Source organism: Bacillus sp. RAR_M1_44 (genome assembly GCF_020165935.1).
Lineage (GTDB): Bacteria > Bacillota > Bacilli > Bacillales > Bacillaceae > Bacillus > Bacillus altitudinis.
The window spans coordinates 171,200-228,688 of the sequence record NZ_JAIUKX010000001.1; the positions used below are offsets into that span (position 1 = coordinate 171,200).

Annotated in this window: 65 protein-coding genes and 1 pseudogene (1 of these 66 running past the window's edge); 3 read left to right on the forward strand and 63 right to left on the reverse strand. The window is 41.1% G+C overall.

Features of this window, described 5'->3' with window-relative positions; translation table 11 throughout:
• The 9 genes from panC to LCD34_RS00895 form a co-directional block, all read right to left on the reverse strand.
• On the reverse strand, window positions 1-465 hold the 5' portion of the coding sequence (gene panC / locus LCD34_RS00855; protein WP_017359739.1) for a pantoate--beta-alanine ligase. Its footprint begins 402 nt before the window's first position; 465 of the gene's 867 nt are visible here — the first part of the coding sequence; its start codon is at window positions 463-465; its stop codon lies off the left edge, out of view.
• A complete protein-coding gene (gene panB / locus LCD34_RS00860; RefSeq protein WP_017367493.1) occupies window positions 462-1,301 on the reverse strand; it encodes a 3-methyl-2-oxobutanoate hydroxymethyltransferase in 840 nt (279 codons plus the stop codon). The genes panC and panB overlap by 4 nt, the downstream gene beginning before the upstream one ends.
• 199 nt (window positions 1,302-1,500) lie before the next feature.
• The gene (locus tag LCD34_RS00865) at window positions 1,501-2,484 is read right to left on the reverse strand and encodes a biotin--[acetyl-CoA-carboxylase] ligase (protein WP_224558420.1); all 984 of its coding nucleotides are present in this window, start codon (window positions 2,482-2,484) and stop codon (window positions 1,501-1,503) included.
• Window positions 2,457-3,659: a CCA tRNA nucleotidyltransferase gene (locus LCD34_RS00870; RefSeq protein WP_017367495.1), complete on the reverse strand. Its 1,203-nt coding sequence runs from the start codon at window positions 3,657-3,659 to the stop codon at window positions 2,457-2,459. The genes LCD34_RS00865 and LCD34_RS00870 overlap by 28 nt, the downstream gene beginning before the upstream one ends.
• Window positions 3,652-4,797 (reverse strand): N-acetyl-alpha-D-glucosaminyl L-malate synthase BshA, encoded by a 1,146-nt coding sequence (gene bshA / locus LCD34_RS00875; protein WP_008344584.1) that lies wholly within the window; start codon window positions 4,795-4,797, stop codon window positions 3,652-3,654. Before bshA ends, LCD34_RS00870 begins: the two co-directional genes overlap by 8 nt.
• Window positions 4,798-4,799: 2 nt before the next feature.
• On the reverse strand, window positions 4,800-5,504 hold the full coding sequence (gene bshB1, locus LCD34_RS00880; RefSeq protein WP_108611134.1) for a bacillithiol biosynthesis deacetylase BshB1: 705 nt from the start codon (window positions 5,502-5,504) through the stop codon (window positions 4,800-4,802).
• A complete protein-coding gene (mgsA, locus tag LCD34_RS00885) occupies window positions 5,491-5,910 on the reverse strand; it encodes a methylglyoxal synthase (protein ID WP_048001888.1) in 420 nt (139 codons plus the stop codon). The genes bshB1 and mgsA overlap by 14 nt, the downstream gene beginning before the upstream one ends.
• A 17-nt stretch (window positions 5,911-5,927) precedes the next feature.
• Window positions 5,928-6,731 carry a 4-hydroxy-tetrahydrodipicolinate reductase gene (gene dapB / locus LCD34_RS00890; RefSeq protein ID WP_008344578.1) on the reverse strand — a complete coding sequence of 268 codons (804 nt, stop codon included), beginning with the start codon at window positions 6,729-6,731 and terminating at the stop codon, window positions 5,928-5,930.
• Between the two features lie 5 nt (window positions 6,732-6,736).
• On the reverse strand, window positions 6,737-7,072 hold the full coding sequence (locus tag LCD34_RS00895; protein ID WP_008344575.1) for a nucleotide pyrophosphohydrolase: 336 nt from the start codon (window positions 7,070-7,072) through the stop codon (window positions 6,737-6,739).
• A 137-nt stretch (window positions 7,073-7,209) separates the two neighbouring features.
• Between LCD34_RS00895 and LCD34_RS00900 the strand changes: the two genes are divergently transcribed.
• A complete protein-coding gene (locus tag LCD34_RS00900) occupies window positions 7,210-8,082 on the forward strand; it encodes a YitT family protein (RefSeq protein ID WP_003215598.1) in 873 nt (290 codons plus the stop codon).
• A gap of 30 nt (window positions 8,083-8,112) precedes the next feature.
• Here LCD34_RS00900 and ypjB read toward each other — a convergent pair whose 3' ends face one another.
• The 36 genes and pseudogenes from ypjB to LCD34_RS01080 all read right to left on the reverse strand — a co-directional run bounded on the left by ypjB (window position 8,113) and on the right by LCD34_RS01080 (window position 39,810).
• Window positions 8,113-8,919, reverse strand: a complete 807-nt coding sequence (gene ypjB / locus LCD34_RS00905; protein ID WP_224558421.1) for a sporulation protein YpjB — start codon at window positions 8,917-8,919, stop codon at window positions 8,113-8,115.
• 65 nt (window positions 8,920-8,984) lie between these two features.
• Entirely contained in the window at window positions 8,985-9,578 is a 594-nt protein-coding gene (locus LCD34_RS00910; RefSeq protein ID WP_224558422.1) for a DUF1405 domain-containing protein, read from the reverse strand.
• A 102-nt stretch (window positions 9,579-9,680) separates the two neighbouring features.
• The gene (locus LCD34_RS00915) at window positions 9,681-10,448 is read right to left on the reverse strand and encodes a menaquinol-cytochrome c reductase cytochrome b/c subunit (protein ID WP_008344567.1); all 768 of its coding nucleotides are present in this window, start codon (window positions 10,446-10,448) and stop codon (window positions 9,681-9,683) included.
• 41 nt (window positions 10,449-10,489) lie between these two features.
• A complete protein-coding gene (qcrB, locus tag LCD34_RS00920) occupies window positions 10,490-11,164 on the reverse strand; it encodes a menaquinol-cytochrome c reductase cytochrome b subunit (protein WP_003215804.1) in 675 nt (224 codons plus the stop codon).
• Between the two features lie 2 nt (window positions 11,165-11,166).
• Window positions 11,167-11,673 (reverse strand): ubiquinol-cytochrome c reductase iron-sulfur subunit, encoded by a 507-nt coding sequence (locus tag LCD34_RS00925; protein WP_007500911.1) that lies wholly within the window; start codon window positions 11,671-11,673, stop codon window positions 11,167-11,169.
• A 144-nt stretch (window positions 11,674-11,817) separates the two neighbouring features.
• A complete protein-coding gene (locus LCD34_RS00930; protein ID WP_148779984.1) occupies window positions 11,818-12,264 on the reverse strand; it encodes a YpiF family protein in 447 nt (148 codons plus the stop codon).
• A 61-nt stretch (window positions 12,265-12,325) separates the two neighbouring features.
• A complete protein-coding gene (locus tag LCD34_RS00935) occupies window positions 12,326-12,865 on the reverse strand; it encodes a ReoY family proteolytic degradation factor (RefSeq protein WP_008344562.1) in 540 nt (179 codons plus the stop codon).
• A 75-nt stretch (window positions 12,866-12,940) separates the two neighbouring features.
• A complete protein-coding gene (locus LCD34_RS00940) occupies window positions 12,941-14,212 on the reverse strand; it encodes a tetratricopeptide repeat protein (protein ID WP_061419484.1) in 1,272 nt (423 codons plus the stop codon).
• Between the two features lie 289 nt (window positions 14,213-14,501).
• Window positions 14,502-15,788, reverse strand: coding sequence for a 3-phosphoshikimate 1-carboxyvinyltransferase (gene aroA / locus LCD34_RS00945; RefSeq protein WP_024718513.1), 1,287 nt, complete (start codon window positions 15,786-15,788; stop codon window positions 14,502-14,504).
• Between the two features lie 10 nt (window positions 15,789-15,798).
• Window positions 15,799-16,914 (reverse strand): prephenate dehydrogenase, encoded by a 1,116-nt coding sequence (locus LCD34_RS00950; protein ID WP_025207544.1) that lies wholly within the window; start codon window positions 16,912-16,914, stop codon window positions 15,799-15,801.
• A gap of 117 nt (window positions 16,915-17,031) precedes the next feature.
• Complete coding sequence (hisC, locus tag LCD34_RS00955) at window positions 17,032-18,129, reverse strand: histidinol-phosphate transaminase (protein ID WP_129548359.1); 1,098 nt, start codon at window positions 18,127-18,129, stop codon at window positions 17,032-17,034.
• A gap of 11 nt (window positions 18,130-18,140) precedes the next feature.
• Entirely contained in the window at window positions 18,141-18,944 is an 804-nt protein-coding gene (gene trpA, locus LCD34_RS00960) for a tryptophan synthase subunit alpha (RefSeq protein ID WP_050827340.1), read from the reverse strand.
• Window positions 18,941-20,140 carry a tryptophan synthase subunit beta gene (trpB, locus tag LCD34_RS00965; protein ID WP_144683911.1) on the reverse strand — a complete coding sequence of 400 codons (1,200 nt, stop codon included), beginning with the start codon at window positions 20,138-20,140 and terminating at the stop codon, window positions 18,941-18,943. The genes trpA and trpB overlap by 4 nt, the downstream gene beginning before the upstream one ends.
• Window positions 20,121-20,789: a phosphoribosylanthranilate isomerase gene (locus LCD34_RS00970; RefSeq protein ID WP_224558423.1), complete on the reverse strand. Its 669-nt coding sequence runs from the start codon at window positions 20,787-20,789 to the stop codon at window positions 20,121-20,123. The genes trpB and LCD34_RS00970 overlap by 20 nt, the downstream gene beginning before the upstream one ends.
• Window positions 20,786-21,538 carry an indole-3-glycerol phosphate synthase TrpC gene (gene trpC, locus LCD34_RS00975; protein WP_148779988.1) on the reverse strand — a complete coding sequence of 251 codons (753 nt, stop codon included), beginning with the start codon at window positions 21,536-21,538 and terminating at the stop codon, window positions 20,786-20,788. The genes LCD34_RS00970 and trpC overlap by 4 nt, the downstream gene beginning before the upstream one ends.
• The gene (trpD, locus tag LCD34_RS00980) at window positions 21,531-22,553 is read right to left on the reverse strand and encodes an anthranilate phosphoribosyltransferase (protein ID WP_017359755.1); all 1,023 of its coding nucleotides are present in this window, start codon (window positions 22,551-22,553) and stop codon (window positions 21,531-21,533) included. The genes trpC and trpD overlap by 8 nt, the downstream gene beginning before the upstream one ends.
• Window positions 22,525-24,072 (reverse strand): anthranilate synthase component I, encoded by a 1,548-nt coding sequence (gene trpE, locus LCD34_RS00985; RefSeq protein WP_181891505.1) that lies wholly within the window; start codon window positions 24,070-24,072, stop codon window positions 22,525-22,527. Before trpE ends, trpD begins: the two co-directional genes overlap by 29 nt.
• 232 nt (window positions 24,073-24,304) lie before the next feature.
• The gene (aroH, locus tag LCD34_RS00990) at window positions 24,305-24,688 is read right to left on the reverse strand and encodes a chorismate mutase (RefSeq protein WP_181891506.1); all 384 of its coding nucleotides are present in this window, start codon (window positions 24,686-24,688) and stop codon (window positions 24,305-24,307) included.
• A complete protein-coding gene (gene aroB, locus LCD34_RS00995; RefSeq protein ID WP_007500945.1) occupies window positions 24,685-25,776 on the reverse strand; it encodes a 3-dehydroquinate synthase in 1,092 nt (363 codons plus the stop codon). Before aroB ends, aroH begins: the two co-directional genes overlap by 4 nt.
• A complete protein-coding gene (gene aroC / locus LCD34_RS01000) occupies window positions 25,776-26,948 on the reverse strand; it encodes a chorismate synthase (RefSeq protein ID WP_007500947.1) in 1,173 nt (390 codons plus the stop codon). Before aroC ends, aroB begins: the two co-directional genes overlap by 1 nt.
• 76 nt (window positions 26,949-27,024) lie before the next feature.
• Window positions 27,025-27,800 (reverse strand): annotated as a pseudogene (locus LCD34_RS01005) (CheR family methyltransferase).
• Between the two features lie 144 nt (window positions 27,801-27,944).
• On the reverse strand, window positions 27,945-28,391 hold the full coding sequence (gene ndk, locus LCD34_RS01010; protein ID WP_003216015.1) for a nucleoside-diphosphate kinase: 447 nt from the start codon (window positions 28,389-28,391) through the stop codon (window positions 27,945-27,947).
• A 129-nt stretch (window positions 28,392-28,520) separates the two neighbouring features.
• Entirely contained in the window at window positions 28,521-29,483 is a 963-nt protein-coding gene (hepT, locus tag LCD34_RS01015; protein ID WP_007500951.1) for a heptaprenyl diphosphate synthase component II, read from the reverse strand.
• Between the two features lie 24 nt (window positions 29,484-29,507).
• Complete coding sequence (locus tag LCD34_RS01020) at window positions 29,508-30,212, reverse strand: demethylmenaquinone methyltransferase (protein WP_007500957.1); 705 nt, start codon at window positions 30,210-30,212, stop codon at window positions 29,508-29,510.
• Between the two features lie 3 nt (window positions 30,213-30,215).
• Window positions 30,216-30,983, reverse strand: a complete 768-nt coding sequence (locus tag LCD34_RS01025; RefSeq protein ID WP_008344543.1) for a heptaprenyl diphosphate synthase component 1 — start codon at window positions 30,981-30,983, stop codon at window positions 30,216-30,218.
• A 115-nt stretch (window positions 30,984-31,098) separates the two neighbouring features.
• Window positions 31,099-31,329, reverse strand: a complete 231-nt coding sequence (mtrB, locus tag LCD34_RS01030; RefSeq protein ID WP_008344541.1) for a trp RNA-binding attenuation protein MtrB — start codon at window positions 31,327-31,329, stop codon at window positions 31,099-31,101.
• Between the two features lie 23 nt (window positions 31,330-31,352).
• On the reverse strand, window positions 31,353-31,922 hold the full coding sequence (gene folE, locus LCD34_RS01035) for a GTP cyclohydrolase I FolE (protein WP_003215789.1): 570 nt from the start codon (window positions 31,920-31,922) through the stop codon (window positions 31,353-31,355).
• A gap of 190 nt (window positions 31,923-32,112) precedes the next feature.
• Window positions 32,113-32,391: a non-specific DNA-binding protein Hbs gene (gene hbs, locus LCD34_RS01040; protein ID WP_003215863.1), complete on the reverse strand. Its 279-nt coding sequence runs from the start codon at window positions 32,389-32,391 to the stop codon at window positions 32,113-32,115.
• Window positions 32,392-32,765: 374 nt separating this feature from the next.
• A complete protein-coding gene (spoIVA, locus tag LCD34_RS01045) occupies window positions 32,766-34,244 on the reverse strand; it encodes a stage IV sporulation protein A (protein ID WP_008344534.1) in 1,479 nt (492 codons plus the stop codon).
• Window positions 34,245-34,449: 205 nt separating this feature from the next.
• Window positions 34,450-35,175 (reverse strand): hypothetical protein, encoded by a 726-nt coding sequence (locus LCD34_RS01050; RefSeq protein ID WP_007500961.1) that lies wholly within the window; start codon window positions 35,173-35,175, stop codon window positions 34,450-34,452.
• 18 nt (window positions 35,176-35,193) lie between these two features.
• The gene (locus tag LCD34_RS01055; RefSeq protein WP_017367508.1) at window positions 35,194-35,397 is read right to left on the reverse strand and encodes a DUF2768 domain-containing protein; all 204 of its coding nucleotides are present in this window, start codon (window positions 35,395-35,397) and stop codon (window positions 35,194-35,196) included.
• Between the two features lie 266 nt (window positions 35,398-35,663).
• On the reverse strand, window positions 35,664-36,701 hold the full coding sequence (locus LCD34_RS01060; RefSeq protein ID WP_008344529.1) for an NAD(P)H-dependent glycerol-3-phosphate dehydrogenase: 1,038 nt from the start codon (window positions 36,699-36,701) through the stop codon (window positions 35,664-35,666).
• 14 nt (window positions 36,702-36,715) lie between these two features.
• Window positions 36,716-38,026: a ribosome biogenesis GTPase Der gene (gene der / locus LCD34_RS01065; RefSeq protein WP_008344528.1), complete on the reverse strand. Its 1,311-nt coding sequence runs from the start codon at window positions 38,024-38,026 to the stop codon at window positions 36,716-36,718.
• Between the two features lie 159 nt (window positions 38,027-38,185).
• Window positions 38,186-38,380, reverse strand: a complete 195-nt coding sequence (locus tag LCD34_RS01070) for a capping complex subunit for YIEGIA (protein ID WP_008344527.1) — start codon at window positions 38,378-38,380, stop codon at window positions 38,186-38,188.
• A 6-nt stretch (window positions 38,381-38,386) separates the two neighbouring features.
• The gene (locus tag LCD34_RS01075) at window positions 38,387-39,271 is read right to left on the reverse strand and encodes a YIEGIA family protein (protein WP_007500964.1); all 885 of its coding nucleotides are present in this window, start codon (window positions 39,269-39,271) and stop codon (window positions 38,387-38,389) included.
• Entirely contained in the window at window positions 39,268-39,810 is a 543-nt protein-coding gene (locus LCD34_RS01080; RefSeq protein ID WP_136944838.1) for a hypothetical protein, read from the reverse strand. Before LCD34_RS01080 ends, LCD34_RS01075 begins: the two co-directional genes overlap by 4 nt.
• Window positions 39,811-39,988: 178 nt before the next feature.
• Here LCD34_RS01080 and LCD34_RS01085 point away from each other — a divergent pair, with 178 nt between their 5' ends.
• Window positions 39,989-40,120: a YpzI family protein gene (locus LCD34_RS01085; RefSeq protein WP_008344525.1), complete on the forward strand. Its 132-nt coding sequence runs from the start codon at window positions 39,989-39,991 to the stop codon at window positions 40,118-40,120.
• 142 nt (window positions 40,121-40,262) lie between these two features.
• Here LCD34_RS01085 and fni read toward each other — a convergent pair whose 3' ends face one another.
• The 17 genes from fni to LCD34_RS01170 all read right to left on the reverse strand — a co-directional run bounded on the left by fni (window position 40,263) and on the right by LCD34_RS01170 (window position 56,290).
• Complete coding sequence (gene fni, locus LCD34_RS01090; RefSeq protein WP_025207552.1) at window positions 40,263-41,330, reverse strand: type 2 isopentenyl-diphosphate Delta-isomerase; 1,068 nt, start codon at window positions 41,328-41,330, stop codon at window positions 40,263-40,265.
• A 14-nt stretch (window positions 41,331-41,344) separates the two neighbouring features.
• Complete coding sequence (gene rpsA, locus LCD34_RS01095) at window positions 41,345-42,496, reverse strand: 30S ribosomal protein S1 (RefSeq protein WP_008344519.1); 1,152 nt, start codon at window positions 42,494-42,496, stop codon at window positions 41,345-41,347.
• A gap of 223 nt (window positions 42,497-42,719) precedes the next feature.
• On the reverse strand, window positions 42,720-43,397 hold the full coding sequence (cmk, locus tag LCD34_RS01100) for a (d)CMP kinase (RefSeq protein ID WP_017359766.1): 678 nt from the start codon (window positions 43,395-43,397) through the stop codon (window positions 42,720-42,722).
• Window positions 43,398-43,468: 71 nt separating this feature from the next.
• Window positions 43,469-43,651: a YpfB family protein gene (locus tag LCD34_RS01105; RefSeq protein WP_008344514.1), complete on the reverse strand. Its 183-nt coding sequence runs from the start codon at window positions 43,649-43,651 to the stop codon at window positions 43,469-43,471.
• Window positions 43,652-43,714: 63 nt separating this feature from the next.
• Window positions 43,715-44,362 (reverse strand): flagellar brake protein, encoded by a 648-nt coding sequence (locus tag LCD34_RS01110; protein ID WP_035391642.1) that lies wholly within the window; start codon window positions 44,360-44,362, stop codon window positions 43,715-43,717.
• A 102-nt stretch (window positions 44,363-44,464) separates the two neighbouring features.
• Window positions 44,465-45,814, reverse strand: a complete 1,350-nt coding sequence (ypeB, locus tag LCD34_RS01115) for a germination protein YpeB (RefSeq protein ID WP_035391640.1) — start codon at window positions 45,812-45,814, stop codon at window positions 44,465-44,467.
• 16 nt (window positions 45,815-45,830) lie between these two features.
• On the reverse strand, window positions 45,831-46,742 hold the full coding sequence (gene sleB / locus LCD34_RS01120) for a spore cortex-lytic enzyme (RefSeq protein WP_008344509.1): 912 nt from the start codon (window positions 46,740-46,742) through the stop codon (window positions 45,831-45,833).
• Window positions 46,743-46,874: 132 nt separating this feature from the next.
• Window positions 46,875-47,531 carry a glutamic-type intramembrane protease PrsW gene (gene prsW / locus LCD34_RS01125; protein WP_008344507.1) on the reverse strand — a complete coding sequence of 219 codons (657 nt, stop codon included), beginning with the start codon at window positions 47,529-47,531 and terminating at the stop codon, window positions 46,875-46,877.
• Window positions 47,532-47,686: 155 nt separating this feature from the next.
• Window positions 47,687-48,658 carry a YpdA family putative bacillithiol disulfide reductase gene (locus LCD34_RS01130; protein ID WP_024718498.1) on the reverse strand — a complete coding sequence of 324 codons (972 nt, stop codon included), beginning with the start codon at window positions 48,656-48,658 and terminating at the stop codon, window positions 47,687-47,689.
• A gap of 124 nt (window positions 48,659-48,782) precedes the next feature.
• On the reverse strand, window positions 48,783-50,057 hold the full coding sequence (locus LCD34_RS01135; RefSeq protein WP_007500982.1) for a Glu/Leu/Phe/Val family dehydrogenase: 1,275 nt from the start codon (window positions 50,055-50,057) through the stop codon (window positions 48,783-48,785).
• 196 nt (window positions 50,058-50,253) lie between these two features.
• Window positions 50,254-50,832 carry a genetic competence negative regulator gene (locus tag LCD34_RS01140; protein WP_168948716.1) on the reverse strand — a complete coding sequence of 193 codons (579 nt, stop codon included), beginning with the start codon at window positions 50,830-50,832 and terminating at the stop codon, window positions 50,254-50,256.
• A 164-nt stretch (window positions 50,833-50,996) separates the two neighbouring features.
• Window positions 50,997-51,785: a metallophosphoesterase gene (locus LCD34_RS01145; RefSeq protein WP_210552092.1), complete on the reverse strand. Its 789-nt coding sequence runs from the start codon at window positions 51,783-51,785 to the stop codon at window positions 50,997-50,999.
• An 87-nt stretch (window positions 51,786-51,872) separates the two neighbouring features.
• On the reverse strand, window positions 51,873-52,325 hold the full coding sequence (locus LCD34_RS01150) for a DUF2663 family protein (RefSeq protein ID WP_007500988.1): 453 nt from the start codon (window positions 52,323-52,325) through the stop codon (window positions 51,873-51,875).
• Window positions 52,326-52,389: 64 nt separating this feature from the next.
• On the reverse strand, window positions 52,390-53,154 hold the full coding sequence (locus LCD34_RS01155) for a LysM peptidoglycan-binding domain-containing protein (protein ID WP_224558424.1): 765 nt from the start codon (window positions 53,152-53,154) through the stop codon (window positions 52,390-52,392).
• Window positions 53,099-53,740 (reverse strand): CPBP family intramembrane glutamic endopeptidase, encoded by a 642-nt coding sequence (locus LCD34_RS01160; protein WP_224558425.1) that lies wholly within the window; start codon window positions 53,738-53,740, stop codon window positions 53,099-53,101. Before LCD34_RS01160 ends, LCD34_RS01155 begins: the two co-directional genes overlap by 56 nt.
• Window positions 53,737-55,245: a RecQ family ATP-dependent DNA helicase gene (locus tag LCD34_RS01165; RefSeq protein ID WP_224558426.1), complete on the reverse strand. Its 1,509-nt coding sequence runs from the start codon at window positions 55,243-55,245 to the stop codon at window positions 53,737-53,739. Before LCD34_RS01165 ends, LCD34_RS01160 begins: the two co-directional genes overlap by 4 nt.
• The gene (locus tag LCD34_RS01170; protein WP_224558427.1) at window positions 55,238-56,290 is read right to left on the reverse strand and encodes a helix-turn-helix domain-containing protein; all 1,053 of its coding nucleotides are present in this window, start codon (window positions 56,288-56,290) and stop codon (window positions 55,238-55,240) included. The genes LCD34_RS01165 and LCD34_RS01170 overlap by 8 nt, the downstream gene beginning before the upstream one ends.
• Window positions 56,291-56,558: 268 nt before the next feature.
• On the opposite strand from LCD34_RS01170, the gene LCD34_RS01175 reads away from it, so the two are divergent.
• Window positions 56,559-56,807: a ferredoxin gene (locus LCD34_RS01175; protein ID WP_008361239.1), complete on the forward strand. Its 249-nt coding sequence runs from the start codon at window positions 56,559-56,561 to the stop codon at window positions 56,805-56,807.
• A 34-nt stretch (window positions 56,808-56,841) separates the two neighbouring features.
• On the opposite strand, the gene LCD34_RS01180 is transcribed toward LCD34_RS01175, so the two are convergent.
• Window positions 56,842-57,423 (reverse strand): ECF transporter S component, encoded by a 582-nt coding sequence (locus tag LCD34_RS01180; RefSeq protein WP_019744031.1) that lies wholly within the window; start codon window positions 57,421-57,423, stop codon window positions 56,842-56,844.
• Window positions 57,424-57,489: the final 66 nt, after the last annotated feature.

Genomic DNA, 57,489 nt, shown 5'->3' on the forward strand with positions numbered 1-57,489 from the left:
AGCGACTTGCTGTGCATCCTTTAGACCAAAGTATACATTGGTTGGTGCGACAAGGTGAAACAGCTTTGTCAGCACCGTGACAACGCCGTCGAAGTGTCCTGGGCGTTTCTTCCCGCATAAGACGTCTGTACGCTTTTGAACAGTCATCGTAATCGATGGCTCATCTTTGTACATTTCCTTCACATCAGGTGTAAATAATATATCTACTCCAGCTTCTTCAGCAAGACGCTGGTCTCTTTTCATATCTCTTGGATAGGATTCAAAGTCTTCATTCGGTCCAAATTGCAATGGATTGACAAAGATGCTCATCACCACAATGTCATTTTGATCTCTTGCTTCTTTTGCAAGCGTAAGATGTCCTTCATGAAGGAAACCCATTGTAGGGACAAATCCAATGGAATGCTGCTTCTTTTGATGCTGCTTGATCATTTCTTTTAATTCATGAATATGGGAGACAACCTTCATTCCTTAGTCCCCCCATATAAACCATCAAGGACTTCTTCTTTCATATGAAAGGTATGAGCATCCTCTGGGAATGTGCGTGCTTTTACTTCTTTTGTATATTGTATGAGCGCTTCTTCTAATACAGCATCGATTTGCGCGTATTGTTTCACAAATTTAGGTGTTCTAGACACGCCGTACCCTACCACATCATGGTAAACGAGAACTTGTCCATCTGCTTCAGCCCCTGCCCCAATTCCGATCACAGGAATCTTTAGCATGTCAGTAATCCGTTTTGTCAGTTCACCAGGTACACACTCTAACACAAGGGCGATGGCACCTGCTTCCTCACATTTCAGACTATCTTCAATCAATTTCTGTGCACTCTCTTTGTCTTTTCCTTGCACTTTATAGCCGCCAAGGACACCGACTGATTGAGGGGTGAGCCCTAAATGGCTTACAACAGGAATGCCGCCTCTTGTAAGTGCTTGAATGGATTCAAATACTCCGTCTCCACCTTCAAGCTTTAAGGCATCAGCACCGCTTTCTTGCATAATGCGTGCTGCATTTTTCATCGTTTCTTCTAATGAATAATGATAAGACATAAATGGCATATCCGTCACAACAAATGTGTCTTTTGCGCCTCTTTTGACTGCTTTTGTGTGATGAATCATATCATCCATCGTCACTTGCACTGTGGAATCAAGTCCAAGGACAACCATCCCAAGTGAGTCACCAACTAAGATCATGTCGACTTCCGCTTTTTCCGCTTGCTTTGCAGCTGGATAGTCGTATGCTGTCAGCATCACGATAGGTTCGTTTTGTTCTTTCATTTTGAAAAAATCTAACTTTGTCTTCATTTGTTCCTCCTCATTCTGGAGAGGAGATGGCTTGTCTGATCTCACACGCTTTTATCTCTCATGTGCAGACGAATCATCCCTCTGTCCAAGTCCCTTAGGATCAAGGCAGAAATTTATCGAATTTTTCTTCTTAACAGGTACAGTTCTTTTACAGATACTGCCCACACGAAGTATATCAAAAATGTGCCGGGTGTTCCACTTAAGTTGACTTGATCTCAATGTCAGCGGAGTAGATGTTTTGGATTCCGCCCTCCGTTTCGAGTAAGAGGACCCCTTCATCATTAATCCCAAGCGCCGTTCCAGCATATTGTCCATTGACGGTGCGTGCGATGATACGCTTTCCAATGGTCATCGCATACGATTCCCATAATTGTTTGATCGGAGCAAAACCATAAGTCATATATTCATCATACCTTTTTTCAAAGGTGGACATGATGGTTTGAATCATTGCCGCTCTGTCTACCTTTTCACCCAGCTCCATTTGCAAACTCGTCGCAACATCCTTTAATTCTTCAGGAAAATCATTTGCCGTCTGATTCACGTTAATGCCTGGGCCAATAATGACTGCGTGAACTTGGTCAGCCTCTGCTTTTAATTCAGTCAAAATACCAACGACCTTTTTTCCGTTTAGCAAAATATCGTTTGGCCATTTGATCGATGGACTGAGACCCGTTTGCTGCGCTATGGCTTCAGCGATCGCGACAGATGCTAAAAGCGTCATTTGCGGCGCTTTGTACAGCGGTATTTCTGGCCGGAGAATCAAACTCATCCATATGCCTGTCCCATTTGGTGAATGCCACGTTCTTTGAAGGCGTCCTTTTCCGTTTGTCTGATGATCACTGACAACAAGCGAGCCGTGCGGGGCTCCTTTATTGACGAGGTCATGGGCAATGAGCTGAGTTGAGGCGACTTCTTCTTGAAAATAAATATGCCTGCCAAACAGCTCTGTTTCCAAACCAAACAGAATTTCGTCTTCACTAATTTTGTCCGGTTTACGAAGCAGCCGGTATCCTTTTCTTCTGACCGCTTCGACCTCATATCCCTCTTTTCGCAAATCCTCTATATGCTTCCATACTGCCGTTCGGGAGCAGCCAAGCTCATCACATATTTGCTGGCTTGAGACAAAATCTTGCTCAGATGCTGTAAATAGTTCAATTAATCGTTTTCTAATCGCTGATCGCACGCTATGAGCCACTCCTCTATGGCTTCTTTTCGGTTTTCAAGCTGGTTTTGCAAAACGGCTTTTTTCACAGAAGCAAGCTCTTCTGCAATCCATTTACCAGCTGGCTTTTGCCGAAAGGCCATCAAATCTTTTCCTGACACTGCAAGGTCTTGAAGCTGTTTAATCGGCAGCGCATCATATGAACGTTTCGCCGCCTCCAGCTCATCAAAGAAAATGCGACGCTCATGTTTGAGCTGCGTGATTTTCATACTAGAAAGCAGGACATGTTCACCAGCTTCAAACATTTTTTCCGCATCCCAGTCACAATCAACATATTTGCTAATGGCAACGGCTTCTTTTAAAAGTTTCGTTGATAACTTCCATTCTTTTAAAAAGGACACCGCCTCCGCCTCATCTAGACCAAGTAAATGGATAAAGGCTCCCCACACCTCATCTAACCCATCCAATAAATAATACGGGAAAGCTTGGAACGTTTCATTCAGCTGATCCTTTTTGAGGCCAGGCAATTCTTCATACAATTTGGTGGAGATGAGCACCTTGATGGCTTGCTCACAGTAGCGTCCTTTTAAAAGTTTTTCCATTTCAATCTTTTTGCGCTCAACAGATATGTTGGCAAGCAGGTGTTTATCTTTTTTCATGGCTTCTTCCGTCTCTTTAGAAAGCTCAAACCCGAGCTGGCTTAAAAACCGCACCGCTCTCATCATCCGAAGCGCGTCTTCTTGAAAGCGGCACGCAGGATCTCCAACCGTTTGAATTCGTCTCCGCTTAATATCCCGCTTACCGCCTACATGGTCAATGATGTCACCATGAATATCCATGGCTACTGCATTGATCGTTAAATCTCTTCTTAAAAGATCTTCTTTTAGTGATGAAATAAACGCCACTTCTTTAGGCCGGCGAAAGTCTTCATATTCTGATTCAGTCCGAAACGTAGTGACCTCATAGCTGACCCCGTCAAGTAAAACAATAACAGTGCCATGCTCTTTGCCGACATCTACTGTTTTATCAAATAAAGACTCCACCACATCAGGTGTGGCATCTGTCGCAATATCGATATCCCCAACTTCCCTGCCTAAAAGGACATCTCTCACCGCACCGCCGACAAAATAAGCTTGATACCCATGTTCGTGCAGCGTATGTAAAATAGGGATCGCATGTGTGAATGGTTCATTCATCTTCAACATCACCTTCGATCAATTCTAAGTAAAGCTCTTCATACTCTCTCACAATTTTGTCAGAAGAGAAATTGGCTTCCACACTAGACTTGGCTGCCATCGATATTTGCTGATGGAGCGCATTGTCTTTCAGAATAGTGATGGCATGTTTTGCTGCTCCATCTACATCACCAAGCGGAACAAGGAATCCTGTCTCTCCATGTGCAATCACCTCTGGAATTCCTCCAACGTCTGTTCCTATACAAGGTACTCCGCATGCCATTGCTTCAAGTAGTACAAGACCAAAACTCTCTTTCTCAGAAAGCAGCAGCTTCAAATCACTAATCGAATAGAGCTCCTCCACCTTCTCTTGCTTGCCTAAAAATAACACGCGGTCCGTTAATCCAAGCTTTTTCACAAGCTCGCAAACAACCGATTTTTCAGGGCCGTCCCCAATCAGTAGCAGTTTTGCATTCACCTGTTCAGAAATCTGTTTAAACACATGGATCACGTCATGCACCCGCTTCACTTTACGGAAATTTGATACATGAATGACGACCTTCTCATCCTGCAGAAGACCATAATGCGTCTTCAGCACTTCGTGATCTTCACGCAAATATACGCGCTCATCGACGAAATTATGGATCGTATCAATTTTTTTATTCGGTTTAATCAGATCGTATGTCTGCGCAGCTAATGAATGTGATACAGCCGTTACGCGGTCAGATGATTCGATCGCAAACCGGATGACTTCCTTTAAAGATGGGTCATAGCCTAAAACCGTAATATCCGTGCCGTGAAGCGTGGTGACGACTTTGACAGACTGTCCAGTCATTTGCTTAGCTAAGAACGCACAGACGGCGTGAGGGACCGCATAATGCGCATGAATAATATCAAGCTTCTCTCGTTTTGCCACTTCTGCGAGTTTACTTGCCAGTGCAAGGTCATAAGGCGGATATTGAAACACAGCATATTGATTGACATCCACCTCATGAAAATAAATATTCGGATACACTTTATTGAGTCTAAACGGAATACTCGAGGTAATGAAATGAACATCGTGCCCTTTTTCAGCTAAACGTTTTCCAAGCTCTGTGGCAATAATGCCCGATCCGCCAACACTTGGATAACAAGTGATTCCGATCTTCAATTTTTTCATAATTACCCCCCAAGTAAGTCATCGTCCATCAAAAGTGGCTTCTTTGTCAGAAACCCTTCTGCAAAAGGTTTATTGACTTCCCTTCCATACATCGACTCTCTCATTTTGACAAAATCAATATAACCATTTACAAGCGGTGTCTCCACTGAACTCTCTGTTTTGACAAATTGGCTTTTATACGCATGTAAGCTATCAATTTTTTGGTTCATCTCGTCTGAGATATCGATCACAAAATCTGGACGATGGTGGCCGTTAATCATGTAATAATACATCTGGCTTATTTTATGCGCTGGCTGCTTGTATGAATCTTCAAATTTATGTATACCTGCAGAAAAAGCGGCCTCTTCTACAAGTGAACCCGCATGACCATGATCAGGATGTCGATCTTGGTGGTGCGGGGCAAAAATAAGTTTTGGTTTATATGTTCGGATGACACCTGCAATTTCTTTCATCGCTTCGTCATTCAGATAAAGTCCTCTATCTGGCAGCGTGAGCTGGATTCGAGTTGTGACGCCTAAAATGGCAGCGGCTGCTCTGGCTTCTTCTTTTCGGCTTTCAACCGTTCCGTTTGAAGATAATTCAGCCTGAGTCAAGTCACAAATCCCAACACGTGCCCCTTTTTTTACGTATTTTGCAATCGTTCCACCCATACCGATCTCTACATCATCGCTATGGGCACCGAATGCAAGGATATCAAGTGGTTTCATGCGTTCCTCCGTTTTTTGCTACATCTCGAAAATCAAACGTACCTTTATTTAAATTCCTGACTAAAATTTCGGCAGTCCCCATATTGGTCGCTAATGGAATGGCATACACATCGCAAAGCCGGATGAGTGCAGATACATCCGGTTCATGCGGTTGTGCAGTGAGAGGGTCTCTAAAAAAGAGCACAAGATCCATTGCATTATCAGCAATCATAGCACCAATCTGCTGATCCCCTCCAAGTGGTCCTGATTGGAAACGATGAACGGGAAGCCCAGTCGCTTCTTTCACTCTTAAACCTGTGGTTCCTGTTGCATAAAGTGTATGATCGGCCAAAATATCTCGATACGCAATGGCGAATTGAATCATGTCACTTTTTTTCTTATCGTGAGCGATTAAAGCAATGTTCATCAGGGGTCCACTCCTTATTAGTCGATAATATTTTCTAAGCCATAAACGAGTTGATCAATATGCATCACCTGTTCAACAGAAAGCTTCACACCTGACATAAAGGATGCACGGTTATAAGAATCATGACGAATCGTGAGCGTCTGCCCGTCCATTCCAAACAGAACTTCTTGATGAGCAATCATGCCTGGAAGCCTTACGCTGTGAAGGCGGATGCCATCATAATCTGCTCCTCGTGCACCTTCGATTAGTTCTTTTTCTTCAGGGTGCCCCTGCTTTTTGCTTTCTCTTACTTCAGCAATCATTTCAGCTGTTTTTAGTCCTGTACCGCTCGGAGCGTCCAATTTTTTATCATGATGAAGCTCAATGATTTCAACATCAGGAAAATAATTTGCTGCCATTTTGGCAAACTTCATCATTAAAACAGCACCAACAGCAAAGTTAGGCGCAATAATACAGCCTATCCCTTTTTCTTCTGTTAATTGCTGAAGTTCTTTTAGGTCGTCTTCTGAAAAACCTGTTGTGCCTACAACTGGACGTACGCCATGTTCAAGGGCTTTTCTTGTATGTACTTTCCCGATTTCTGGGGTCGTCAAATCAATTAATACATCCGGTGCTGTTTCTGAAAGACACACGTCAATATCCGTATAAATGGGCGCATCAGATGTTGTATGAAGCACATCTGATAGCTTTTTCCCCTCATGTGTGTGATCAAGTGCTGCTACTAGTTCGAAGTGGCTTGTTTCTTCTGCCAGCTTGACAGCCTCTATCCCCATTCTTCCTCTTGCTCCAGCGATTACAACTTTGATGGTTTGATTCGTCATCTTCTCTACTTCCCTTCTTTTTTCGTCCAGCGGTCTTTGTCTCTTGTATTGAATTTATGCATCACACGATCATGGGCTTCTTCAAGTGATATATTGAGTGAATTGGCAAGGCATGTTAACACAAACAGCACATCGCCAATTTCTTCTTCCATGCTTTTCTCTGTTTCCGTTGTTTTTTTCGGCTTTTCTCCATAGTAATGGTTAACCTCTCTTGCCAGCTCACCTAATTCTTCTGTCAGACGGGCCATCATGGCAAGCGGGCTGAAATAGCCTTCTTTAAATTGTCCTATGTAATCATCGACTTCTTGCTGCACGTGACGCAGCGTTTTTTCATTCGTCATGAAGCTCATCCTCCTATCCATCTCTTACATGTTAGCGAAATCATAAATATTTGACAAATGTTTAAAACTCAGTTTGCTTGTTTCTCTTCCATACCATATAATATTATCGCTGTCTAAGCAAAAAAAGGAGTGATCTTTTGCTAAAAGAAATTCGTCTTAAAAATATCGTATTTATTTTAATAGGATCTGCGATTTTTTCTTTCGGCCTTGTTCATTTTAATATGCAGAACAACTTGGCGGAAGGCGGATTTACAGGTATCACACTGCTTTTATATTTTCTATTTCACATTGACCCATCTATTTCAAACCTTGTGTTAAACATTCCGATCTTTTTTATCGGCTGGAAAATGCTTGGCAGAACCATGTTTACATATACAATTGTCGGAACCGTCAGTCTTTCTGTCTTTCTAGCCATCTTCCAGCGCTTTCAAATACATATGCCTCTTCAGCATGATTTAGCCTTAGCCGCACTCTTTGCAGGCGTGTTTATCGGAACAGGCCTCGGGATCATCTTTAAATTCGGCGGGACAACAGGCGGCGTGGACATTATTGCAAGACTGATCAACAAACATTACCAAGTCGCAATGGGAAGAACGATGTTTATCTTCGACGCATGCGTCATTACCATCTCTCTCACCTATTTAAATTACAAAGAAGCCATGTATACACTTGTTGCCGTATTTGTTGCTGCAAAAGTCATCGACTTCATGCAAGAAGGCGCTTACGCTGCCAAAGGAGCGATGATTATTTCTGAAAAGGATGACATCATTCAAAAGAAAATCACAGAGGAAATGGAGCGCGGAGTGACCATTTTAAAGGGTGTCGGCTCCTATACGAAACAGGAACGCAACGTCCTTTACTGCGTCGTTCCAAAAAATGAGCTTGTCCACCTCAAGAGCGTCGTAACTTCCGTCGATCCTCATGCCTTTGTATCAGTGAGTGACGTGCATGACGTACTTGGTGAAGGCTTCACATTAGATGAACATAAAAAGCCGCTCAATCCCCACTAAAAAAGAAGCCCGATAACGGTGCTTCTTTTTTTATGACTTTGGATAATCGGCTTGTCGCTTTTGCTTTTTTTCTTTTTCAGCACGGTATTTCCTAAACCCAACATACGTTAAAGTGAGTAAAATCATACTTCCTGTTGTTAAAATGACCCATAAAAGCGATGGATCCGCTTCATCTTGATCAACGTTCGCAAACACACTTGATAAATCTTCTTCGAGTTTCGTGAGACGCTCAAGCTTTGTCCCACTCGATGCTTTTAAAAATTCACCTTGTTCAATTACTTCCATGTGCTGCTTAATCGTTTGCAGCTTTTCAGGCGAGACATCAATGGTTAAACTCGGATAAATCATATCATACAATGAAACCAGCTCATTCCAAGTTTCATAGAACATAGTCGATTCTGGATCTTTTACTTCTTTCTTTAATGTCGGAAAAGACCCCATAATCGGCTTCTCGAGAGATCCCCAAAGAGGTTCTGAATTTGATTGTATCGCATCGAGAAGCATTCTAAACTGAGAGGCATACCGAAGTTTTTCGCGCTCATTTAAGTCTTCCTGCGGGAGTCCTTTAATGATATCTTGATAGCCAAGTGTAATTTGCCGAACCTGCGTATTCGTCAGAGTTCCACGCCAATTCTCAGCTTTAAATGTCTTTTCAGCATACAATGCAACTTGTAATGCCTCATCATATTTAGCTTGTCTCGTTAATTGAAAGATTGAATCTGATAGTTCCGTTAATTCTTGCAGAGCTTTAGCAGCTGTTGTTTCCTCACCTTTTGCAGCAGCTGGATGCAAGACGAGAAATAATAATAGAATCATCGCGATTGACTTTCGTTTCATGCAAGTCCCTCCTAGCCTTTCTCCATACAGCGTATGAAGAAAAGGACAAGGTTAGACCAACATTGTTAAGGGAGTTCAAGCTTGACCGATTTTTTCGAGAGGACAAGATAATACGAAATAAGAAGAACGGCAATACTTAACCAAAACGTCACGTAGCCGATCTCATTTGAATAGGCAGAAAGCATAGAATAACGCGGCATCATTCCAAATACATAATCAATCACATCATTATGTAAAATCCATATCCCTGCTACAACCAAATGACGCATGTGAAAACGATAATACGGCGCAAATAACACAGCCTGTACCGCCATCGCAAAGTGCGAACCAATTAGCATATATCCTTCCCACGGAAAATCATCAACAGAAACGAGCACGAAAAGATTCATCCCTACAGCCCATAATCCATATTTGATCAAGGTGACAAGGGCCAACGCTTCAAAATAAGGAGCATGGCGTTTCATTAGAAAGGCTAGTAATACAAATAAAAAGAAAAAGCTTGCCGTCGGACTGTCTGGAACAAAAGGTAAAAAGATAGCCGGCGTCTCAACGAGCTGCGGGATATACCAGTAGTAGCCGTACACAGTACCAAGAAAGTTGACAATGAGCACCAGCACAAGCATGTAGCGTGTGGCTAGCAGATATTGAATCCATCTCATATTTCTCTTCACTCACGATCTGTTAAAATCAGAAAAAAGCTGACAGCGCCAGCTTTTTTCTCCTTTTGAGTATATCCTTGTACTTGCATTTAAACAACTGAATTATTTAGATTTGACCTCAGATAAATATTTCGAGAGCTTTTCAAGTTCTTCATCGCTGCCTTTAAAAATGCCCTTAGGCATGTTGCCTTTTCCTTCTACAGCGATTTTCGCAATTTCCTCTGGTGCTAAACCATTGTCAACAAGTGACGGTCCAGCTGCCCCGCCTTGCATATTATCTCCGTGACAGGAGATACATGTCTGCTCTTGATAGATTTTATACTCTTCAGCTGAGGTATCAATCTCTGCTTCTTTCTTGATTTCACCTTGCTTCGCAGCTGCTTCCCAGTCATGAGTAGCAACAGACTCCCATGTTAAATAGGTTGCTGCACCAACTGCAAGAATCATCATCCCAACTGCAATTGGTCTTCGATATGGCCTGCGTTCAGGACCAGAATCAAGAAATGGTGCGAGTAAAAGAGCACCAAACGCAATTCCAGGCATAATCATTGCGCCAACTACCGTATAGCTCCCTGCAGCAAACTCATATTTTAACAACTGGTACAAAAATAGGAAATACCAGTCTGGCAGCGGAATATAGCCCGTATCTGTCGGATCAGCCATCCGCTCAAGCGGAGGTGCATGAACAACAGTTAGGACAAGAAATCCAATTAAAAAAACAGCACCTACAAGCCATTCCTTTAAAAGAAAGTTCGGCCAAAAGGCTTCGGTTTTTCCCGGATATTCGGAATAGTCTTTAGGTATGTTAGGTTTTCTTTCTGCCGGTATTCTGGAATCTCCGACAAACTTCATCCCTTTTCCCCTATGCAAAGTCATCCCCTCCTCATTGAACATTCATCAAACGCAAAATTTTACAGCGGTCCAGAAATTCCTTGCTTACGAATCATAATAAAGTGGGCAGCCATCAGCCCAAATAATGCCGCTGGCAAGAAAAAGACATGGATAGCGAAAAATCTCGTCAGCGTTTGTGCACCTACAATGTCAGGATGACCTGCAAGCAGCGTTTTAATCTCTTTCCCAATGAAAGGTGTCGCCTCTGCAATTTGAAGACCAACCTTCGTCGCAAATAGCGCCTTCATATCCCACGGTAAAAGATATCCTGTAAAACCAAGTCCAAGCATCACAAAGAAAATGAGCACACCGACAATCCAGTTTAGCTCTCTAGGCTTTTTATACGCCCCTTGGAAAAAGACCCTCAGCGTATGTAAAAACATCATAACAATGACTAGACTCGCACCCCAGTGGTGCATCCCTCTTACAATCTGTCCGAATGCCACTTCATTTTGCAAATAATAGACAGATTCCCATGCGTTTTTAATATCCGGTACATAATACATCGTTAAAAACATGCCCGAAAGGACTTGAATGACCGTCACAAAAAACGTTAAACCGCCAAAACAATACACAAAAGCAGAGAAATGATGTGCTGGATTGACGTGCTCAGGCACTTCATGATCCGCAATGTCTCTCCATATCGGTGTGATGTCCAGCCGCTCATCTACCCAATCGTAAATCTTGTTAAGCATCGTTACCCTTCCCCTTTCGGCACAGCTTTTCCAAGATAGAGGTATCCGTCCTTCACTTGCTGCTTATAATGATCAAGCGGTGCAAGCGGTGGAGTTCCGGGTACGTTTGTACCATCCTTGTCGTACAGCCCATAATGGCATGGGCAGAAAAATTTGTTTGGATTTTTCGGATCACTGTTCCAGTTCACTGTACATCCCAAATGTTTACAGATTGGCGATAAAGCGACAATTTCATCCCCTTCTTTGTACACCCATGCAGACCTAGATTCCTTTGACTCATACCATGCATCTACTTGATCAATTTTAAAGTCAAAGCGCTTCGGTTCTTTTGTCAGTTCATCTACACTGACAACTTGAACCATATCCTGATCCTCTGTTCCTTTTAGCACAGGGTCAAGCGCAAAGCGAACCATAGGCATGAGCATTCCAGCGGCCATAAATCCCCCCACGCCGGTCAACGTGTAATTCAAAAATTGACGCCTGGACACTCCATGTCTCTTCTCGCTCATTTTTTTCTCCCCCCCTCAGGTCGTCAGCTACTTTATAACTGAATTAGAAAAAATTTCATAAAACTAGGACACCCTCATAATATATCAATCTATTCACAAGGTCAACAGCCTAAAAAGCTATGTACAATGCAAATGTAAGGGTTTTTATGAAGGGTTCCATTTTTGTAACAAAAAGTTCAAAATTTGTTCTACACTGTCTTGAATGACTTTTTGCTTTAAATTGACCTTTAAATGCTCAAGCGGAACAGACTGCAATATAAATGCCGATTCGATCACTTCTAGCTGTTCTTTCCATTTGTTATCAGATGTGATAAACACAACATGCTGAAAATGTTCTTGCAATGATTGTTTTACTGCAAGTATGTCTTCTTGCTTACGATGATTTACTTCTAAATATGTATGTGGAGGAAAAAGAAACACTCTGCCTTTCAGTTGTCTTTCAAGATCCTCTGCCACAAGCATTGTAAACTCACCTAAAGACACGGTTTGTTTGATATGGCTTACATCTATCCCAACTAATGGAATGATAGCGGTATCAATGTAATCTTTAGATTGTAAAAAGAGATCCGCGTCCTCCGCCTGAAACTTCATCTAGTTCCCCTCTTTCATCACATAAGCCCTGCCTGTATGGGGCAAGGCTTATTGGCTTGGTTTATGATAATAGGCTTAATTCTTTTGCTAACTTATTAAATGTTTCTTGATCATGACGGTCAAGCGCTTCATCGATTTCTTTCATCAGCCGTTCTTTTTGGAAAGTAGCGATAGAATGCTCTAGCACTTTCTCAGCAAGATCTTTATCTTTTTCATTTTCATAAAGATCTTTAGGAATATGAGGATTTGTTTCAAGTACAGCGGCATATTCCGGCGAACGATATGCAGATCGGAAATTCAATTGAATAAACAAATCTTGCTGTTTATTCAAACGAATATCATGAAATGATTTTTCTGCATCTGTCGTCATGATATTTTCTTTATAAAATCTAAAGGGAACTTCATCCACACAGTGTGTTGACATAATAATTCCCCTTGGGCAAAATTCTGCTTGCTCTACAAAATGAACCTTTTCCATCAAAGAGTCGTGACTCATTAAATAATTTAATATCCAAACACACTCTCTTCGCTTTAACTGATAATGGTTTAAGAACCACCGGATAAATTCCTTCTTTTCATTGACAGAAACAGGGGTCTGCATGTTATTCCCTCCTCTATCGTAAATTAAATTGCTATACATGAATTATTCAACAAACCAGTTCTTCATTCCTGCAAACTATAAGGAAATTTCGTCTTCAATTCTTAAAATCGTTTCTTCAATTTCTTCATTCGTGCCATCTTTCTGAAGAACTTTTCGTAATAACGGCAAGGCTTCTTTTTGTCTGCCTTCTTCTAAAAGGAACGAAGCATATTCATATAAAAAGTCACGTTCCTCATCAAAATCAGGCAGAGCAAGTTTGAAATACTCAGCGGCTTCATCGTATTCTTCTCTTCCGACAGAAGCAGAAGCTGCATACCAATTCCATTTTGGATCTTCTTCCCCAAAGCTTTTAACCTCTTTAATCACATCCAGAATTTCATCAAACATCTCTTCATTTAAATAGATCGCAAGCAGCGTTTGAACCGCTTCAATATATCCTGGATCAAGAGCAAGTGCTTCTTGAAGCAATTTTTTCGCATCTTCCGAATGGCCATTTTTCAAATCAATCTTTGCCCCATATAAATATAACTCTTTGTTATACTCATCCACTTTAATTCCTTCTTTTACTATCTCTAAAGCTTCATGATATAGTCCTTCTTCCTCATAGCTTTTGGCTAAAGGCATATAAAGTGACGAATACGAAGGATCAATATCTTTTAGTTCAGAGAGCTGCTGAATAGCCGTTTTCGTTCTGCCAGCCCTCATCGCTGTAAATCCGTAGCCAAAAAGTGTATTTGGATCCACTTGATCCTTTACAGCCTTTTCATACCATTCAAGGGCATCTTCAAATTCTCCAGCTGTGCTTAATGATTCAGCGAGCCGCTGATATACATTGACACCGCCAATTTCATTTTGTTGATCGGCCACTTTGTAGAAATAGTCGGCTGCTTTCTTTGAAAGACCTTGAGAAAAATACAATTCCCCTAAAGCAAAATCAATGACGGCTTCATGAGGTAGTAACTCTTTCGCTTTTAAAAGCTTTTGTTCACTGACTTCAAATAGTCCTTGCATTTGATACAAATCTGCCATTAACAATAAACTCTCTGGATACGCATCGTCATCTTCAGGAATCGTTTCAAGAACTGCTATTGCCTTCTCTTCTTCATCAGAGTCTATTAACAGCTCTGCATAAAAACAGGTTAATCCTGTTTCTTCTGGGTATAAATCATGTAAATCACTAATGAGATTCCGTGCTTTATCAATATCTCCCCAGTCATAATATAACTGAGCTGCCTGCGCTTTTTCTTCATCATGAAGATGCTTCTCTGCTTGAGCAAGTGTTTGGAGTCCCTTTTCAGTCTCACCCGCCTCAACTAATTTTATGGCTTCTTGTAATGAACTATTCAAATCAAACCGTTCCTTTCTGTTTCCAAAAACCTAAACTGTTGTTACTTCATATCATAATCGACAGCTGCATATCCAGCAAATATGTTGCTCTTTTAACATGAAGCCATTTTTGTGTTTTGAAGACTCTTTTTCAATCAATACTTTACTAAACTGACGATTTGTAAACCGAATACGCTAAAAAATTGTTTTTGAATCAGCAAAATGCTCTTTTTCAAGGTTTCACCTTGAGACAAGCTATGCTATAGTTCTTTCAAATATGCAAAAGGAAAGAAAAAGCCTGAGGAAATCCTCAGACTGTTTGCGTTAGGTATTCAATGTGTTCAAAGAAATTTGGGTAAGATACACGTACTGCATCTGTATCTTCAATCTCGATTGCTTGCTCTGTTATACATGCCGCAATTCCTAACATCATACCAATTCGATGATCTCCGTAGCTTGAGACGACTGCACCGCCTTTAAGGCTTGTTTTACCATGAATCTTCATTCCATCATCTGTTGCTTCAATATGAGCACCTAGTTTTTTAAGTTCTGAAACGACTGTATCAATACGATTGGTTTCTTTCACTTTTAATTCAGCGGCATCTTTAATGATCGTTGTTCCTTCTGCTTGAGTAGCTAGGAGCGCAATAATAGGAATTTCGTCGATCAGTCTAGAGATCATATCGCCTGAAATGTCGATCCCTTTTAATGAAGAGGTAGAGATCGTTAAATCACCGTACGGTTCTCCGCCTTTAGCATCCACTTCTTGAATGTCAAGGTCTGCACCCATTTGTTTTAGCACATCTATAATACCAGTTCTCGTTTTGTTCAAACCGACATTTCTCAATACAATCCGGCTGTTTGGAACGATAGATCCAGCCACTAAGAAAAATGCAGCTGAAGAAATATCTCCAGGGACAAATACATCTGTTGCTTTTAACGTTTGTCCACCTTCAATTGAAACACTTTGTGCATCTTCATGTAGCGAGACACCAAACATTGATAACATTCTTTCGGTATGGTCTCTTGATTTATGCGGTTCAGTTAACGTCGTTGTTCCTTCTGCCTGCAGTCCAGCTAGAAGGACAGCCGACTTAATCTGGGCACTGGCAACTGGAGACTCATAAGAGATAGCTTTTAAATTGCCCCCACGAATAGAAAGCGGTGTATATTCACCATTTGCTCTACCATCGATCTTGGCTCCTAATTGTCTTAACGGACCTGTTACCCGTTTCATCGGTCTTTTGGCAATACTTTCGTCTCCGATCAGTGTACTGTGGAACTCACAGCCAGCCAAGATTCCCATCATTAAACGAATGGTCGTGCCTGAGTTACCAACATCGAGAATATCGCTCGGCTCTTTAAGTCCTTTTAGTCCCTTGCCATGAATGACAACATCTGTCCCTTTTTGTTCGATGTCGACACCCATTTTTCTAAAACAATCAATCGTGCTTAAACAATCAGCGCCAGGAAGAAAGTTTTTTACTACTGTAGTCCCGTCAGCAATAGCGCCAAACATCACAGATCTATGAGAAATGGATTTATCTCCTGGAATATGAATTTCTCCATTCATAGGAGCACTTTTATGAATTTTCATGTTCCTCACCTCAATCAGCATAAAATGTATCGTAATTTGCTCTATTTTTTATACAGAGTTCTGCCCGCTTTCGATCGTCATCTGTTTGAAAACTGATGCGTAAAATCCCGTTAATGTCTTCTCGCGTTTCAATAATACGGATATTTGTAATACTAATGTTTTCATTTGCTAGATATCCTGTAATTTCCGAAATAACACCAGGATGATCAGGCACATCGACATAAAGATCATAAAAAGCAGGGATAGCTCCTTTTTTCCTTAGAGGCAGGCCGTCGCGATATTCCTTGGCCTCTTGGAAATAAGAGAATAACCCCTCAGCATCTTCTTGTTGCACAAAGGATTCAATGCGGTCAATCTCTTTTTTCCATTCATGAAATCGGTCTAAAATCTTGTTTTTATTATGCAAAAGGATATCGCGCCACATTGCAGGATTACTTGATGCAATACGGGTAATATCTCGAAAGCCTCCTGCAGCAAACCGTTTTACAAGAGGAAATTCTTCTTCAAAATGATGCGCTTGATGCACAAGACTGGCAGCAACGATGTGTGGAAAGTGACTAATCACACTTGTCACAGCATCATGTTCTTCGGGTGTCATTTCAATGAAATGAGCATTGGTTCCCTTCAACAGATCCTTCAAACGGTCAACAGCCTGACGACTTGTTACTTTTGCTGGCGTTAAAATGTAGAATGCATTTTCAAATAAAAAGTCTTTCGCTGCAATGACACCTGATTTATGAGACCCTGCCATCGGATGCCCGCCAATAAATTGGTAATGATCAGGCAACGTTTTTTCAGCAAAGTGAACGACCTTTTGCTTTGTGCTCCCTACATCCGTAATCGTGAGCTCTCTTTCAATTCCAGATGCTGCAATATCACTTAACATTTTGACGGTTTGTTGTACTGGCGTTGCCAAAATAATCGTTGCTGATGCTTTTAAGCCTTCTATAAAGGACTCGGCAGTCGCGTCGATGATCCCTAGTTTTGTTGCAGCAATCATTTGTTCTTTAGAGACATCATAGCCTACAATTTTTTTATGTGGAAATTCTTTTTTAATCGACAGTGCAATAGAACCACCAATTAAACCAAGTCCAGCGATTAATATGGTTTCGTTTGCTTCATTCATGTTCATCACCTGATTTTTCGCGAAAATTAAACAAGCTGTTTCAATAGCTTATATGTATATTGGATGAGTTACAACGAAAGCCATATCCCATAAACAGGATATGACTTCATTGTTATGCTACGCACGGATGCCTTGTAATAAATCGGCAAGTGTAGTTAAGATTTCTTCATTTTGCTCCTTTGTTCCAACAGTAATACGTAAAGAAGTTGGGAATCCGAGAGCTTTACCAGATCGAACGATATAGCCCTTTTTCAAAAGTGCATTGAACAGCTCATCTGCATCTCTTTTAAAGTCGATCAGCACAAAGTTTGTTTGAGATGGATAGATAAATAGTCCAAAACGTTCCGCAAATTCTTGATATTGCTTGAGACCTGCTTCATTTTTTTGTCTGCACGATTGAATGAAGTCTTGATCTTTAATGGCTGCACGTGCAGCTGCCTGAGCGATACGACTTGTATTAAATGGCTCTCTCGCAGGTTCAATGGCGGTAATCAACTCCTCTGAGGCAACCCCATAACCTACTCGAAGTGCCGCAAGTCCATATGCTTTAGAGAACGTGCGTAGTACAATGACATTTTGATAGGCTTTTAATAGAGATAAACTGTTCGGAAAGTCTTCCGCACGAACATATTCAAAATATGCTTCGTCTAAAACGACAAGCACGTGAGCAGGCACTTGATCTAAAAACGATACGAGCTCAGATTCTGACAAATGATTTCCTGTCGGATTGTTCGGGTTACACACCCAAACGACTTTTGTGTTGTCATCCATCGCATTCAGCATTCCCTTTAGATCATGAGCTCCTCCATTTAGAAGTGGTACTTCTCTAATCTCTGCATGCTCAATTACTGCATTGTGACGGTATTGCGGGAATGACGGAGATGGGAACACCGTATTTGTATGTTGATCAAGGAATGCCCTAGCAATAATTTGCACAAGTTCATCTGAGCCATTCCCGAATATTAATTGTTTTTCATTTACTTGAAGAAACTCAGCCAGTTCCGTTCTTAAACTTGCGCTGTATCCGTCTGGATAAATCGCTAAATGTTCGAGTTCAGCTTGTATGGCCTCTCTTGCATGTGTGGAACATCCAAAAGGGTTTTCATTTGAAGCCAATTTCACAATTTTGTCTAATTGATATTCTTTTTTGACCTCTTCAATTGGTTTCCCAGGTTGATACGGTTTTAGCTGTTTTAATTGATCTTTGATTTGCAAAATGTTTCACCTCATTTGAATGAATAGAGGGGACTAAATGTTTTTGCATATGTTTCAAATTCTCTTAAAGCCTCTTGGCGTGTATCACTCGCTACTAATTGTTCTTGAAGCTCTTCAATTTTTTTGACAAGTGCACTGCCGACAACGACACCATCACTAATTTTATTCATTGAGTCTACTTGTTCTCTTGTTGAAATACCAAAACCTACAGCAACTGGTATTTGACTCAGCTGTTTCACTTGTTGAATAAAATCTGTAATCGATGCGTCGAAAGATTGTCTGACACCTGTGACGCCGAGAGATGAAACACAATACACAAAACCTTCTGCCTGCTCTACAATTTTTTCTAATCGTTCCTTGCTTGTTGGTGCAACGAGTGATATATATGAAATGTCGTGTGCTTGACAGTTCTTCTGCAGCTCGCTGCTCTCTTCAAAAGGCAAGTCGGGTGTTAAGAGTCCCGAAATATGATTTTTGCGCAGTAAAGCGAAAAAGTATTCTGTGTCTAATTGTAACACAGGATTATAATACGTAAATAGAATTACAGGAATTTTTACGCCGTTTTTTTTCATCTTTCCTGCTAATTCTATCGCTTTTACGATATTCATACCATGATGAAGTGCTCTTTTAGAAGCTCTTTGGATGACAGGGCCGTCCGCTAACGGATCAGAATACGGCACACCTAGTTCAATCGCATGTGCCCCTGCTGCTTGAAGCGCGAGGGCTAAATCAATGGTGATCTCTTCTGATGGATCACCCGCTGTAATAAATGGAATAAATAATTTCTGACCTTGCTCTAATTGAAATGTGATCATTTTGTTTCACCCTCACTTTCAAGCACATTCATTAATGTATGCACGTCCTTATCTCCTCTGCCTGACAAGCAGACAAGAACAATGTCGTCTTCACTCATGTTCTGGCTCATCTCAAACGCTTTTGCTAAAGCATGTGCAGATTCGATCGCTGGCAGGATACCTTCTTTTTCTGTGAGCAGCTTTAACGCATCTAGTGCTTCTTGATCTGTCGCACTCACATATTGAACCCGGCCGCTCGCATGCAAGTACGCATGCTCTGGCCCGATCCCCGGATAGTCTAATCCAGCTGAAATGGAATAGGGCTCAATAATTTGACCAAATTCGTCTTGGATCAAGTATGTCAAAGATCCATGTATGACACCTTTTGTCCCTTTCGTGATGGTTGCTGCATGAAGCGGAGTGTCGATTCCTTTCCCAGCAGCTTCTACACCAATGATATCGACCTCTTCATCTAAGAACGCCCGGTACATTCCTATCGCATTGCTTCCGCCGCCAACACAGGCAACGACTTTATGAGGAAGCTGCCCTTCCTTTTCAAGTATCTGTGCTTTTGCCTCATCTCCGATCATCCGCTGAAATTCACTGACGATTTGAGGATACGGATGAGGTCCAACGACTGAGCCGATCATATAAAAGTGGTCACTGCAATGCTGGACCCAATAGCGGATGGCTTCATTGGTTGCATCCTTTAATGTTCCGTTCCCGCTAGTAACAGGTATGACTTCAGCGCCGAGTAGTTTCATTCGGAACACATTGAGTGATTGTCTTTCCACATCTTCTTTTCCCATAAATACAGTGCAGGATAAACCGAATTTTGCCGCCACTGTTGCAGCAGCTACACCGTGCTGACCTGCTCCTGTTTCGGCGATAATATTTGATTTCCCCATTTTTTTCGCTAGCAGTGCCTGCCCAAGCGCATTGTTAATTTTATGAGCGCCTGTATGGTTTAAATCTTCTCTTTTTAAATAGATTTTAGCACCGCCGAGATATGCCGATAATTGATCAGCATATGTGAGTGCGGTTGGTCTGCCTGAATAGTTATTCAAAAGCGATATATATTCCTTTTGAAAAGCAGGGTCTTCTTTTAATTCACGAAAAGCTTGTTCGATCTCTTCTAGTGGCTGCATGAGCGTTTCAGGAACGAATTTCCCTCCAAATTCTCCGTATCTGCCAATCTCATTTGGATATGCGTACATGGTTCAACATCCTTTCTTCGAGCACTTTCATCTTTGTACTGCTTTTCTTCCCGTTTTCTTCTATACCGCTTGAAAGGTCTATGGCGTCTGGACCAAAAGCAAGCAGATCTATTATGGTATCTGGCGTGATCCCGCCAGCAATGGCGCAAGTTTTTCCCAGTTGTTTTGCATGCTGAACATATGAAGGCACCGCCTCCCATGCAAAAGCTGTTCCAGAACCGCCTCTCATTCCTTTTACTTTCGCATCAATGAGAAAACCGTCGACACTTGGAGCAAATGCCGTCATATGTTCAAGTGTGTCGTTTACATCGGGCTCGTGATGGAACACTTTCCAAACGAGCGCCTTCGTTTGCTGTTTGATGTCATGTGCAACTTCTGGCGTCTCATCGCCATGAAGCTGCACAATATCTAAGGGGAGGTTGTTTGTGATCTCGCACACTTTTGGTGTTTTTTCATTCACAAATACGCCCACTATCTCTTTTTTGCATTTTACTTGTGACAGCCAGTGTTTCACTTGATCTGGATGAACTCGTCTTTTACTCGGGGCAAAAATAAAACCGATGGCATCCGCTTGTGATTGCGAGATGCATGCGACATCCTCTTGTGAGACAGCCCCGCAATATTTTAAATAAGGTTTCATCCTATTCATTCTCCGAACAATGCCTGAACGGCTTTCTCCTGTGATTGTTCCCTCATTAAAGATTCACCAACAAGAACGGCGTTTGCTCCGTGCTGTTTCACAAAGGTCAGATCATCAAATGTCTTTATGCCGCTTTCACTTACTAGTAATACGTCTTTTGGAACAAGTGGCGCGATCTCTTTTGTTTGTTCAACTGTTGTTGTAAACGTATTGAGATTCCGGTTGTTCACACCGATGATCTCAGGAGTGAATAGGTGTAAGATCTTTTCTAGTGTATGTGCTGCATGTACTTCAACGAGGACATCCAGTCCTTTTTCTTTCGCTTCTGTATAGAGCTCATACAGCTTTTGCGGCTCAAGCACCTCTCCAATTAATAAAATGGCATCTGCCCCTATCCGTTTCGATTCTTCTACTTGTATAGAGTCAATAATGAAATCTTTTCTTAGAATAGGACGTGTGATGTGTTCTTTAATAAGAGACAAATATTCGTTTTTCCCTTGGAAAAACGGTTCATCCGTTAAGACAGATAAACAATCTGCATTTGATGCTTCGTATGCTTTTGCTGTCTGTAAAGGATCAAAATGAGGCTGAATGATTCCTTTGGAAGGAGACGCTTTTTTCACCTCAGCAATCAGTCCAATCGAGCGGTGAGGATTCATAAGGGATTCTTTAAATGATCGTCTTTCATAATGTCCATCCTCAGGTAATTGCAAGGTTTTCACATGTTCTTTTTTACGGGCGATAATTTGATTAAGCATAGATCTCTTCCTCTTTCGTTTTTTGTTTTAGACGGGCTAATTGTTCTTTAGCTGATCCGTTTTTGATCGTTTCTAATGCTTTCATTGTTCCTGCCATCAGACTCTCTGCTTTTCCTGCCACATATAATGCGGCCCCAGCATTAAGCGCTGTAATATGAAGCGGTGCTCCACCCGCTTGATAATTCAATATATTCTGAATCAATTTGGCGCTTTCTTCTGGTGATTGGACCTGAATGTCTGATAAATGCCCTTTTTCAAGTCCGAAGTCTTCTGGGTTTAACGTATATTCTGTCATGACACCTTTTTTGAGTTCAATGATGTATGAATTTGCTGTAATGGTTAATTCATCCAGCCCATCATCTCCGCAAACAAACAGGACATGTTCTGGCTCTAAAGGAGCAAGAGCTTTCGCCATGAGCTTTGCCTTTTCCTTTGCATACACACCGATGATTTGCTTTTTGGCCTGCATCGGGTGGCAAAGCGGTCCTAATAAGTTAAATACCGTCCGAAATCCGAGCTGCTTGCGTACGGCGGCTACTTGTTTCATAGAAGAATGATAGAGCGGTGCAAATAAAAAGCCCATGTTTTTCTGCTGTATTTGTCGTCTTGTTTCTTCAGGTGTGGATTGAATTTGAATACCAAGACATTCTAGCACGTCAGCACTCCCGCTTTTAGAGGAGACGGAACGATTTCCGTGCTTGGCGATTTTCGCCCCAGCAGCCGAAGCAACGATGGCAGCAGCTGTTGATATATTAAATGTTGATAAACCATCGCCTCCTGTCCCGCACGTATCAACGACATCAAGTGATCTTTCTACTGGTGCTGCATGCTGCCTCATGGCTTTCACGAAGCCTGTCATTTCTTCGGCTGTTTCTCCTCGATGCGCTAAAATAGATAGACTAGCAGCGACTTCAGCATCTGTTAACGAGCCGCTCATCATATCATGCATCAGGCCATTCGCTTCTTTTTCTGATAGTTTTCCTCCATTAACAAGAGCTGATAGTCGTTGATTCATTTGGCACACTCTCCTTTTCTGAGAAAATATGTTCAGCAAGCTGAATGGCTTTTAGAAGTGCTCCTGCCTTATTGCACGTCTCTTCCCATTCGTTTTCTGGAACGGAATCAGCGACAATGCCGGCACCTGCTTGTATAGAAGCAGTCTGATGTTTGACGCTCATTGTGCGAATGGTAATACAGGAATCGATATTGCCGTCGAAACCAATATAGGCAATACAACCGCCATATGTCTCTCTTGGCTCAGGCTCCATTTCGTTTAATAATTGCATCGCCCTAATTTTTGGGGCGCCTGTCAATGTGCCTGCTGGAAAAGCGGACATAAGCGCGTCTACTGGATGTGTATCCTGCTTCAGCTTCCCTGTCACAATAGAAATAATGTGCATGACGTGCGAAAAGTTCACGACTTTTGTAAAAGTTGGGACAGACACACTGCCGTATTCTGCCACACGTCCCACATCATTTCGAGCCAGATCCACCAGCATGTAATGTTCTGCTTTTTCTTTTTCATCATCGAGCAGCTCTCTTGCTAGTGCATCATCTTCTTCTTTTGTCATTCCTCGTTTTCTTGTACCAGCAATTGGATGGATTTCTAAGTGGCCGTTTTTCGCATGGATTAATCGTTCTGGCGAGCTTCCGACTAAGTCTCGATCTTTTAATTTCATAAAATACATATACGGTGATGGATTGACAATCCGAAGCACACGATACAATTCAAATGAGCTCACTGTCACTGGAATGTCAAAACGCTGAGAAAGTACACCCTGGAAGATATCACCCGCTCGAATGTACTCCTTGATTTTTTCGACATCCTTTAAAAATTTTGCTTTTTCATAGGTAGACGTCACCTGTTCAAACGAAGGGGGTTCATTCATATTCCCTGAGATAATCAGTTCTTTCATATCAATTTTTGTATGAAGCTGCTGTACCATCAGTTCAAGCTGCTTTTGATTTTCTCGATAAACCCGAATTTTTTCTTCCTCTGTTTCATGACCGTTCAGCTGCGTGTACTGAATAAAATGAACTTGGTTTGTTTCGTGATCAAATGCGATCATTGTTTGGCAAACAAATAATGTGCAATTATCTGTCGTTGATGCATTCGGATGCGGCTTGACAGACGGCTCAATGTTTGGAATGAGGTCGTAACTTAAGTACCCTACGGCTCCACCAGTAAATGGGATATCAATTTCAGGTGTCTTGATTAGATATTGCTCTTTCATCCAGTCAAGCAACTCTTTCAGCTCCGCTTTTTGCATCACTGACTTTCCCGCAGCGTCACGAGCAACATAATGGTCTTGCTCGTCATGTAATGTTAAAAAAGGATGTAATCCGATAAAGGAATATCTCGACCAGCTAGAAGATTCGTCTTTGCTTTCTAGCAAATACACAATATCCTGTTTCAGTTTCTCGACAATTTGAATGGGTGAGAGCGTATCAACTGTAATGGTTTCAACAATCGGGATGGTTTTGTAAAACTGACTGTCTCTTAAAAATTGGGTAAGGTTTGATTGGGATTTCATAAGCACACTCCTTAAATGGAATTAAGGAGAATGAGGGGACATCTTGAGGATTTGTTTGAGTATACGAAATAAGCCTAAAAGAGGCTTCGCTCTTTTAGGCAGTATGATTAAATAGAAGTATCGTATCTCTGCTCAACTCTACTCATCTCAACTACCCTAGTCTCATTCTCATCTTCTCTAAGCTTGCAATGCCGTTCACACCTGTGTGTAAACTTCGGCTGTTCATATCGTATTATAATTCCTTGTTTTTTGTCAACTGTAAATCAGGCCGAAGCGTGACAGCCTCTTCCAAGTATATGTGCTGTATGTCTTCCTGCTTGACATCTGTCTGAACGGTCATTAAAACGCGAATGCACTTCTTTAGACCTCCATCAATGTCAAGCTCTTGCATACAAGTGACAGGCACATAGGTCCATCCTTCAAACTGCCTGAGTGCTTTTGCTGGAAAAACGGAGTGAATATCTTGTGTAGCTGAAATCAAGATCTGCACGACACGCTCTGGATCTACTTGGTTTTTTGAAATGATCGCTTCTAGCAGCTGCTTCGTTTTGGTTAACACTTCTGTTTCTGTATCTTCTGTCACAGTTGTAGCCCCGCGTATCCCGCGAAACATCATAGACAGCCCTCCTCCCGTTTCCATTCTTCGAGCCAGTGATACAGCTCATCTTTTGTGAAAGATTGCAGGGTGACGTCTCCAACTTGTTTTAGCAAAACAAACTGAACACTCCCGCCTCTTGCCTTCTTATCACCAATCATGCGATCGACAAATGTTTTGGTTGAAATCGTTTGTGTGACTTGTACTGGGAACCCTAGTTCTTTCATCCACACTTTAAGTTTCTCACGATCTAGGCTGAGTCCTTGCTCTTTTTCACTGACATATAAAGCAAACTGCATGCCAATTGCAATGGCATCTCCATGCGTGATCGCACCGTATCCATACTCCGCTTCAATGGCATGCCCTAGTGTATGACCTAAATTCAAGTATGCCCGCACACCTTGTTCTTTTTCATCTTCTTGAACAATGGATGCTTTCACTTGAATCCCTTGATAAAGCATATGTGCCAGTTCATCCTTTGATAATTCTGTCAACGAACGAATGGACATCAGTTCTGATAAAAAGACTTCACTTGAAATCAGTGCATGTTTTATCACTTCTGCAAAGCCTGATCTCAGCTCTATTGGTGAGAGTGTCTCTAGCATACTTGTATCATAAATGACAGCAGCCGGTTGATGAAACGCACCAATTAAATTTTTGCCGAGCGGATGATTGATTCCGGTTTTTCCGCCGACTGCACTATCATGTGCAAGCAGCGTGGTCGGTACTTGAATAAAATCAATGCCTCTCATATAAGTGGCAGCAGCAAAGCCAGCCAAGTCTCCAATCACCCCGCCTCCTAATGCAATGATGCATGAGGAGCGGTCGAGTTGAAATTGGATGGCTTTCGTATGAATCTGCTCAAACTGTGCAAAAGATTTTGATTGTTCTCCGTTTGGCACCACTACTTTTTGTACAGACCATTTCTGTTTAAGTAATTGAACCATTTCATCTCCATAAAGGGCATCGACGGCTGAATCTGTCACGATGAAGAGCTTCGTGTAGGATCGCCCAGTGGAAGTAATCAAGTCTACGATATTTTGTCTAATCCCATCACCGATATATACAGGATAAGTGGCTGAAGACGTCTTCACTTCCAGTGTTTTCATTAAAACTCCCTCTGAAGCTGGCGCATTTTGTCCACATTTTCTTTAATGCGGTCAATTTGATCAAGACCAAACTGCTCAACCACTGCATTGGCGATTTCCCATGCAACGACTGCTTCTGCCACAACACTTGCGGCTGGAACAGCACAGCTGTCAGAACGCTCAATACTTGCAGAGAAAGGTTCTTTTGTTTCAATATCCACGCTTTGCAATGGTTTGTATAGAGTTGGGATTGGTTTCATAACCCCTCTTACGACGATTGGCATGCCAGTTGACATTCCGCCTTCAAGACCACCTAAGCGGTTTGTTTTTCTCGTATAGCCTTTTTCTTCATCCCAGATGATTTCATCATGAACTTCACTGCCATTTTTAGAAGCTGCCTCAAAGCCAATACCGAATTCAACACCTTTAAAAGCGTTGATACTCAGTACTGCGCCTGCAAGCTTGCTATCCAGTTTACGGTCATAGTGCACATAGCTGCCGACTCCAACTGGCATCCCTTCAACGATGACTTCGACAATACCACCAATTGAATCGCCGTTTTTCTTCGCTTCGTCAATGGCATCCATCATTTTTTGACCAGCTTCACTGTCATAGCAGCGAACAGGTGATTCTTCTGTTACTTTTTGCAAATCTTCAATAGATTCATAAGCGGTATGGGAAGCTTTTACTCCACCAATTTCAAGGACGTGACCAGCCACTTTGATTCCAAGGTGAGCCAAAATTTGTTTAGCTACTGCACCTGCTGCTACACGAACCGTTGTCTCGCGTGCTGATGAGCGCTCTAATACGTTTCTCATATCACGGTGACCATATTTAATCGCACCATTTAAATCCGCATGCCCTGGTCTTGGACGAGAGATTTGACGCTTCATTTCACTCTCTTCTTCTTCAGTAATCGGCTCTGCACCCATGACCTTTGTCCAGTGCTTCCAATCATTATTTTCAACAACAAGTGCAATAGGAGAACCTAATGTTTTCCCGTGGCGAACACCACTTAACACTTTCGCTTGGTCTTTTTCAATCTGCATTCTTCTTCCGCGGCCATGACCTTTTTGTCTTCTAGCCAGTTCATAATTGATGTCATCCTGCTCTATGTAAAGTCCCGCTGGAACTCCTTCAATAATTGTGGTCAGTTGTGGACCATGTGATTCACCTGCTGTTAAGTACCTCATGACTTATTCTCCCTTCATCGCATTAACGCTTTTAAGTAAAACTATAATAACACACTTCCTACTAAAAAGTCAGCTACTACCCCTTCTTTTGATAAAAGAAAGTATCAGCAGAGGTTAATCCAAACTTTTCTGGATGAAAAATTTGTTCTGTAGAACCAACAAATAATACGCCGTTTTGCTTTAAACTGCTGCTCATTTTTAAGTAAATTTCTTCTTTCGCCTCTTCTGTAAAGTAGATGAGGACATTTCTGCACACGATGAGATCCAGCTGTTTTTCATATGGATCTGCTAAAAGGTTGTGTTTCTTAAATTGAATGTGCTTTCGAATCTCATCCTTCACCGTGTAAAATGAAGAATCTTCTTTGGTGAAATATTTTTGCTTGATTTGATCTGGCACCTCTTGCAAAGATCGTTCATGATATCTTCCTTTTTGCGCAGATTGCAGGACTTTATCATCTATATCCGTTGCGATAATTTGGAAGTCCTTCACAAGCGGATGGCTTGATAGCAGCATTGAGAGTGTATACGGCTCTTCTCCAGTTGAGCAAGCTGCACTCCATATTTTTAGGATGCCACTGTTTTTTGAAAGCAGCGGCAGGATTTTTTGATCAAGTACTTCCCAGCGCTGATAGTTTCGGTAAAATTCTGACACATTGATCGTCATTCGATCCATCGTTTCATCTAATAGCGCTTTGTCCTTTTCAAGAGCAGACGCAAATGCCTCAAAATCTTTATAGCCTTTTTTATCATAAAGGGATGTTAATCTTCGTTTCATTTGTGCTTCTTATATAAGTTCAGATCTACCCCAGTTAGTTTTTTCCATTTTCCAACAAATACTTGATACTGATCCATCAATGTCCTCTCCTGTCTCATCTATCTTTGTCCTAGTATAGCTGTTTTTATCATAAATTTGTATCATCTCATGCGAAAATTCGTATAGAAATCTCAATATAAAAAAGCCAAAGTGATCATTTGATGAACACTTTGGCTTGAACATTAATAAATCCAGCTTGAGATCGTTTGATCCCAGTTTGTCAGTTCTTCTTGTTTGAAGAACAGGTTGATTTCTCTTTCGGCACTTTCTGGTGAGTCTGAGCCATGGATAATGTTTTTGCCAACAGTTAATCCATAGTCGCCTCTTATTGTTCCTGGAAGCGCTTCCTTCGGATTTGTCTTTCCAATTATCTGCCTTGTTACGTCTACGACTTGTTCACCTTGCCATACCATCGCAAATACAGGTCCTGACGTAATAAAGTCAACCAATTCACCGAAAAATGGTTTTTCTTTATGCTCTCCGTAATGTGTTTCTGCTACTTCTTTTGGAATGCTCATGAGCTTTGCTCCAACAAGCTGAAGCCCCTTTTTTTCGAATCTTGACACAATTTCACCGATTAATTGTCTTTCCACACCATCAGGTTTGACCATAAGAAATGTTTTGTCCATATACGTTCTCCACCCCGTCGTTATGTATGTATAGGCTTACATTGTTACAAAGTGATCGTATCATTTTTTTTTATAATAATCAATTTTTGACAAAAAATTTCACAAAAAAACCAATCAACGAAACGTTGATTAGAATTTTCGTTTACCAATATATTTTGCAATCGACGCTAATGAAGATTTAGCCCGCCCGCGCGGAAGTTGATCGAGCTGTTCAAATGCTTTTTTCAAATACATTTCACTCACTCGAATGGAACGGTCGATCGCATCTGTTTGTTTGAGATGTTCAATCACAGGTTTCAGCTGCTTTTCCGTCGTTTCACTATTGATCAGCTTCAACTGACCTTCTAACGTCGGGTTCTGAAGCGCATATAAAACGGGAAGAGTGACATTTCCTTGTAAAAGGTCCCCGCCAACAGGTTTACCTAATTCTTCTTCAGTTGATGTAAAATCAAGGACATCATCAATGATCTGGTACGACATACCAACATAGTACCCAAACCAGTAAAGGGCTTTATGTGTTTTTTCATCTGTTCCAGCTGCAATCGCACCTAATTGGCAGCTACCTGCAATAAGCAAGGCTGTTTTTCGTTTAATTCTTCTTAAATATGTACGAAGGTTTTGGTCCATGTTGTATTTATCTTTGACTTGTTCTATTTCCCCAAGACAGAGCTCGACGACCATTTTTGACAAAATTTCATGTGCCATTGGGTGATTGATTTTCGTCATGTACTCGAGTGACCTTGCAAATAAGTAATCCCCCGTGTACATCGCAATTCTGTTGTCCCATTTTGCTTTAATCGTCGGTTTTCCTCTTCTCAGTTCTGCATCATCAATGACATCGTCATGGACAAGTGATGCCATATGAATTAATTCAAGCGCTACGGCTACATATTTAATTTTATTAATATCATAGTCACCAAACATGCCTGAAAGGAGAACAAAAACGGGGCGGATTCGTTTTCCGCCCGCTTGCAGCAAATGAAGACCGGCTTCACTTAATAATGCATAATCAGAGCGAACGGTTTGTTCAAGCTCTTTTTCAATTATATCGATATCATGATTTAGAAAAGAAATCATTGCTTTTAGTTTCATTATTTTCACCCAAATATCGTTTATTCAAAGCTTCTTTCCGATATGTGTTGCTGCTACACCGCCTGTAAATGGATGATACGAGACATCAGACAGACCAGCCTCTTCAAAAAGAGACGCCAGTTCTTTCATGCCAGGGAATGTTTTGGCTGATTCTTGAAGCCATGAATACTCCTGATAGCTTTTGGCAAACAGCTTGCCAAAGAGCGGCATGATGTATTTGAAATAGACATAATACCCTTGTTTAAACCCAATCATCTCAGGCTGTGATGTTTCAAGGCAGACAACCATTCCACCAGGTTTTACCACTCGCGTCATTTCCTTTAGCACTGTTAAGTAATCAGGGACATTTCGAAGTCCAAAACCGATTGTGACATAATCAAATGAGTTGTCCTCAAAAGGAAGCTCCATTGCGTTGCCGTGGAGCAGCTCAATTTGATTGTAGCCGCCTGTTTTCACCTTCGTTTCGCCAACACTCAGCATATTTTTACTGAAGTCAAGACCTTTGACCTCGCCAGTTTCTCCAACAGCGTCTGCAAGCGCAATCGTCCAATCGGCAGTTCCACAGCATACATCTAGTGCTTTGGCTCCTTTTTGAACATTCATGAGCTTCATTGTTTTATCGCGCCATTTTTTATGCTGTTTAAAGCTAATGACAGAGTTCATTTGGTCATAGTTTTTATAAATTTTTTCAAATACACCGTGTACTCGCTGTTCTTTTGATTGCTGCATGACTTACCCTTCTTCCACTTTCTGATGGTACGCAGGTTCATTTTTCATATGATCCAAGCGATTTAATAGCTCTTTTTGAACGATCGGAGATGAAACAAGATGCTCCTTGATTGATCGTTTGGCCTTTTCATAGCCTTCATTCTCAAAGTTGTCAAAACATGTATAGGCGTCCGTATAGCTATCGTTCAAAAAAAGTTTTAAATGTTTGTCGTCTTCTGCTTGTTTCATAAAACGTTTATAAACAAGGAAGTGACTTGCAATTTCATTCCAATGCGTCAATTGAAAGTGCTCAGAAATTCTTTGGAATAGCGCAGATTCCACTGTAGCAACACTTTTATAAAAGTGGGCTGCATCTTGAATGGATCGATCATATAGTCTAATTTTATGTTCATTAATCTCTTTGATCGCCGTGGCGAGAGTGCGGATCATGTAAATGTCTTTCATGTCAGAGAGAAGAGAGTAATAGAGACCGCTGAAATAGTCTCCTGCTAGGATGGTCAACTGACGATTTTTGAACTCGTCTTGTTTGATGGCTGCAGCAGTTGTGACTTCGTCATGGGTATCAAGGGCAATTTGCACAAGCATCGCCGTTAAAATATAATTTTCTTTTTTCTCAGCATCGATTTGAGCTTCATCAAACATTGCATGAAAAAGAAGGAGCTTATCTTCATCGATGAGCGGCGCACGCAAATGCTTCGCCAAGTAAGGATGAGAAAGCTTTTTGTTTAATTTTATATTCAGATTAGATAAAATTCCGTAGATGTCTTGCAAAGATATCACCCTTGTCCCAAAAATTACAGTTTCATATGTAGCTCTCTACATTGTATAGAGATTTATTATACCATATCAGGCCTGACTTTCATGCTATCAAGTGCATAGTCGTGCGTTATTTCTTTGCTTCGCTTTGAATTTCACCGAAGCTTGTTTGAATGACAGCATCGCCCCGCACTTTGATGGCTGATGTGTGCTCAGTAAATTGTGCGATAATGACTTCACCTTTATCGAGCTTTTCGGAATGGTGAAATCTTGTATCGGAACCTCTAGTTAAGCCGATCACATTGACACCATTATCAATGGCTTTAATCACCACAAAATCAGATGCTTTATTTTCACTCAATCTGTTCACCTTCCATCTATGGATTAGTCGTTTTTAATAAATGAAAGCACTTCTGCTCTTGCTGCCGCATCATTTGCAAATGTACCGCGTACTGCTGAAGTGACTGTTTTAGCGCCGGGCTTCTTCACTCCGCGCATCGTCATACACATATGCTCTGCTTCAACGACAATCATCACACCATGTGGATTTAAAGTTTCCACCATACTATCTGCAATCGTTGATGTAATGCGCTCCTGAAGCTGCGGGCGCTTTGCCACGGCTTCTACTGCTCTTGCCAGCTTGCTGAGTCCCGTTACTTTTCCGCCGCGCGGAATATAAGCGACATGGGCTTTGCCATAGAATGGCACAAGATGGTGTTCACACATTGAATGAAAAGCAATATCTTTGACAAGAACGAGTTCTTCATGATCTTCACCAAAAATGGTTTTAAAATGTTCTTTTGGATCTTCATTTAATCCCGAGAACACTTCTTCATACATTTTTGCTACTCGTTTTGGGGTATCAAGAAGTCCTTCACGATCTGGATCTTCTCCAATCGCTTTTAATATATCGCGTACAGCGTGTTCGATTAATTCTTTATTTATTTCACTCATGTATTATATCCTCCAAAGGCGATTACATTTCATTCAGATTCTAGCACACTTCAGATCCTAAAAGCAAAGGAGAGCGTTCTAAACAAACCATTTGATTCAAAAGGAAAAGCCCCTTATCAAAGGGGCTTTTCTAGACCAGTGTGAAACTGTATATGTATAACTCCTTCAATAGGATCATTACACATAACGATTATTTACCTGCCACCGCGTCTTTAAGTGCTTTACCTGGTTTGAAAGCAGGTACTTTGCTTGCAGGGATTTCGATCTCTGCACCAGTTTGTGGGTTACGTCCTTTACGAGCTGAACGCTCACGTACTTCAAAGTTACCAAAACCAATAAGTTGGATTTTGTCACCATTTTTAAGTGCATCTAAAATTGTATCAAAAACAGAATCAACTGCTTTTGTCGCATCTTTTTTAGATAACTCGCTTGCTTCAGCAACCGCGTTAATAAGTTCTGTCTTGTTCATGCCTTTCACCTCCTCCCAAAAATATGCATTCAATAGATTGTTATCATTTCTTCACAATTCATCTTCTTTCTATACACCTTTTTTGAAAAAAAGAGCGTCTAGAAAGCGTCATACATGGCTTTTCATTAGAAAACTTCTCTTTGAAGGAATGTTTGTCCAACAAAGTGAAGATTTTCTGTAAGTAGATTAACACATATGAAATACCATATCAAGCATTTTAAAGGGAAGAATCCTTATTCGTCAAGGATTAAGGGCACTTTTGCGAACGAATATTCCTAATTTCAGCCTGAATCTGACTAATCTTTATACAATTGTCTTTTTATGACTTCACCCGCACGCAAAAAAAGACCCCCATCAATGAGAGGTCTCACATCCTATAGAATAATCGCGATCAGACCGCCTGATCCTTCGTTAATAATTCGTTCAAGCGTTTCCTTTAGTTTATACCTTGCATTTTCCGGCATCAGCGAGAGTTTTGCTTGAATGCCTTCTCTGACAAGCGAGCTGAGTGAGCGTCCAAATATATCGGAATTCCAGATCGAAAGCGGATCATCTTCAAAGTCTTGCATTAAGTATCGGACGAGCTCTTCACTTTGTTTTTCTGTTCCGATAATCGGCGCAAACTCACTTTCTACATCTACCTTAATCATATGAATAGATGGCGCGACTGCTTTTAATCTGACGCCGAATCTTGATCCTTGCCTAATGATTTCCGGCTCATCTAAACTCATATCTGACAAAGCTGGTGCCGCAATTCCATAACCAGTCTGCTTCACCATTTTTAAAGCGTCAGACACTTGATCATACTCCGTTTTCGCATGTGCAAAATCTTGCATGAGCTCAAGAAGGTGATCTTTGCCCCTAATTTCCACACCAACCACTTCTTTTAGGATATGATCATATAGATCATCCGGCGCATACAGATCAATTTCTGCGATCCCCTGACCCATTTCAATGCCTGCTAAGCCCGCTCTTTCGATAAAATCGAATTCACTGAACTGACCTACCACTCGGTCAACATCTCTTAATCTCTTAATATCCTTGACGGTTTCTTTCACTGAATCCTGATAACTCTCTCTTAGCCAATGATCTTCTTTTAGTACCATGACCCAGCTTGGCAGGTTCACATTCACCTCAAGCACTGGAAATTCATATAATGCTTCACGAAGTACACTGAGAACGTCTTGTTCTCTCATACTTTCGACACTCATCGCGAGTACAGGAATATCATATTTTTGACTAAGTTCCTGCCGCAGTGCTTCTGTTTCAGGGTGATAAGGTCTCACAGAGTTGATCACCATAATAAACGGCTTTCCAACTTCTTTGAGTTCGTCAATGACACGTTCTTCTGATTCAATATAGTCATGTCTTGGGATTTCCCCAATTGATCCATCTGTTGTAATCACAACACCAATGGTTGAATGCTCTTGAATGACCTTGCGTGTACCAATTTCCGCTGCTTCATGAAACGGGATTGGCTCTTCATACCACGGCGTATTAATCATTCTCGGACCATTTTCATCTTCATACCCGCGTGCACCAGGCACGGTGTAGCCTACACAATCGACAAGCCTAATGTTGACATCCAGGCCGTCGCTCACGTGAATGGATGCCGCTTGATTTGGCACAAATTTTGGTTCTGTGGTCATAATGGTTTTTCCTGCTGCGCTTTGCGGCAATTCATCCTGTGCTCTTGCACGGTCTGCCTCATTATTGATATTCGGGAGCACCACGAGCTCCATAAACTTTTTAATAAACGTAGATTTCCCTGTACGAACAGCTCCAACGACTCCTAAATATATATCGCCTCCTGTTCGTTCAGCGATATCCTTGAAAATATCGACTTTTTCCAAGTGATCCCCTCCCGGACTTGCTATCCTCGTTTTCAAATAAAATACTCTATACTTCAATCAAACGGTGCTTGAAAGGTGTCAGGACAATATATGTGTATGACGTTGTCCTATTTGAATATGACACCTTTTTTGTTTTGAGAGTATGTTTAGCCATAAAAAAACCTTTCTCCTCATTTATATGCAGAGGAGAAAGGTTCATTCTTGTTTATGACGTCTTTTTTTCTAAAAAAGCCGGCTCACCTTTTTTGTTGATCGTATATGGAACAGAAAACGCTGGTACAAACGGGGTTTCCTGCCAATAGACATCTTGAATATTTTCACCTGGTTTCAGCTTTTGTTTCGTATTTTTCAAAATCTGGGCAAAATCACTGCGATAGTCAACATAGATTTCGCCATTTGAGGAAATCAGTAATGGAAGTGATTCCCCCGTGACAGGGCTCGTCACTGTAGGCGGTGCTTTTAACCCTAGTTTTTTTTCATTTAACGTATATAAATCTTTGGATACTACTTTGCCATATGGCGGATATGTATGTTCATCTTGATATATTTTGATCCTCAGACGTAATTCACTGATCGTTTGTGTCATTTTGACATCAAGCAGTTTCACCGTTGGATTTTGTTCGACGTCTGTGAGGACATAGATATATTCGCCCCCGCCTTCAAAAGATGTCGACGGTACATCGTGTAAATATCTTGGTGACAGACGCTTAAAGTCAATGACATACTTCTGATAAATAGGTGTGTCGCCTTCTTTTGTTTCAATCGGTAAAAGGCCATTTGTCGCTTTTTGAAAGTCTTCAATCGCTGTCTGCACACTTTGCAGCTGCTCTTTATATGGCACGCGGTTTTCAGCTTTGCGATTCTCTGGATAGAGGCACCCCGTAAGTAAAATAAGTGTTAACAGCATGACACTGATTTTTGCTTTGATCATCACATTCTTCCTTTTTCTTTATTCATTGACCGGCCCGCTAAATACAACTAAAAACACAATGACACCTGATATGAGCATTAAGCTGTACGCGACAGTTGAGGCTGTTATTTTCAGAAACCGGCTCTTCAGCTTAAATCTACTCAGATAAATGGTTACAACGGCTAAAAACATGAGCCCCATTGAACCAAGCGCAAACCACATCTTGATTAAAGCAAAACTCATCGTGCCTGTCCCCCTTTAATACAAACGAATTGTAAGCGTTTATATTTCATTCTAAACCAAAATTAAGTCAAATATCAATCATTTTTCCAATCATTCAGAAAAAAGTGCATAAAAAAACTGAAGCAAAGAGGGGGACTCTGCTTCAGTCATTAGGTCGACTATTTTTCCTCATTCTGTAGAGGCAAAGCTCTATTCAAACTTCATTGTTATGTTATGCAAGTCTGCCCCTTCTTGCATCCTCTACACGCCTAAGTTCAGTCTTCCAATTACTTTGTTTGGTTTTCGAACATGTTCACAAGGTCTTCCATCTCATGTGTTTTCACACGTGCCATTAAGGATTCTACAGCATCGTCTACCTTTTTCCCTTCAAATAGGACGCCGTAAAGAGCCTCTGTAATCGGCATGCTGACCTTGTATTCTTTGGAGAGCTGATAAGCGCCTTTTGTTGTGCGGACGCCTTCGACAACCATCCCCATTTTTTCAAGCACTTCTTCGAGCTTATATCCTTTACCGAGTAAATTCCCGCAGCGCCAGTTACGTGAATGAACACTTGTACATGTGACAATCAAATCTCCAACACCTGTTAACCCGGCAAACGTAAGAGGGTTTCCTCCCATTTTTGTGCCGAGGCGGGCGATTTCAGCAAGACCCCTTGTGATGAGCGCTGCTTTCGCATTATCGCCATATCCGAGTCCGTCTGTGATTCCTGCCGCAAGAGCGATGATGTTTTTCAGCGCCCCGCCAATTTCCACTCCAATCACATCAGGGTTTGTGTACACTCTGAAGTTGTTGTTCATAAACAAATCTTGAACAAATTGAGCCGCTTCAATATGTTCTGATGAAACTGTAACAGTTGTCGGATGACGCAAGCCAACTTCTTCAGCGTGACTTGGTCCTGACAGGACAACAACTGCTTCTCTTTTTGCTTCTGGGACTTCTTGTTCAATCATTTGAGAAATTCTAAGAAGCGTATCTGGTTCAATTCCTTTACTGACATGAACAAATGGCACCTTTGACGTAATGAACTCATTTGCCTGTTTCAATACTTCTCGAATGGCCTTTGTTGGCACAGCGACAATAATCGCATCTGTCCCTTCTAGTGCCTGTTTCATATCTGTTGTCGCTTGAATAGATGCTGGCAATGCAACATTAGGCAAGTAATCATGATTTTCATGTTTCTCATTGATTTGATCAATTAATTCTTGTCTATGTCCCCACATGTGTACATCATGATGATTATCAGCTAATACAAGCGCAAGAGCTGTTCCCCAGCTCCCTGCTCCAAGTACTGAAATTTTCTTCATCCTGCTCACCCTTTTTATTTTCTCGCTCTCGCAAATATTTTAATTGGTGTTCCTTCAAAACCAAATGCATCTCGAATTCGGTTTTCTAGGAAACGCTCATAAGAAAAGTGCATAAGTTCTGGATCATTTACAAACACAACAAAGGACGGCGGTTTGATCGCCACTTGTGTTGCATAGTAAATTTTCAGACGCTGTCCGTTATGGGTCGGCGTTGGGTTCATCGCTACAGCATCCATGATAATATCGTTTAGAATGTTCGTTTGAACGCGCATCGCATGATTTTCACTAGCGGTAATAATTGTTGGCATTAACGTGTGAATTCTCTTTTTCGTAAGAGCAGACATGAATAAGACAGGTGCATAATCAAGGAATTGAAAATGCTCACGAATGTTTTGCTCAAATTCCTTCATTGTACGCTCGTCTTTTTCAACAGCATCCCACTTGTTCACAATGATCACAACGGCTTTACCCGCTTCGTGTGCGTAGCCGGCAATACGTTTATCCTGTTCAATAATGCCTTCTTCACCATCAAGAACTACAGCGACAACATCCGATCGATCAATGGCTTTTAACGCTCGAAGTACACTGTATTTCTCTGTTGTTTCATATACTTTCCCTTTTTTTCTCATACCTGCTGTGTCGACAATGACAAAGTCACGTTGGTTGTACGTAAACATTGTATCTACAGCATCTCTTGTCGTACCAGCGATGTTGCTGACAATGACACGTTCTTCACCGAGCATCGCATTCACCAAAGAGGATTTCCCTACATTTGGGCGGCCGATTAAGCAGAACTGTACCACTTCTTCATCATACTGTGTATCTGGTAAGTTTTTGAAATGCTCTGCGACAGCATCAAGCAGATCACCTAGACCGAGTCCGTGCGTTCCAGAAATCGGATACGGTTCGCCAAATCCAAGTGCATAAAAGTCATACACGTCGCTTCTCATTTCAGGGTTGTCCAATTTATTGACAGCAAGTACGACAGGTTTTTTCGTGCGATATAAAATTTTTGCGACTTCTTCATCCGCAGATGTGACGCCATCTCTTCCATTGACCATAAAGATAATAACATCCGCTTCATCCATTGCGATTTCAGCCTGATGGCGAATTTGCGCCAAAAACGGCTCATCTCCAATATCAATTCCACCAGTATCTATTAAATTAAAGTCATAATTTAACCATTCAGCAGAGCTATAGATTCGATCTCTTGTTACACCAGGTGTGTCTTCTACAATCGATATTCTTTCGCCTGCGATTCGATTAAAAATTGTAGATTTTCCAACGTTGGGCCTTCCAACAATGGCTACGACAGGTTTACCCATAGTACCCTTCCTTTCAATCCAGCCGCGATTCAATATGTTCATCATCATGTTTCAACCGGGATTTATAATTTTCATTCAGTTTTATGAAATAAACCCTTCAAACATGAAGGGTTCAACTTATATATTATATCAATTTTTAATCAGACCACAATGAATAACTTAAAAATGTTTGACGATCAAGTAAAGATCTTCTCCAATGCCGTGTGCAATTCCATCTAAAATGGCCTCTAAATTCATGGCATACATGTCAAGCTCTTCTTTATTTTCACAGAAAAAAACGGCTGTTCCGCCAATGACCCGCTCTTTATTTGTTGTCGCCACAGCCAATATAAATTGTTCAATGGTGTTCGCCATGCCCTATTACCTCACTTTCTTTTTAATGAAATCTGTCGGCATTCTAATGGCATTTTCTAAAATAGGCACCTCTTCTAATACACGGACAGCTAAATCTTCACGCTGCCATTGCGGTAAAATGAATACGCCAAGTGTGCCATTATTCAGATCACGTTTTGCGAGCGGACAAAGCGATGGTTCACCAGAATCTCGGTATACACCAAGCACGTTGGATAAATCAAATAAGATAGCCTGCCGCTGCCCAAGGTTTGCGATGGTTGTGGCCGAGTTAAAATTCTTCGGAGTCAAGATGAACCCCATTCCATGCTCTAAAATCAATTTTTGCTTTTCAGGCAGCCCGATATTCATAATGTAAATATCATTTACGTAAAGTCCTGCGCCGTCAAAGCGAAGTTCCCCTTTTTGAATATTCACGATATCCTTTAATTGGCTCCCTGACATTAATAGTTTTGCCATGAAAAAACAAAGAATACCGACCACTGTCCCAACGACGAGCGAGAAGAAAATACAGGCGGTCGTTGTAATAAGGGCAGTAAGAATGGCAATATAATTTCGACTTTCAAAGGCGATCGCAATGCCTTCGATATATGTACTGCCTCGTGAGACAAGCTCATACGAATCCATTTGGGTCAATGTATTTCTTTCCATATTACGCACATCACGAAATTGCGTGGCTGCAAGCGTCAAGAAGGTAATTGCAGTGAATTCTTCCTGTATCAGCGCAGGCATAATAATAGCACCAAGGCCTGATGCAATAAAACCTAGCGCAATGTGAATCACTTGTCCATGAATATATGTGGGATATTGCCGATAATCAGTTCTTAGCATATAAAGCCTAGCCGCCATCCCAAAGATGACACCAATAATCACAGGAAACGTGTAATCCGTCATGTTGATTTTGCAGCCCCTTTTACTGGTTTTCTAGATGAACGGGTGTTCAAGAGTTTTTCAAGCTGACCTACACCTAATAGAAAGACAGCTCCTTGAACAGCCATGGAAAGAAACGAGAGATCTCCTATGACAATGGAAGATGTGAGGCGATGAATCGTAAGCGCATAAAGGGCTTCCCCCAGACATATAGCCATCATCCATAAAGTGATCCGTTCCGTTAACTGATGCCCATATGTTAAACACATCAAGATCAGCAAGGCAAATACAACCCAGTCCACCTTTATTATCGTGAACCAAACTGGATCATATAATGCAAAAATCATAAAAAAGGCATACGCACTGACCATTGAACCTAATTGCATGATTCGCATGATTCGATGAGCAGGCCGAAAGATCACGAATGACATGCAAGCATATAAAAAGGTCATCAAAAATCCTGCATTGATCCTCATGTCTAAAATAGAAACCATGACATGACTGCATATAATATGAATGAGAACACATACGCCCAGCACATTGCGCCATGTGCTTTTCTCCATGATAAATGTCACCATAATCCAAACGAACCATATTGACCAATAATAGTACAATGCCTCCAACCCTCATCACCTCAATTACATTATGGGAAAATCTCCAGTTTTTAAACGTATGAGAAGGTGCGGGATTTGCATGAAATAAACAAGAGGTGACACCCTAATAGTTGAGGAGGGATGTATGATGGGTAAGGATAGACAGGAAAAACGCCTAAAGGCATCAAGAAGAGTTGAATCTGACCGTGATCAATCCATTCATCACAAAGGGGCAACAACTTTAGAAGGCCCGGAAGACGCTCGCAAAAGAAATCAATAAAAAAAGACATGTGATCATCACATGTCTCAGCGTGCAAACAAACCCTCGCATTCAATGTCAGTCCTGCGCATTGGTGCTCATGAATGTCAAATTCGCTCCGCAAAAAGCAGCTGTCTTTCATAGACAAAGGGCTAAATTTCATTTAGTCCTTTGTCTTCTTATTTCTTAAACTATAGTACGTAGTATCCACGCCTCTTTCTTTCAGCCAATGACTTGTTTTCCCTGTAAGCACAATTGGAGCTTGCCGTAGCTCCTCAATTGTCTTCATGCCAAGTACTGTCATCAACATCTTCACATCATCTTGTAGATCAATGATATCAGAAATGAGGCCCTTTTCTCCACCACTCGTCAGGGATTTTAAGAAAAAGCCGGCTAATCCAGCGGCAGACGCACCAAGAGCAATTGATTTTGTCACATCAAGTGCATCTTGAATGCCTCCAGAAGCTAGGACGGTTTGATCTGGAAAGGCTGTATGTACTTCAGCCAGACTCGCTGCAGTTGGAATTCCCCACTGGTCAAAATAGCGAAGTGCTTTTTGACGGCGCAGGTTCTCGATTTTAGAAAAATTCGTTCCCCCAAATCCGCCTACATCAACAGCAGCAACTCCAGCATCAAATAATTTCTTTGCTGTTTCCTTATTCATCCCAAATCCAACTTCTTTGACGACAACAGGTACCTCAATTGATTCAGTGATGGCTGCGATCCGCTCAACAGCACCTCTGAAATCACGATCTCCTTCAGGCATGACGATCTCTTGAATCACGTTTAAGTGAATTTGGAGCATGTTTGCCTCCAGCATGTCAACGGCATCCCGTGCTTGCTGAATTGTCGCCTCACTGCCCAAATTGGCAAAAACGAGTCCATCTGGATTCACCTTTCGAACCACTTCATACGTACGACGTTCGTCTGCATCTTTCAATGCAGCCATTTGTGATCCGACTGCTACTGGAATATTGGTTTCCTTCGCTGCGATAGATAAAGAGCGATTAATCTCATAGGTCGATTCTCCGCCTCCACCAGTCATTGCATTGATAAAAATTGGCGAACCGAAAGTCAGTCCGCCAATTGTCGTATGTGTATCAATTTGTGATGTCGCAAGATCTGGTAAACTGGCGTGAACGAAGGAAACATCTTGTAAACCTGTTGCTGCATGCTGGCCAGTCGACAAAGCATGCTCAATATGCTGTTTCTTTCTTTCTGCTCGCGTCAATTTTGATCACCAAATTATTTTAGTTTATTGAGTTTATCACCAATCAGGTCACCAAGCTGGAATCCGCTTGTATTTTCTTCTTTCGCCTGATATTGACGGTAATCCTCTTCGATTTGTTTTTCAGGATTCTCTTCTAATTCACGAATGCTAAGTGAAATGCGCTCTTCATCTTCATTGACATCAAGCACTTTCACTTTCACAGTCTGCCCTTCTTCAAGGACTTCTTGAGGAGTACCGATATGTTTGTGTGAAATTTGGGAAATATGCACAAGTCCTTCTACACCTGGCAGAATTTCAACAAATGCTCCAAAGCTCACAAGACGTTGAACGGTTCCTTCGAGAACATCACCTTGTTTTACCTTTTCACCAATTTGGCTCCAAGGTCCTGGTAATGTTTCTTTAATAGATAGTGAGATACGTTCGTTATCGCGGTCAACAGCAAGAACTTTGACTTTCACTTCCTGTCCTTCTTCAACAACGTCAGATGGCTTTTCGACATGCGCATGGGATAGTTGAGAAATGTGAACTAATCCATCAATGCCGCCAATGTCAACAAATGCACCAAAGTCAGTCAGGCGCTGCACTTTTCCATCAATCACACTGCCTACTGCAAGCTTTTGCAGGAAGTCTTGCTTCTTGTCTAATTGTTCTTGCTCAACGACTGCACGATGCGATAGAATCACGCGGTTTTTTTCGCGGTCAAGCTCTACCACAACAAGCGAGAGTGTTTTTCCTTTGTAGTCAGTGAAGTCTTCTACATAGTGTGCCTCAACAAGAGACGCAGGAATAAATCCGCGAACACCAATGTCGACCACTAGACCACCTTTGACAACGTCTTTTACTTCTGCTTCAAATACTTCTTTTGTTTCAAACTTTTTCTCTAGGTCTTCCCAAGCGCGGTCTGCATCAACAGCACGTTTCGATAAAATCAAAGCATCGTCTTCGACCTTTGTTACTTTAAGCTCTAACTCGTCGCCATCTTTCACGACATCTGATGCTTTTTCAACGTGAAGACTTGATAATTCACTGATTGGGATGATCCCAGGTTGTTTCACATTGACGATATCTACATTGACATGCTTGTCCTCAACTTTAGAAACAATCCCTTTCACTACATCTCCAACCTCTGGTACCTGAACATCGATTTGATTCATTTCCTCTGTCATTTCGATAACCTCCTTGGTCCAAACCTACACAGCTTAGTTAAAACGACTGGGTGAATATGTGTCCTTAGCATGATGATTGCCAGCCGAATATGTATTATAGAAACATTCAAATCAACAGAATTGCTTGAATGATCAATAAAAATAGTATTAGTATAAACTTCTAATAAAAGACCTTGTTTGTCAAGAGATAAACCTCTAACTTATAAAAGTTTTCTAAAATTTCTTACTGTTTTTCTACACGCTCTGCTGCATCTAAAATTTTACCTGCAACCTCTTGAATAGAAAGAGAAGTCGTGTCAATTTCAATGGCGTCATCTGCTTTCTTCAGCGGTGATACCTCCCGCTCAGAATCAAGCTTGTCACGTCTTGCAATCTCTTCGATCAGCTGATCGTAATTGACATCGTAGCCTTTTTTCTGATTTTCTTCAAAACGGCGTTTTGCTCTTTCCTCTACTGACGCAAGTAAGAAAATTTTCACTTCTGCATCTGGAAGAACATGCGTGCCAATGTCTCTTCCATCCATGACGACACCGCCTCGGTTCCCCAGCTCTTGCTGCCTGCGGACCATTTCTTCCCTAACAGCTCGATGCTTTGCAACAACAGAGACTTGATTGCTCACACGGTCTGTTCTGATGTCTTCTGTGACATCAATCGTGTCTAGATGTACTTTTTGACCTTCGTCAGTTGACACAAGTTCAATGACTGTGTTTTTCAATAACGCATCAAGTGCCTGTTCGTCTTCAAGGTCTACGCCTTGATTGAGTGCTGCAAGTGTAATTGCGCGGTACATCGCACCTGTATCGATATAAATATATGATTTTTTCGCTGCGACAATTTTTGCCACAGTGCTTTTTCCTGCTGCAGCAGGACCGTCAATTGCGATAGATAATTTCTTTTTCATAATACCTCTCCTTGATTGAATCTCCCTTATGAATTGTAACACGATCACCGCTCAAACGGGGGAATTTTCTATCAATCCTTTTGCTTAAATGTCTCAATCCAATCTTCAATGCTCATGTTATTCACACCCTCGTATTGTACGACTTTTGACAAAAATAGTTCTCCTTTCGTCAAGTGAAGGGTGACCTGAACCGCCAAAAGCAGAATGAGCTGAATGAGCACTGCTTTGAATAGCCATCTTTCCATTGTTTTCATACAAAAAGCCTCCAACGCTAGATTCTTTCTCTCTAGTATGGAAGCTTTTGACAACCTTTATTCTTATACTTTTTTCACACGTGTTAGAAGCTGCTGCTGGAAGCAGTACTTCATGATGTGTTGCTGGTGGTCGTTTGTGATTTCAGTAAATTCCATGATCGCTCTTGTTTTCCCCGTCTGTTCATCTTGATAAACACGATTCATTTCTGCAATCGCTTTAATTTTCACTGGTTCTTTAAGTGAAAGTTCAAACTCTGTGACGACCTCGCCATATTCTTTTAGTGAGATACCTTCTGGAACAGCAATTGCTACACCGCCAGCACTCATATTGACAATAAATGTGTCGAAGGTTTCTTCACCATTTTGCGTAATGGACGCTTTCACCATCGTATCCACTCGAAGATATTCTCTTCGCTGAAGCCGGATCATTTCTTCTTTTGGCGGAATCGAAACGACAATCATCGGAATATCTTCTTTTCTTTTCCCAATGACTTTGCTTGTACATTTGTATGGAATTTGATTTTCATCGAAAAAGAAGACGGTGATTTCTGTTTCTTGATTTAAATAGATCGTGCGCCCCGTTTCTTTATCAGCTGGATAATTAATGCAAATATCATCGTTATTATTTTCCAAAACTTTCGATTTTGCAGTTTTCACTTCTTTGTTCTCATTGACATACTCAATTGTGATTGCATCCCCTATTTGTAACATTCCTCATCACTCTTTTCATCTGTGAAATCGTATCCTCTCTTATATTAAACCATGTATAAAACAAAAGGAAAAGGCTTATTCGCCTTTTCCTCGCTTCCTTTTCTATAGGTCTTTATATATAGGTTCTGCATTTTTTAGTTTATCTACTCTTTCTTCTTTTCCAGTATCTGCATTAATGAACATTCGGTACGTGTCGTTTTTAATGGTTCCTAAAAACTCATAGCAGAGAACTTCCTCTGACATATCATTTTGAACAAGAGCTACATGTGTATCCTCGATCTTCACATGTTTATTTAAGGTCTTTTCAGCTTCTTTTCGAGAAATTTTTGGTGCTTTCATGTCACGTTTTCTGTGATTCATTAAATAGTCTTTCGCTGAGAATCCCACAACCTCTCCATCATCTAAAGCGACTTTCATTCGAATACTATCTGGATAAAGCAATACGTTATTCTGTAAAGGGACATAGGTAAATACGCCGATATTATCAAATTGTGCACTCTCATCTAAATGAAATGATTCAGTATCGAATCCATGCTTCTTTAAGAAACTTAGTGCTTTTTCTGAGGCATCATTTAAACTGATTTTTTGTTTGTTCACTTCACGGTTCTGAAGAAGATAAACAGGATGGCCTCCTTTTTCAGTCAAGTCTAAATAAAAGTTTGCCCGGTTGTCAGGGTCAGACATTGACAGGCTGTAGACATCACGGTTCGTTTTACTCCCACTTTTTCTCACCTTAAAATCTTGGTTATGGTCAGGCGCAAATTGCTGGGCGATGCGGATCGCTTCTTTTTTTGAAATCTTTTGGCCTTTTAAGTGGTTGTAGCCTTGCGTTTCTGATTCAGTTGACACATTTGTAGGGCCGAGATCAACATCTGCAAACGCATCAGCATTTCTCTCAACGGTTTTCAATCCGTCAATGATGGTGTTGTCGTTTTTTCGATCTCCATCAGCCAGTGCCATTTCAACATCCATCCATTTTAAATTTTTGTTGAGTACGAGATGCTGCACTTGTCTAAGCTCGTTTTGAATATCTGCCGCTTGATCATATAAAGTGGTAATGGTTTTGTGTGTATCCTTGTTTAATGGTTCATCTGATAAAGATTTAAGTGACGATTTGTAGCTAAAGTCACCGACATTCGCTAGAAACTCTTCTGTTTTGTTAAAAGGCATCAATGTGAGCGGAAGCTGGCTGACATTGTTATGCGCTTCTGATGACATTCTCCATACATCTGCAAGTGCTGGAGATATAGATGTTTGGCTGTTCATCGCAAGTGTAGCGCCAAGTTTATCGTGCAGCTGATCGACTTGATACGTTAGATCATGGAAGGCTCTTTGATAGTTGTTCTCTGCATGAAGCAGCACTGCATCTTTTTCTTGATGCTCCTTATAGCCCCAGTATCCTGTTGAGATGACAGCAATTCCTAAAATAGCAATCAATATTCCTCTGATCATTTATTTACACCTCTTTTTATTCACAGAAAATATGTTTCCCGATTCGTTTAATTTGTGGCCTTCCCCAAATCCATGGGCTTGTTGCTGTATCAGGATTAAAGTAATAAACGGCGCTTTCAGATGGGTCCCAGCCATTAATGGCATCAAATACTGCCTTTTTAGCGGTTTCATTTGGCGCCATATAAAATTGTCCATCTGCTACAGCGGTAAACGCAAGCGGTTCAAAAATGACACCAGCAATCGTGTTTGGAAAGGTCGGGTTGTTTAAACGGTTTAAGATGACGGCTGCGATCGCTACCTGTCCTTCATAAGGTTCACCTCTCGCTTCACTATAAACAGCTTGTGAAAGGAGCTGAATGTCATTGCTTGAAAAACCACCTGGCATGTTGGCTGCTGTTTGTTTCGGCGTTTGATTTGCTTGACCATTTCCTGACTGCTTTCCAGACGAGCTGTTTCCTCCGCTTTGACTTTTTTGATTCTCTTTTGCACCTTGTGCTGTCTTTTTTTGCGTGTTTCTTTGCGCAGGAGCCTTTGTTTGCTGATCAAGAGGTTTCCCGCCGTAGTGCGTAAACTGATTCCCTTTTTGCAACTGCTGTTGCACAAACTCTTTATAGTATTTCGTCTTTTGAACTAATAGGCTTTTTGTTTTTTCCCCTACGAGTCCATCGACTTTCTTTACACCAAACTGGCTTTGAAAATTGCGCACGGCCCAGTAAGTTCCCCAGCCATACACACCGTCTATTTTTCCATTGTAAAAACCATTGTATTGGAGCCTTGCCTGGAGCTCGACGACATCTTCTCCTGTAGCTCCCCGCTGAATCACTTGATTCGTGAAAGCTTCACTTTTTTCAGCTGTCATCAATGAAGACGCGAGCAGAACAATTGAGAAGATAAGGACGATTTGTTTCATGAAACGAGCTTTGTCCATATTTGATCCTCCTGTACTTTTGATGTTTGAATATATGTTTCTTCCGATCCCTATTTTTATACATTCATCACAGGAGGGAATTGGATGGAAAAGACAAAAAACGCCCTAAAGACGTATAGGACGTTTTCCAATTTAAATTTGTACCATCTTCACCGCACGGGCTTTTTTGGCTTTCCGCAGACCAAACCACCATAAAAAAATCATGAACGGCAACATAATATATCCCCAATTTTTCATGCCAAGAAGAATGAAATCATATAAGCCATGAAAAAGGATAGGAAGTATTAAAGAGAGAATCAGCCATTTTCGCTGCTCTTTTTTATCAGAGAAGCGAGCTTTACCTATATAAAACCCCATCACCACACCAAATAAAGCGTGGCTTGATACAGGCAGCAAGGCACGTGTAAACGCGTACTCTACCCCATGACCCACTAAGTACAGAATATTTTCAAGTGTCGCAAATCCAAGCGAGACGCTTGTTCCATAGACAATCCCGTCATAGTGTTCATCAAACTGTACGTGCGCATAGACACTGACCATTAAAATAAACCACTTTAATGATTCTTCTAAAAAACCCGATGTCACAAATGAAATCACGATAGGATTCGTGGCGATATTTTCCTCTTGGAGGACATACTGAATAAACATGGTTGGAAACACAAGTATGACACCTAGCATAAAAGATCTGATGACCATATGAACCGGCTCATTGTCGTATTGATCTTTCAAATAAAAATAACTTAAAAGTGCGATGCCGGGAGCTAAACCTGCTGAAATGATTGCGATCATAATCAGACCTCTTTCCCTACATTATCCTTTATTATCGTACCACGAATCACCCCTTTTTTATATGACTCGAGCCCATTTTCCCAAAAATAATCTTCTATATAATCCCAATTTACATAAAAAAGAACTGAATCCCTTAGAAGGACCCAGTTCTTTTTTTACCCGTTGATTCTTTTGTTGATTTCTTCTGCAATTAACCCGCCATGAAATCTTCCATTTTCAATGAAAATTTCGTTGGCGTTGTTACCAGCTGCAATGACCCCTGCAATGAAAATACCTTCTACATTTGTTTCCATTGTTTGTTCATCAAATGCTGGGCGACCTGATTCTGGATCGATTGTTACACCCATTTTTTCTAAAAATGAATGATCAGGATGATAACCTGTCATCGCAAACACATAATCACTTTTCACTCGATCCGTTTGGCCCTGCTGGTTTGTAAAGACAATATCCTGTTCTGTGATTTCCTTCACCTCTGCACCGAACTCCATTCGAATGGTGCCATTTCGAACAAGCGCTTCAAACTCTGGTAAAATCCAAGGTTTGATGCTGGATGAATATTCAGTTCCTCTATATAAAACCGTCACCCTGCTTCCGCATTTCACAAGTTCCAGGGCAGCATCAACACTAGAGTTCTTCCCGCCGATCACCGTCACATCTTTATCAAAGTAGGGGTGTCCTTCTTTAAAATAATGATACACATGAGGAAGGTCTTCCCCTTTTACATTCATATAGTTAGGATGATCATAGTAGCCAGTCGCAATCACAACATAGTCACATGTATAGTCGTCTTTTGATGTATTTACCGTAAAACGGCCATCTTTTTTCGTCACAGCGTTTACCTTTTCAAAAGCATTCACACGAAGGCTTTTTCGCCTGACCACCTCTCGGTAATAGGAAAGCGCCTGAATACGAACGGGTTTCCGATTTTCAGTGATAAAAGCGACGTCACCGATCTCAAGCTTTTCACTTGTACTGAAGAAGGTTTGGTGTGTAGGGTAATGATAAATACTGTTGACCACATTGCCCTTTTCAATCACAAGTGCATCAATCCCAATTTGCTTGAATGCAATGGCAGCTGATAGACCGCACGGGCCGCCTCCTATTATGATCGCTTTTTCTTGTTTCATTTGTTCCACTCCTGTCGTTTCACTGCAATAACAATTGCTGGGCTGTTTGATTCTTTGCATGATTCCATAAAAAAATCTCCTATTTAAGGATAGGAGATTTTAAGGCGCGATGCAAATAAGTCGCTTAAATCCAGCCTCTGAATCGAGAAGCTTCAGCCATTTTACGTACACCGACCATATATGCTGCTAGTCGCATATCAATACGGCGGTTTTGCGCCATTTCATAAATATTATTAAATGATTTCACCATCATATCTTCTAAACGAGTTTCTACTTCTTCTTCTGTCCAGTAGAACCCTTGGTTATTCTGAACCCATTCAAAGTAAGAAACAGTCACTCCACCCGCACTTGCAAGTACGTCTGGAACAAGCAGTACACCACGATCTGAAAGAATTTTTGTCCCTTCCAATGTCGTTGGTCCATTTGCTGCTTCTACGACAATTTTGGCTTTAATGTTCGCCGCATTATCTTCTGTAATTTGATTTTCAATGGCTGCAGGTACTAAGATATCACAATCTAGCTCAAGCAGCTCTTGGTTTGTAATTGTATCATTAAATAATTTAGTGACGGTTCCAAAGCTGTCACGTCGGTCAAGCAAGTAGTCAATATCGAGACCATCTTCATCATACAAACCGCCGTAAGCATCTGAAATTCCTACGATTTTCGCTCCGGCATCATACATAAATTTAGCCAAGTAACTTCCTGCATTTCCGAATCCCTGAACGACAACACGAGCCCCATTGATGTCAATTCCTTTTTTCTTCGCCGCTTCTTTGATACAGATCGTTACACCTTTTGCCGTTGCAGTGTCACGTCCATGTGAGCCTCCAAGAACAATTGGTTTTCCTGTAATAAATCCTGGCGAGTTAAATTCATCAATTCTAGAATACTCATCCATCATCCATGCCATGATTTGAGAGTTTGTAAACACATCTGGTGCTGGAACATCTTTTGTTGGTCCAACGATTTGACTAATTGCACGAACATAGCCGCGGCTTAGTTTTTCAAGCTCCCTAAATGACATTTCTCTTGGATCACAGATAATACCGCCTTTTCCTCCGCCATAAGGAAGATCCACAATACCACATTTTAAACTCATCCAAATTGAAAGCGCTTTTACTTCTTTTTCAGTAACGTTCGGGTGGAATCGAATTCCGCCTTTTGTTGGACCGACAGCATCATTATGCTGCGCACGATAACCAGTGAAAATTTTCACCGATCCATCATCCATACGTACTGGAATTTTGACCGTTAATAGGCGAATTGGCTCCTTCAGCAATTCATACACTTCTTGCGGATAGCCCAATTTATCAAGCGCTTTATGTATGACGGTTTGAGTTGACTTTAAAACATCTAGCTTATCTTCTGCGTTATGAGCGGCGTTTTGATCGGCTGCCATTAAAATAAACCCCCTAGAAATCTTTCATGATCTACTGCTCCCTTTCAAGCAATAGTATACACCTTCGTACTGGTAAAGCAAAGGTAAAAAGCGTTTTTTATCAAAATAAAATATCAGCGTTTATAAATATAAAAATGGATATAAAAAAATACTGTTGTTTCATCACAACAGTATTAAATATAATAGAAAAAAGTGATTAAAAATACAGTTGAATCGTTTTCACTGCATCTTCCTGCATGATCACTTTTCCGTATTCTTTTAACCGGTGAATGGTTAATGTCGTCGGTGAACCGAACTCCGCTAAAATAGAAATGACCGTATCTGCAGACAGTTCTTCGAAATCATCTAGGCTGAGAAAATATTGACCTTCATAATGGTAAACTGTACCCCCTAAAAGTCCAATACGACTTAAACTACGGGACAATTGAATCACATCTTCAAACGAGGCAAATTGATAGAGCACATGCTTGCTCTCGTCGAGCTTGACTTGCATCTCAATGTAATCTTCATCAAACTCATCATCAGCATCTTCCTGCTGACTCTTTGTCACAATGACGACCATCCCCTGCGCCTGAAGAGAAAATACTTCAACAGCAATCGGTCCATTCGCTTCAAAACCGAGCTCCTGATTCGCTTCGTTCATCATGTCTTTAAACAGCTGATGAACTTTGAACGAATCTTTCCAAAGGTCTTCTTTCGTAAGACCTCGGTCTGTCAGATCATCTAGTGTGAGAAAAATTTTGATTTTATTATAATTCAGACGCTCTAGCCGCATAACGTTCCCTCCTGCCTCTTCTAACACACATCATACTGTAGTATATGAGATGATGAGTCATAGGTTCTTAATTTTGTATTCAGTTTACACTGTGTCAAGACGGAAGACAAGCATGAAGCTATGCTTACGGTGACTTTTATGGAAAATATTGATGGGGCATCAACTTAGCGCGTTTTTAGCGGCATTAAATAGATCAGATGGGTTTCTGGTTCTGCTCCAAGACGCATCGGAATCTTTGTTGTTCCGTAACCATTACTAATCAGAAAGAAAGCACCTTTGACTTGGCCTGTTCTTCCTTTTTCATACGGACCAAATTTCCCAATACGAATTTGACCCCCATGGGTATGACCACTCAAAACAAGATCAATTCCCTCTTCTTCACTCATCAAGTGATGCACATCTGGGTTGTGTGATAAAAGGATATTCACATCTTCTTTGACAAACTCCGGCCGAATCGCTTCATAATCTGCTTTTTCAAGCCGGATATCATCGATTCCGCCTATTTTAATGGGCTGTCCTTCAAAATCCCACACAGTCGTCTCATTTTGCAATGTCGTCACCTGATAGGTATGGAGGATGTCTTTGAGTTTTTGCTGATGCAGCTCATGGTCGTTATTCCCCCACACAAAATACACCGGGGCAATCCTTGCTAAACGTTTCACATTTTCTTCAACTCTAGCATAAGGGACTCCCTTTTCAGCTAAGTCCCCGCCGATCATAATGACATCAGGCTGCTGCTCTTTTACTTCCGCTAATAAAGTATCACTAATTAGACGGCGATGGGTATCAGAAATAAAGAAAATGACTGCAGGTCGATCTGACTGAAGTCCTTCTATTGTAAAGTAATGCTTTTTGATGTTGTTTTGTTTTGCCGTTTTCACCATTTTCGCTGTTACACACACACCTGTTGTCACAGCTGCTATGGCAGCAGTAAATCCGATGGCATATTTCATTATGAATGACTCCCTTGTATCAGCTTTCTTTTATAGGACGCTTGAATGAAAAAAGACGTTTCAACTGTTTAAACGTCTTTTGCTCATTTATTTACTTTCATAATAGAGATTGATGTCATATTGCGTCTGCATGAAGTGGAAAACGGCCTCGCGCTCTTTCCATTGATTTGATTGAGGCCATAAATCTGTGCTTTTCTGTATAATTTCACATCTGAGCTTATGATATTCATCCTCAGCCTTTTCTTCTTTTTTCTTATAATAATACGATGCGTAAAAAGCAAACACTTCAGCCATGATCCAAAACAGAAATACCTCATGGCCAAGCAATGTGGCAATCATCGCTTCCGGCTGCAGGGAGCCCCCGCTATTAGCTGTTATCACAAAATAAAACAGAAGAATCGCAAGTGATAAAAGGGCTGTCCATTGCCACCTTTTGCATTGTTTTGCAAATCCCTCGTATTTGCGCTTCCTTTTGATCAATGTTTCAATCATTTTCTGTGTCGGCTGATCCATATAGCGGCTGATTGCGTGCAATGTCATCACATACACCCTTGTCCCTTTTTTCTACATATGTATGTGCTTTTCGATTCATTCATGTCAAATATTAATTTTCTAATGGGATATTCAATACTTGTCCGCTGTACACGCTATTTCCTTTTAAATGATTGTAAGCTCGAATTTTCTCTTCCCCTGATCGGTTTTGATAATACTTCATGGAAATTCGATACAAGTTTTCCTCTGGTCCAACAGTATGCTGCACGACACGAACAGGCTTTTCTTCCTGCTTCTTCTTCTCTTCTGCTTCTTTTCGCTTTTTCTCTTCCTGCTGTTTTTGAAGAGCGAGCTGTTGCTGCTCACGCTTTTTTGCAGCTTCGGCCTTTTCACGCTCAGCCTTCTCTTTAGCGGCTTGTTCTTTTTTCTTTTGCTCTGCTTTTTCTTTTGAACGCTGCTTTTCTTTATCAGCATCTTTCTTTTTCTTCTCATCATCAGACGCATCCGCTTTGTCAGCGCTTGAATCATTTTTTGTGTCAACAAGTGCTGACGTGACTGGATCTGTGTCAGCACTCGATGTTTTATCAATATAAACACCTTGATTGTTGTTATCGTTAATTTCCTTTGATGTGTAATAAATCAACAGGAAGAAAACCGTGACGACAATAATAGGAAAGATAATAGCCAGTGTCGTAAACAATGGATTACGCACTTTTTTGGTTCGCTGCTTTTTATATTCATGAAAATCTTCTCGTGTAGGAAAGTGAGAGTCATCTGAAGGATGCACTTTTTCTTCTTCAAGATTTTCCTCTACATCATCATCATGAATGTTTGTCAGCTGCTGCTTTTTTCTCTTCATTCTCGACATTTCTTCCATGTTCATCCCTCCCCCAATTTTTAAAACGAATTTGACATGCAAAGACTAGGTCAATGACAAAGTGTGTCATGACAGGAACGAATAAATTTCCTGTCCACTCGTATAAAAGTCCTAAAAAAATACTAATAGAAACCACAAGGATAAACAAGAGTATTTTTGACAAGTAGCGAAAGTGAAGAAGTGCAAACACAATGCTTGCAATCTCCAGTCCAAATTGCTGCTGAACGATCCCGCGAAATAAAATTTCTTCTGAAAAGGCAATGAGCAGCGTTAACCAAACAATATGCGGGATGCTGCGGTTTTTGAACATTTTTTCATTTAATCCGCCATCATCATACATATGAGCTGGAAACACCTTCATGACAATAGCGTCGACAATAATCACAAGCAAAGCGCCGCCAATTCCGTAAGTCAGGATACGCATATCTCGGATCTGCCACAGGGCTGTAAAATCAGTCCAATGATCAAACATAAACATCCCTAGTAAAAAAGAGACAATCAGCATGAGCAGCTGTGTGAAATACAACTGTTCTACTACTTGTCGATCGGTTAATTTTTCAATAATACGGCGATGTTGTTCAATCAATGCTGCGCCTCTTTTGTCAGATGAAATAGACGATCCAGCTCGGTCTTCCAGTGTTTCATTTCATTCAGCTCCAATGGTTGATCTTTTTTTTCGTAATCAGACAGGTCAAGTCCGCATGAAGAACAGCAGTTCCCAAATGAAGCGTCCTCCGTTAGATCAAGCTGCTCATCAAAGTATGATAACAGAGATTGCCTAAAGCAGCGATGGCCAGTGATATGCTCTTTAAACTGCCACACTTTTTTTAGCTTTTCTGTTTGTCTATCCTGCAGCTTTTCTTTCAGCTTCTTCATGAGCAAACGGGGCTGTTCAGTTTGGTACATCGTGTAATAATGCGAGAGCATTCGCGCACGCGTCTCCTGAAGCCCTGCTTCCACCAATTGTTCACGTAATTTCTTTTCATCATTGATCGGCATTTGTGATACTCGGGCTAAGAAAAAATCAATTTCTGGATCATCAAAACCTTCTGCTTGAATCAAATGACTTTGAATATCCGCATCCTCTTCTGTATATAAAAGAACGCTCACACTATTTTTACCGTCCCGTCCAGCTCTTCCAATTTCCTGCATAAATGCTTCAATTGACTGAGGCGGACTCATATGAATCACAAATCGTATATTTGCTTTATCAATTCCCATTCCAAAAGCACTTGTACAGCAAATGAGATCAATTTGACCACTGATAAATTGCTGCTGGATCAGCATGCGGTCCCCCGACTCCATTCCGCCATGATAAAACTCTACACGTTGATGCGTTTTTTGTTTCACCAAACGTGAGATATCTTCTGTCATTTGCCGGGTCGGACAATAAATCAGCCCAGGCCCTTGAAGGGTTTCCACAAGCTCAAGTGCTCGTTTCTCTTTTGCTTCTTTCGTTTCATGCACCTCTTTTAATAGTGCAATATTCGGCCGGTTAACTGAATGAATATGAACATCTGGATGCTCTAGCCGCAACGTTTGCACAGTATCTTTTAAGGTTTGTTTCGTCGCAGTTGCCGTTAGTGCTAAGGCGACAGGATTGCCGAGCGCTTCTCTCCATTCTCCAAGCTTGGAGTATTCCGGGCGGAAATCATGTCCCCATTCCGATATACAGTGAGCTTCATCTACAACGAATAGACCCACATGCATCGCTTTGAGCTGCTCTAACAATACCTCTGACATAAGCGTCTCAGGTGCGACAAATAAAAATTTATATGATGGCAAATGCCGAATAATATGTCTTCTTTCCTGAAAGGACAGTGTACTGTTAAGCGCAGCCACTCGCTTTTCACCGCGCATTTTCATGCGTTCCACTTGATCTTCCATGAGTGATAAAAGAGGTGAAATGATCAGCACTAACCCGTCTGTCAAATAGCCCGGAATTTGATAACAAAGTGACTTCCCGCCACCAGTAGGAAGCATGGCAACCGTATCTTTTTGTTGAAGTACACTTCGAATAATGTCCTCCTGACCTGTTTTGAAGGCATCATAACCAAAGTATCGCATCAGCGTCTGATGAAGCTTATCCACTTGCTTTCACCATCCTTGTCAATGCCAATCGTATTTGAAAATAAGTAAATGAATGCTCGAGACTTTCTTTGATCAGCTTCATCTTGTTGGTTTGGAGCTGACCGGCTACCTCATGTATCGCCTGTTGAGCTTCACTGCTGACATATGGTTCGATCGAGAAGCTCGGCTCATGTATCGAGAGCTCCACAATATGATCTTCAATTGTCGCTTTTTTTAATGAACGAATATGAGCAATTTGATCAATACTGAACCCTTTTTGTACAAGCTCAAGCGTTTTATGGGTAGAGGTGGTCAGCACACGTTTGAATTGAAGATCATCTATCATTCGCTGGATGATCGGTGCCTCACCTTTTTGCGCACATTGAATAAAATAATGGAGCACATTCCAAAAAAGCAAGTAAACATACCATACATCTTCTTTCATCCATTCCGCCATTTGCTGGTACGTCCGTCCGATTCTTTCATTGGAAGTCAATGAATAAACAAAAAGCAGTGCCTCTTGATCAGTTAAATGAGCAAGAAGTGTTTCAAGCTCATGATGGATATCTTCAGAAAGCTTTTTCTTCTGGTGATATTGCGAGAAGAAGGATTTTGTCCAGTTTTGAACCGATATATCTCTTTGAATCGGCACATAGTGTTGTGACCCCGCTGCATGATGTGAAAGGACCTGCACAAGTAAAGACAGTCTCATCCATAACACCTTTGCTTTATCATGATACTTGGCACCATTAAAATAAACTGGCATCGGTTTTTCAGTGAAACACTGCCTGAGCATACTTATTCCTGCATCTGTGGCGATGAATGTATCCCCTGTCTTTCTGATGAAGTGCTGCTCTTTTAGCCTTTGTACAGAGCGGTTCAACTGATCCCTCGTAAAAGCTGGATAGCAGCCGAAGTAGCTAGAAAGCTGAAACAAACTTGCATCCTGTATCGTTTGTGATGATTTTTTCCCTTTAAAAAGATGGTAGACAGCACTAATGGAGCGTTCGCCGTTCAATTTATGTACGCTGTCCATCAACATGACATCCAAGTAATGAATCGTCATTGACCAAAGCACCTGTCTTCCTGACAAAATTCGAATATTTTCTCCCTTTATTTTAACAGATTTCATTGAAGAAGAAATGTTTAAACTCAATTAATGGGGGAAAGTTATGAACAAACCCTTATGTGATAAGCATTCTCAATCACTTTACAGTTGAAATGTGAATTTAAAATCATTACAATAAGGTTTGAGGAAATTGGTTTTTTATCGGTGAAACTAAAAAGGTTAAACCATTTGTTCCATCGAACAATCTGGGAGGTATTTTTTTAACATGGCAAAATATACAATTGTAGACAAAGACACATGTATTGCTTGCGGCGCATGCGGTGCAGCTGCTCCAGACATTTATGATTATGATGATGAAGGCATTGCATTTGTCACGCTTGATGACAATCAGGGGACTGTAGAAGTTCCAGAAGTACTTGAAGAAGATATGCTTGATGCATTTGAAGGTTGCCCAACTGACTCAATCAAAGTTGCGGACGAATCTTTCGATGGTGATCCACTTAAGCATGAATAGGATAAAAGCCCCTTTAAAAGGGGCTTTTTTTATATTAACTATTTTGAAGTCGGCGTTTATTTTCAAACCATGGACGCATTTTGACAAAAATGAAACTAAAGACGATGGTGATGATGATTCCTTTAATAAAGTTAAAAGGTAAGATTCCTGCTGTAATGGTTGTTTTAAGCGCATGATCTGATAGTTCAGGTGCGTTTAAAAACCATGTGTACGCTGGAAGGAACAAGAAGTAATTTAAAATGCTCATCATGACGGTCATAAGCACTGTACCGATGACCATTGACCACGCCATTCCTCTTGCTGATTTGATTTTTTTAAACATAAAAGCGACTGGCAAAATGAATAATGTGCCTGCAATGAAATTGGCTACTTGCCCAACAGGAACACCGGACATACTGCCCTGAATGAGGTAATGTAGTACATTTTTTAAAGCCTCAACGGCAATCCCTGCACCTGGCCCATAAATCAAAATCGCAATAATCGCCGGAATATCGCTAAAATCAATTTTTAAATACGCTGGAAGTCCCGGAAAAGGGAAATCTAATAAAATTAATACAAACGAAATACTGCTAAGCATACTGGTAACAACTAAACGTTTTACTCTACTTTGATTCAATATTCTCTCTCCTTTTCGATCAAATCTTTCGAAAAGAGGATTGTTCAATTTTAGCCACAAAAAAAC

Bases quoted from the DNA above. Each gene is read 5' to 3' on its own strand.
- panB (WP_017367493.1), bottom strand. From the start codon at position 1,301: ATGAAGACAAAGTTAGATTTTTTCAAAATGAAAGAACAAAACGAACCT.
- LCD34_RS00870 (WP_017367495.1), bottom strand. From the start codon at position 3,659: ATGAATGAACCATTCACACATGCGATCCCTATTTTACATACGCTGCAC.
- bshA (WP_008344584.1), bottom strand. From the start codon at position 4,797: ATGAAAAAATTGAAGATCGGAATCACTTGTTATCCAAGTGTTGGCGGA.
- bshB1 (WP_108611134.1), bottom strand. From the start codon at position 5,504: ATGAAACCACTTGATATCCTTGCATTCGGTGCCCATAGCGATGATGTA.
- mgsA (WP_048001888.1), bottom strand. From the start codon at position 5,910: ATGAACATTGCTTTAATCGCTCACGATAAGAAAAAAAGTGACATGATT.
- dapB (WP_008344578.1), bottom strand. From the start codon at position 6,731: ATGACGAATCAAACCATCAAAGTTGTAATCGCTGGAGCAAGAGGAAGA.
- LCD34_RS00895 (WP_008344575.1), bottom strand. From the start codon at position 7,072: ATGACGAATGAAAAAACGCTGCGTCACGTGCAGCAAGAAGTCGATGAT.
- ypjB (WP_224558421.1), bottom strand. From the start codon at position 8,919: ATGAAACGAAAGTCAATCGCGATGATTCTATTATTATTTCTCGTCTTG.
- LCD34_RS00910 (WP_224558422.1), bottom strand. From the start codon at position 9,578: ATGAGATGGATTCAATATCTGCTAGCCACACGCTACATGCTTGTGCTG.
- qcrB (WP_003215804.1), bottom strand. From the start codon at position 11,164: ATGCTTAACAAGATTTACGATTGGGTAGATGAGCGGCTGGACATCACA.
- LCD34_RS00925 (WP_007500911.1), bottom strand. From the start codon at position 11,673: ATGAGCGAGAAGAGACATGGAGTGTCCAGGCGTCAATTTTTGAATTAC.
- LCD34_RS00930 (WP_148779984.1), bottom strand. From the start codon at position 12,264: ATGAAGTTTCAGGCGGAGGACGCGGATCTCTTTTTACAATCTAAAGAT.
- LCD34_RS00935 (WP_008344562.1), bottom strand. From the start codon at position 12,865: ATGCAGACCCCTGTTTCTGTCAATGAAAAGAAGGAATTTATCCGGTGG.
- aroA (WP_024718513.1), bottom strand. From the start codon at position 15,788: ATGAAAATTCATAAAAGTGCTCCTATGAATGGAGAAATTCATATTCCA.
- LCD34_RS00950 (WP_025207544.1), bottom strand. From the start codon at position 16,914: ATGAATGAAGCAAACGAAACCATATTAATCGCTGGACTTGGTTTAATT.
- trpA (WP_050827340.1), bottom strand. From the start codon at position 18,944: ATGATCACATTTCAATTAGAGCAAGGTCAGAAATTATTTATTCCATTT.
- trpB (WP_144683911.1), bottom strand. From the start codon at position 20,140: ATGTACGCATATCCAAATGAGATTGGCAGATACGGAGAATTTGGAGGG.
- LCD34_RS00970 (WP_224558423.1), bottom strand. From the start codon at position 20,789: ATGAATAGGATGAAACCTTATTTAAAATATTGCGGGGCTGTCTCACAA.
- trpC (WP_148779988.1), bottom strand. From the start codon at position 21,538: ATGCTTAATCAAATTATCGCCCGTAAAAAAGAACATGTGAAAACCTTG.
- trpD (WP_017359755.1), bottom strand. From the start codon at position 22,553: ATGAATCAACGACTATCAGCTCTTGTTAATGGAGGAAAACTATCAGAA.
- trpE (WP_181891505.1), bottom strand. From the start codon at position 24,072: ATGAAATCCCAATCAAACCTTACCCAATTTTTAAGAGACAGTCAGTTT.
- aroH (WP_181891506.1), bottom strand. From the start codon at position 24,688: ATGATGTTTCGCGGGATACGCGGGGCTACAACTGTGACAGAAGATACA.
- aroB (WP_007500945.1), bottom strand. From the start codon at position 25,776: ATGAAAACACTGGAAGTGAAGACGTCTTCAGCCACTTATCCTGTATAT.
- aroC (WP_007500947.1), bottom strand. From the start codon at position 26,948: ATGAGGTACTTAACAGCAGGTGAATCACATGGTCCACAACTGACCACA.
- ndk (WP_003216015.1), bottom strand. From the start codon at position 28,391: ATGGACAAAACATTTCTTATGGTCAAACCTGATGGTGTGGAAAGACAA.
- hepT (WP_007500951.1), bottom strand. From the start codon at position 29,483: ATGAAACTAAAAGCAATGATTTCTTTTCTAAATCATGATATCGATATA.
- LCD34_RS01020 (WP_007500957.1), bottom strand. From the start codon at position 30,212: ATGCAGCAATCAAAAGAACAGCGAGTACACGGTGTATTTGAAAAAATT.
- folE (WP_003215789.1), bottom strand. From the start codon at position 31,922: ATGAGTGAAATAAATAAAGAATTAATCGAACACGCTGTACGCGATATA.
- hbs (WP_003215863.1), bottom strand. From the start codon at position 32,391: ATGAACAAGACAGAACTTATTAACGCGGTTGCTGAAGCAAGCGAGTTA.
- LCD34_RS01050 (WP_007500961.1), bottom strand. From the start codon at position 35,175: ATGATCAAAGCAAAAATCAGTGTCATGCTGTTAACACTTATTTTACTT.
- LCD34_RS01055 (WP_017367508.1), bottom strand. From the start codon at position 35,397: ATGAGTTTTGCTTTAATCAAGATGTGGTTTGCGCTTGGTTCAATGGGG.
- LCD34_RS01060 (WP_008344529.1), bottom strand. From the start codon at position 36,701: ATGAAGAAAATTTCAGTACTTGGAGCAGGGAGCTGGGGAACAGCTCTT.
- der (WP_008344528.1), bottom strand. From the start codon at position 38,026: ATGGGTAAACCTGTCGTAGCCATTGTTGGAAGGCCCAACGTTGGAAAA.
- LCD34_RS01070 (WP_008344527.1), bottom strand. From the start codon at position 38,380: ATGGCGAACACCATTGAACAATTTATATTGGCTGTGGCGACAACAAAT.
- LCD34_RS01075 (WP_007500964.1), bottom strand. From the start codon at position 39,271: ATGACGGATTACACGTTTCCTGTGATTATTGGTGTCATCTTTGGGATG.
- LCD34_RS01080 (WP_136944838.1), bottom strand. From the start codon at position 39,810: ATGGAGAAAAGCACATGGCGCAATGTGCTGGGCGTATGTGTTCTCATT.
- LCD34_RS01085 (WP_008344525.1), top strand. From the start codon at position 39,989: ATGGGTAAGGATAGACAGGAAAAACGCCTAAAGGCATCAAGAAGAGTT.
- rpsA (WP_008344519.1), bottom strand. From the start codon at position 42,496: ATGACAGAGGAAATGAATCAAATCGATGTTCAGGTACCAGAGGTTGGA.
- cmk (WP_017359766.1), bottom strand. From the start codon at position 43,397: ATGAAAAAGAAATTATCTATCGCAATTGACGGTCCTGCTGCAGCAGGA.
- LCD34_RS01105 (WP_008344514.1), bottom strand. From the start codon at position 43,651: ATGAAAACAATGGAAAGATGGCTATTCAAAGCAGTGCTCATTCAGCTC.
- LCD34_RS01110 (WP_035391642.1), bottom strand. From the start codon at position 44,362: ATGTTACAAATAGGGGATGCAATCACAATTGAGTATGTCAATGAGAAC.
- ypeB (WP_035391640.1), bottom strand. From the start codon at position 45,814: ATGATCAGAGGAATATTGATTGCTATTTTAGGAATTGCTGTCATCTCA.
- sleB (WP_008344509.1), bottom strand. From the start codon at position 46,742: ATGGACAAAGCTCGTTTCATGAAACAAATCGTCCTTATCTTCTCAATT.
- prsW (WP_008344507.1), bottom strand. From the start codon at position 47,531: ATGATCGCAATCATTTCAGCAGGTTTAGCTCCCGGCATCGCACTTTTA.
- LCD34_RS01130 (WP_024718498.1), bottom strand. From the start codon at position 48,658: ATGAAACAAGAAAAAGCGATCATAATAGGAGGCGGCCCGTGCGGTCTA.
- LCD34_RS01135 (WP_007500982.1), bottom strand. From the start codon at position 50,057: ATGGCAGCCGATCAAAACGCCGCTCATAACGCAGAAGATAAGCTAGAT.
- LCD34_RS01140 (WP_168948716.1), bottom strand. From the start codon at position 50,832: ATGCGGCTAGAGCGTCTGAATTATAATAAAATCAAAATTTTTCTCACA.
- LCD34_RS01145 (WP_210552092.1), bottom strand. From the start codon at position 51,785: ATGAAATATGCCATCGGATTTACTGCTGCCATAGCAGCTGTGACAACA.
- LCD34_RS01150 (WP_007500988.1), bottom strand. From the start codon at position 52,325: ATGACATTGCACGCAATCAGCCGCTATATGGATCAGCCGACACAGAAA.
- LCD34_RS01155 (WP_224558424.1), bottom strand. From the start codon at position 53,154: ATGGAAGAAATGTCGAGAATGAAGAGAAAAAAGCAGCAGCTGACAAAC.
- LCD34_RS01170 (WP_224558427.1), bottom strand. From the start codon at position 56,290: ATGACGATTCATTACTTGGATGTCATGTTGATGGACAGCGTACATAAA.
- LCD34_RS01175 (WP_008361239.1), top strand. From the start codon at position 56,559: ATGGCAAAATATACAATTGTAGACAAAGACACATGTATTGCTTGCGGC.